We start from the raw sequence: 51,557 nt of genomic DNA on the forward strand, positions 1-51,557 counted from the left end.
GTTCCTCGTCTCTCATGACCTCAACTTCTCGAACCGCCCGGTGCGGACCCGCATGCCGGGTGGTGTGGCAGGGGCGCAGCCTATGAGGGCTGCCCCCTATGCCGATTGTTGTTACCCTTGCTTCCCGGGTTTTCTTGTGCAGGGAACTCGAGCGCCGCAGTCGTGCCCAAAAGATCCACATCCTTTGGAAACAGATCGCATGCTGCGCTTCGACAACCGCCTGGTGCATGAACTGCCCGGCGACACCGACACCCGCAATCACCCCCGCCCGGTCCACGGCGCCGTCTGGTCGCCCGTCACGCCAACGCCCGTGGCCGCGCCGCGCCTGCTGGCCTGGTCGCGGGAAATGGCCGAGATGCTGGGACTCGATGAGCGCGAACTCCACTCCCCTGACTGGCTCGCGGCGCTTTCCGGCAATGGTCTCCTGCCTGGCATGGAGACTTACGCCACTTGCTACGGTGGCTACCAGTTCGGCTCGTGGGCTGACCAACTCGGCGACGGGCGCGCCATCTTTCTCGGCGAGGCGGTCAACGCCACCGGTCAGCGTTTCGAGCTACAACTGAAAGGTGCCGGCCGGACCCCGTATTCACGACGCGCTGACGGCCGTGCCGTACTTCGTTCGTCGATCCGCGAGTTCATCTGCAGCGAGGCGATGCACCACCTGGGCATCCCGACGACGCGGGCGCTGTCCCTCGTCGCCACCGGCGAAGCCGTCGAACGCGACATGTTCTACGACGGCCGCCCGGCCGATGAACCCGGCGCGATCGTCTGCCGGGTAGCGCCGTCCTTCACCCGCTTCGGGCATTTCGAACTGCCGGCATCGCGTGGTGACGAGGTACTGCTCCGGCAACTCGTCGACTTCACGCTGGCACGCGATTTTCCTGAAATCGACGGCGATCCGGCGCAACGCATGGCGCACTGGTTCGAGGAGATCTGCGCCCGCACGGCACGCTTGATGGTTCAGTGGATGCGCGTCGGCTTCGTGCACGGGGTGATGAACACCGACAACATGTCGATTCTCGGCCTGACCATCGATTACGGCCCGTACGGCTGGGTGGACAATTTCGACCCGGCGTGGACGCCGAACACCACCGATGCGAACGGCCGCCGCTACTGCTTCGCCCGCCAGCCGATGATCGCCCGCTGGAATCTCGAAAGGCTGGCGGAAGCACTGGCCACCATCGCCCCCGATCCCGACGCATTAAGCACGGGACTCGACCGCTTCAATGCCACCTACACGCAGGAATTCCAGCGCACTTTCTCGGCGAAACTGGGCTTCGCTGGCTGGCGTGACGGTGACGCACAGCTAGTCGAGGAGGTATTCGATCTCCTGCAACGCGCGGAAATCGACATGACCCTGTTTTTCCGCAATCTGGCGCACGTCAGCCCCGACGCCCCCACGACTGAACCGCTCGATGACGCGTTCTACGACGCCGCAAAGCTGACTGGGCACGCCGAGGCGCTGGCCGCCTGGTCGCAGCGTTGGGCCGAGCGGATTCGTGCCGACAACGAGCCCGACACCGTCCGGCAAGCGCGCATGAACGCCGTCAACCCCTGCTATGTCCCGCGCAACTACCTGACACAGGAAGCCATTGACAGAGCCGAAAATGGAGATGCAGCGGGAGTCCATGAACTGCTCGATATCCTTCGCCACCCCTACAACGAGCAGCCCGGCAAGGAGCGCTTCGCCGCCAGGCGGCCGGAATGGGCCAGGAACCGGCCCGGCTGTTCGATGCTCTCGTGCAGTTCGTGAACAACCTCACGTAGAATGAGGCTTTCCGGCTTTTTGCCACGGGGGACGACCATGCCTTTCACCACCGATCTGGTTCATGAACTGAACACCCTGATCCGCTTCGATCTGGACACCGGGCAGCAGGGGATCAAGGTGCACAAGACGGCCGACGAGAACGTCAAGGCCGCCGTGCAGCGCCTGCATGCAAAAGGGCTGATTACCCAGGTCGACGGCGGCTACCTGACCAGCCTCGGGCGGGAGGCGGCCGAACACGCACAGGTGATGCTCGGCATCCTCACGGCCGGCGTCGCCGCCGGAGTCTCCGTCACAGCCGTGTCGCCGCCAGCGAGCTGAGGAATTCGTCGGCAGCCTGGAAGCCGACGACGCGCACGCCGGGCACTTCGCGCCCTGACGGGTCGAAGAAAACAATGCCCGGCGGTCCGAAGAGTTTGAAGCGCGCCAGCAACGCCTTGTCCTCCGCGGTATTTTCCGTGACGTCGGCCTGCAGCAGCAGCCAGCCGGAGAGCTTGGCGCGGACGCGCGGGTCGCTGAAGGTGAAGCGTTCCATCTCCTTGCACGAAACGCACCAGTCCGCGTAGAAATCGAGCATGACCGGCCGACCGGCGCTGGCGACACGAGCGTCAAGCTCCGCCAGCGAGCGCACCCGCTCGAACGGCAACGGGCGTATCTCGCCGCTGTCGGCCATACCGATCGCCGCCAGCGGCCGCAGGGGATCGCGCGCCCCCGACAGCACCCCGACCAGCATCGCCGCACCGGTCAGCAGCATGACCACCCCGATCGCCTTGCCGAAGCGCTGCCAGCCGTGCGCCAGAGGTGGCAGCGGGTCGAGGGCATGCAAATAGACCGCCGGGACGATCAGCAGCAACGCCCAGGCGAGCATCTGCGCGACGACGGGAATCAGCGGGCTGACGATCCACACCGCACTGGCCAGCAGGATGACGCCAAAGACCTTGTTGATTGCCGCCATCCAGGGACCGGCCTTGGGCAAAAGGCTCCCCGCCGACAACCCGATCGCCAGCAAAGGCACGCCCATGCCCAGCCCCAGGCTGAACAGCGCCAGTCCACCGAGCAGCGCGTCGCCGGTGCTGCCGATATAGAGCAACGCACCGGCCAGCGGCGCGGCCACGCACGGCCCGAGCACCAGCGACGAAAGCGCTCCCATCAGCGCCACCGCCGGCAGGTGGCCACCACGCAGCTGCGCGGACTCCTCGGAAATCCGGCTCTGCAGGAACGAGGGCATTTGCAGCTCGAACAGGCCGAACATCGACAACGCCAGCACCACGAAGAGCAGCGCCATTCCGCCCAGCACCCAAGCGTTCTGCAAAGCGGTTGAAATCAGCGTCCCGGTCAGCCCGGCGGCCACGCCGGCGGCGGCGTGCGTCACGGCCATCCCGAACACGTAGGCCAGCGACAGGGCGAAGGCCCGCCCTCGCGAAACCGGCTGGCCGCCGCGGCCGGCGCCAAGAATGATCCCCGAGAGGATCGGCAACAAGGGGAAGGTGCATGGCGTCAGTGACAGCAACAGTCCGAAGCCGAAAAAGCTGACGGCCACCCACCAGAACGAGGCGTTCGCCAGCATCGCGGCAATGCGCCCGGATTCGTCGCCGCCCGCCCCCACGGCTGGCGGAGCAATCGAAGCAATCGGTGCCGCCGACGGATCAGGCAACTCAACACTGACCGTCTGTTTCTGTGGCGGATAGCAGACACCGAGGTCGGCACACCCCTGCGACGTCACCTGCAGAACCAGCGGCAGCTTTCCGGAACTGTTGCGCTCGACCGGCAGACGGATCGCCACCTCCCGGTAATAGACCTCGACCTGGCCGAATGTCTCGTCCATCTTTTCCTTGCCCTGCGGGAAGACGGGAGCGCCAAAGCGCACCGAGTCGGGCTGAACGGCAAAGCGGAACTTGTCGCGATAGAGGTAATAGCCGTCGGCGATGCCGAAACGTACTTCCACGGTCTGGCCGTCCAGTGCGCTGGCCGACGGCCGGAACGCCTGCTCGGGCGGCAGCAGTTCGACCGCTCCTGCAACCGCACAGGCCAGCCAGAGGAAAAGAAAACACAAAACACGCTTCATGTTGGCAGCCAGTTGTCCTTCTGCGTTTCCGCGGCCAGCCAGGCCAGGTAATCAGGCAATCCCTGCGCCACCGGCAAGGCAATAATTTCCGGCAGTTCATAGGGATGCCGCGCGCGAATCGCCGCTTCGAGCGCCTCGTAGCGCGCCTCGGTCGTCTTGATCAGCAGCGGCACCTCGTCGGTCTCCTCGACCTCCCCTTTCCAGCGGTAGATCGACCGGCACGAAGACAACACGTTGACGCACGCCGCGAGCTGGTCCTCGACGAGGAAGCGCGCCAGCTCTTCGGCCGACTGGCGATCCGGCAGGTTGGTCAGTACGACGAGAATGCTCACTTCGATTCGCTCCGAAAAATCAGGCCGGCGACACGCGCCAGAAATCGACATCGCCACCACGTTCCAGACATTCGGCGAGGCGAAGATCCGGCTGCGGCGTACCGGCGGCGTCGAAAAAGCGCGCCGCCGCCGCGCGCTGCATCAAGCCGGCAGGGATCAATAATAGACGCACACTCCCGCCGTTGGCTGCGACCTCGAACGCCGGCTGACGCGCGACCCGCCCGGTGGTCTTGTCCCGCACCTCGACGGAACGCGGCAACGCCCCCTCGGGAAACAGATTGATTTCCGCACAGAGCAAACCGTCATCCCGCTGCAGTATGCCGGTCACCACCGCCAGCAGGAAGTGATTCGTTTGCCGGATCGCCAGCAGGCTGCGCAGCGCCAGCCGCGAACCACCGTCCGCCGGCGCGCGCAACAGCACGAGCTTCTCCCCCTCCCGGAACGCGAGACGCCAGGATTCGAGAGGCTGTTGTTCGGCCGCAGAATCTTGGCGCACGACATGCCCGAAAACCGCCAGCTGTTCCTTGAACAAGCGATCATCGACGGACACGTTCGGGTTCAGTTCGGCATGAAGCCCCTCGCCACCCATCAGCGCATGGATCCGTGGCAAGCCCGTGCCAACGGCGAGCCGCGGCATGTTGTCGGACACCCCGGCGAGACCGAACGGCGGCCGCTGCAGGTGCCCGGCCAGCTCTTCCAGCAGCATCCGGCATGTCGCAGCCGGCACTCCGCTCCCCAGCTTGAGGTCATCCGGCGACTCGCCGGCATCCAGCGCCGCCATCCGGCTACGAATCTTGCGCAGGACGCGATCGAGCGACAGCCAGCGGGGCTGGCGCGGCGCATTCAACGGATTGCTGACCGGAGCCGCTCCGGCCAGGTCGAGCACGATCATCCCGTCCTTGGCAGCCGGCCCCGGCGTGCAGAGAACCGCAGCCTGTTCGCGCCAGCGCGCCAGCCAGCGCGCCACGGCGGCGAAGTGGGCACTCGCAAGCGTCTGCGGGCAGGACAGGTGCAGCATCACGGCCATGGCATATTGACCGGTGATCGTCGATTCCCGCGTCTCGCCAAGCAGGCGGTCTTCGACGAGTTCGGCAGCCACGCCAAGGCGCTCGGCGGCAAGAAAAGCGGCGTGCAGGCGTTTCCAGAAATCCGCGCCGGGTTCGACGCCCGCCGCATAGCAATGCATCTGCTCCCGGCGCAGGCAGGCGAGCACACGATGCGCCACTCGCGCGGCACGGCTCGACAACGAAGGATCACCCTTCGCGCAGGCATCGAGACAGATCTGATAAGCCGTTGCGCAGGTCTGCCACAGACGGCAAACCACGTCGAGTGCGTTCCGTTCGACCGGGGCCAGAGGAAGCGGCTTGTTCTCGAAGCGGCGCTGGCTCGCCGCGGTAACGGCGAACACGGCCTTGCGCAGCGCTTCCAGCGTGCGGAAGCGTTCTCGCGGTGTGACGGCAACCTGGCAGAACGCGGCGATCTGCGCCTGAAGATTTTCCAGCATGGCCGGCACATTGGCTTGCGGCTGCGCCGCGAGCCAGCGCTCTGCACTCGCCGAATCACGAAAAAGCGCAGGAATCCGCGCCGTCTTGTCTGCCTGCAGAGACTTGTTCATTCATCCCCCTCGAGGCGCCTCGCCCAAGTCTGAAAATGAATCCGGCATCATAAGCGAAAACCGGCCGCTTACGCCGGCCGGTTTCCCTTGACGCCCAGGATTCCTGGGGACGATTTCTTCGCTACTTACTTCGCCGGATCTTCGCACAGCTCCATCAGCACGCCAGCGGTCGACTTCGGATGCAGGAAGGCGATGTTGAGGCCTTCGGCGCCCTTGCGCGGGGTCTTGTCGATCAGTTGCACGCCATTGCCGGCGAGTTCGTCCAGGTTGGCCTGCAGGCCGTCGGCGGCAAAAGCCACGTGATGGACGCCTTCACCCTTCTTTTCGATGAACTTGCCGATCGGCCCTTCCGGATCGGTGGATTCCAGCAGTTCGATCTTCGTCTGGCCGATCTTGAAGAAGGCGGTGCGAACTTTCTGCTCGGCGACTTCCTCGATCGAATAGCACTTCATGCCGAGTTTCTTTTCCCAGAACGGGATGGCGTCGTCCAGGCTCTTGACGGCGATACCGAGATGTTCAATATGCGTGAGATTCATTGCGACTTTCCTTTAGAACGATGATGAAACAGACTATTGCAGAAACCAGAAACAAGGCGAAATTATCCTCCAATTTGCATCGACCGTGACCGGCGCTGCGGAAAACCGCAAGGCCAACCGTCCTCAGCGCGGACTCACGCCCGCCGGCGACAGGCCCATACGCAAAGTACGACCCCGGCCAGGATCATCGGCAACGACAGCCATTGCCCCATGCTGATGGTCTCGGACAGGCCGAAGATTCCCGCATCCGGCGTCCGGAAATATTCGGCGACAAAACGGAACGCGCCGTAGCCGATGAGGAACGCCCCGGACACGGCGCCACGCGGCTGCTCCCGGCCGGAAAACAGCCAGAGGATGACAAACAGGGCGATTCCCTCCAGCCCGACCTGGTAGAGCTGCGACGGATGCCGCGGCAGGTTGTCGACGTGCGGGAAAACCATCGCCCAAGGCAGCGCCGGATCAGCGACCCGCCCCCACAATTCGCCATTGATGAAATTGCCGATGCGGCCGGTCGCGAGCCCGAGCGGCACCAGCGGCGCGATGAAGTCGGTGACGTCCAGCCAGCTCCGCCCGGTCTTGCAGACATACAGCGCCATCGCCACCAGGACGCCGAGAAAACCGCCATGGAACGACATGCCGCCGTGCCACACCGCGAGCATTTCCAGCGGATGCTGCAGATAGTAGGCCGGCTCGTAGAACAGAATCTGTCCGAGACGGCCACCGGCGATCACGCCGATCACACCGTAAAAGAGCAGGTCGTCGAGTTCAGCGACGCGCCAGCCGTCACGGATCAGCCGCGGATGCGTCAGAATCCGATGGCGGCCCAGCCACCAGAATTGCAGGAAGGCCAGCAGGTACATCAACCCGTACCAGCGCACGGCCAACGGGCCGATTTCCAGGGCTATCGGGTCAATCTTGGGATAGATCAGCATGGACTTGGATGTTTGCTCCGCGGGGGCAAGCGGCAGGGCTTTCGGATAGAATCGCGATTATAGCCCGTCACCCTTGCCCGCCACTGGCGGCGTTTTTCATTTGGAGACCTGACATGCCCGCCTATCGCTCCCGCACCTCGACCCACGGCCGCAACATGGCCGGCGCCCGCGCCCTGTGGCGCGCCACGGGGATGAAGGATGGCGACTTCAGCAAGCCGATCATTGCCGTGGTCAATTCCTTCACCCAGTTCGTTCCCGGCCACGTGCATCTCAAGGACCTGGGTCAGCTGGTTGCCCGTGCCATCGAGGCGGCCGGCGGCGTCGCCAAGGAATTCAACACCATCGCCATCGATGACGGCATCGCCATGGGCCACGACGGGATGCTCTACTCGCTGCCCTCGCGCGACCTGATCGCCGATTCGGTCGAGTACATGGTCAACGCCCACTGCGCCGACGCCATGGTCTGCATCTCCAACTGCGACAAGATCACCCCGGGCATGCTGATGGCCGCGATGCGCGTCAACATCCCGACCATCTTCGTCTCCGGCGGCCCGATGGAAGCCGGCAAGGTGGTGATGAACGGCAAGACCATCCACCTCGACCTTGTCGACGCGATGATCAAGGCGGCCGACGACACGGTTTCCGACGCCGACGTCGACGCCATCGAGCGTTCGGCCTGCCCGACCTGCGGCTCGTGCTCGGGCATGTTTACCGCCAACTCGATGAACTGTCTGGCCGAAGCGCTCGGCCTGGCCCTGCCGGGCAACGGCACGGTGGTTGCCACGCATGCCGACCGCAAGAACCTGTTCCTCAAGGCCGGCGCACAGATCGTCGAACTCTGCCGCCGCTACTACGAGCAGGACGACGCCTCCGTGCTACCGCGCGGCATCGCGACGTTTGACGCCTTCGAGAACGCCATGTCGCTCGACGTGTCGATGGGCGGTTCGACCAACACCGTCCTGCATTTGCTGGCCGTCGCCCGCGAAGCCGGTGTTGATTTCACCATGGCCGACATCGACCGCGTTTCGCGCAAGGTGCCCTGCCTGTGCAAGGTCGCGCCGGCCACGGAGAAATACCACATCGAAGACGTGCATCGCGCCGGCGGCATCTTCGGCATCCTCGGCGAACTCGACCGCTGCGGCCTGATCCATCGCAACACGTCTACTGTCCATGCCAAAACGCTCGGCGAAGCGCTGGACATCTGGGACGTGATGCACCACGCCCACAGCAACGAAGTCTACGAATTCTTCAAGGCGGCTCCCGGCGGCATCCCCTCCCAGACCGCGTTCTCGCAGAGCGCGCGCTATCCCGAACTGGACCTTGACCGCTCGCAGGGCTGCATCCGCGACAAAGCCAACGCCTATTCGCAGGACGGCGGACTCGCCGTGCTTTACGGCAACCTGGCGGAGGATGGCTGCATCGTCAAGACGGCGGGCGTCGATGAAAGCATCCTGAAATTCACCGGCACCGCCCACGTTTTCGAGAGCCAGGACGCGGCCGTCCAAGGCATCCTCGGCGATCAGGTCAAGCCCGGCGAAATCGTGCTGATTCGCTACGAAGGCCCGAAAGGCGGTCCAGGCATGCAGGAGATGCTCTATCCGACCTCGTACCTCAAGTCCAAGCACCTCGGCAAGGTCTGCGCGCTGGTCACCGACGGACGTTTCTCGGGCGGTTCGTCGGGGCTTTGCATCGGTCACGTTTCCCCGGAAGCGGCCGAAGGCGGCCTGATAGGTCTCGTCGAGCACGGCGATACAATCGAAATCGACATCCCCAACCGACGCATCCATCTCGCCATCCCCGACGCCGAGTTGCAGAAGCGTCGCGCCGCGATGGAAGCACGGGGCGACAACGCCTGGCAACCGGCCGAGCCGCGCCAGCGCATCGTTTCCACCGCACTGCAGGCCTACGGCCTGATGGCCACCTCGGCCGCGAAGGGCGCCGTGCGCGACCTGAACCAGCTCAAGCGCCGTTGATCCGATGGCACTGAGCACCTGGCTGGCCTTCCTGCTCGCCGCCATCCTGATCGCAGTCTCCCCGGGACCGGGCGCGGCGACGAGCATGAGCGTCGGTCTGCGTCATGGTTACCGGGCGGCGCTGCGGGCCATCGGCGGACTGCAGACGGCGCTGCTGATCCAGCTGGGTATCGTCTTTGCCGGCTTGGGCGCGCTGCTGATGGCCTCGACGACGGCGTTCGAGATCATGAAATTCATCGGTGCCGGCTATCTGGTCTGGCTCGGCATCCAGAAGTGGCGCGACGTCCCGCAGGCGCTTGACGACACATCGGCCACCGACCGGCCGAACGGGCTGTTCGTCCAGGGGCTGCTGGTCAACCTGACCAATCCCAAGGCGATCGTCTTCATGGCCGCGCTGACACCGCAATTCATCGACCCGTCACGTTCGCAATGGCTGCAGTTCCTGATCCTAAGCACGACGATGTGCGGTGTCGACACGGTAGTGATGTCCGGCTACGCCCTGCTCGCCACCCGGCTGCGACGCTGGCTGCGCGACCTGCGGGCAATGCGGGCGCAGAACCGTTTCTTCGGTGGTATATTCGTCGGCGCCGGACTCTTGCTGGCAACGACATCCCGAAACTGAAAACTTCTGGCCAGCCATCTCCTGACGGCCAGCCATGCCCCGGAGTGCTACGCATGAAAATTAGCGCAATCTGTCTGGCCGCCGCATTCGGCGTCCTCGCTTCCGGCTCCGCGCTGGCCGACGAAGCACTGGCCAAGTCGAAAGGTTGCCTGGCCTGCCACACGATCGATAAAAAGCTGACCGGCCCAAGCTACAAGGATATCGCCCAGGAATACGCCGGGCAGAAAGATGCCGAGGCGCGTCTGGTCAATGCGATCCTCAAGGGCACACCCACGCCGGCGGGTGTCGGCTGGCAGAAGAAGGGCAAGGCGCTCCTCCCGTTCATGCCGCCCAACGCCTCGGTCAAGCCTGACGACGCGGCAAAGCTGGCGAAGTGGATTCTCAGCCTGAAATAATTCCGCCACCCAACCGGCCAATCAAGCCTCCTCCGCGGAGGCTTTTTGTTGTCAGCGGAACGACTCCGGTTCAATCTGGTGGCGCGCCAGCTTGTCGTACAGCGTTTTCCGCGGCAGGTGCAGAGATTCCGCCGCCGCGGCCACGTTGCCGCGCGTGCTGCGCAGCGCTTCACGGATCAGGCTGCTTTCGTAGTTGTCGAGGCGAGCGGCGAGCGAAACGGCCGCTGTCTCGATGCTTTCCAGACCGTCGCCAACCCCGAGGCAGAGCCGTTCGGCAACGGCTTTCAGCTCGCGCACGTTGCCCGGCCAGTCGTGATGCTGCCAACGGAAAAGATCCTGCTCATCCCATGCCGGCGCCTCGCGGTTGAAGCGCTGACTGGCCTGCGACAGAAAGTAGGTCATCAGTGGCGCGATGTCGTTGAGACGCTGGCGCAACGGCGGCAGTTCGATGGTCACCACGTTCAGCCGGTAGTACAGGTCAGCGCGAAAACCACCCTGATCCGACAGCCGCTTGAGGTCGGTTTTGGTCGCCGCGACGATGCGGCAGTTCACCGGAATGCTGACGTTGCTGCCCAGGCGCTCGACGCAGCGCTCCTGCAACACGCGCAGCAGCTTTACCTGCAGCGCCAGCGGCATCGATTCGATTTCGTCGAGGAACAACGTGCCGTTGCTGGCGTACTCGATCTTGCCGATGCGCCGCTTGTCGGCCCCGGTAAACGCCCCGGTCTCGTGGCCGAAGATCTCGCTTTCGAACACCGATTCCGGCAAGGCGCCGCAATTGAGCGCCACGAACGGCCCGGTGCGACCGCTGCGCGCGTGCAGCGCGCGCGCCACCACTTCCTTGCCGGTGCCGGTTTCGCCGTGGATCAGCACATCCACGTCGGTCGGCGCCAGCGAATCGATCGTCCGGACCACGCGCTGGAGGCTCTCCGACGCGCCGATCAGCGGCATCTCGCGCATGGTGCCGAGTTGTTCGCGCAGCACACGGTTTTCCGTGAGCAGGGCACGGCGTTCCAGTGCCCGGCGCACGACGTCGACGAGCCGCGGCGAACTGAACGGCTTTTCGATGAAATCGTAGGCGTGCGCACGCATCGCCTGGACGGCCATCGAGACGTCGCCGTGGCCGGTGATCAGGATGACCGGCACATCACGGTCGCGCTGCCACATGACGTCGAGCAGCTCCAGCCCGCTCATGCCGGCCATGCGCACATCGCTGACGACCACCGACGGCGGATCGTCCGCGCAGGCCGCCAGCGCCTTCTCCGCGCCGGCAAAGGTGCGCACCTCCAGTTCGGCCAGCTTCAGCGCCTGCGCGCAGGCGCGCAGCACTGTCTCGTCGTCTTCGATCAGGTAGACCGGCCGCGCCGTCTGCGCACCGGTTTCGTCCACACTCATGCCTCCTCCGCCTCCTCCAACTCCACGGTGAATTCCGCGCCGCCGCCGTCGCCGTTACGGGCGTCGAGAGTACCGCCCAGTTCGCTGGCGATCATGCGCGAAATGGCCAGCCCCAGCCCGAGTCCCTGCCCGACGGACTTGGTGGTGAAAAATGGCTCGAAGAGATGCGGCAGCGTCGCCGCGGCGATCCCGCTCCCGCGGTCCCGCACCACGATGCGCACCCGCCCGTCCGCCCGGCTGGCGGAGACATCGACAAGTTTTTCCGCCGACTCCGCCACAGCATCCAGCGCGTTGAGCAGAAGATTGACCAGCACCTGCTCGAGTCGCTGCGGGTCCGCCCACACCTGCAGATCGTCCGGCACGCCCCGCGTATCGATCTGCGCCTCGACCTGCCGCCGCCGCGCCTCGACCAGCATCAACGCCTGGACCACAACGCCGGCCACACCCACCGGGCGGCGCTCCAGCGCCGGCTTGCGCGTGAAGCTCTTGATCTCGCCCACGATACGCCCCATGCGCGCAGCCATCTGGCGGATCAGCCCGAGGTTTTCGCGGACTTCGGCAACATCACCACGTTCGAGCAAGCCGACCGCGTTGTCGGCAAAGGTATGCAAGGCGGTCAGCGGCTGATTCAGTTCGTGGCTGATCCCTGCGGCCATCTGCCCAAGCACGGCGAGCTTGCCGGCCTGCACGGCACTGTCCCGCGTTTCGCGCAGGATGGTCTCCGTCGTTTTCAGCGCACCGACCTTTTCCTCCAGCGAAGCGTTGGTCGCTGTCAGGTCAGCCGTCCGCTCGGCGATACGCTTCTCCAGGTCGGCATACGCCTGGCGCAACGCCGCCTCCGCCTGCCGACGCTCGTGATAGCGCTTGATGTTCAGGCGGAAGAAGAACAGCACCGACAGCGCGAAGGCCACCGCCAGGCCCGTCGCCACCCCGGCCAGCAGCGCGTTCTGCCGCTCCTGCCGCGTCGAGGACAGCAGAACGATCGACCACCCTTCGGGCGCCGTCAGCACCGATTGCGCGAGATAGACCTCATCCGCCCGGTCCTGAAGACTGGCGCGAATCTGTTGCGGCTCGTCCTGCAGCTGCAAGCGGATGCCCAGGGGGCGCAGACCCTGGTCGCCGTACTGTCGAGACGCTCTGATCCGCTGCATGACGTCGGTTTCAAGCGGCATCAGGGTGCGGTACTTGAATTCCGGAACCGAGGAGAGGAAGACAACCCCGTTCGCGTCGACCAGCAGGACCGGATCACCGTTACGCACCAGGGCGGATTCGAAATCCTCGAGACTTATCTTGACGACCACCACACCGATCGGGCCATCCGGGCCGGCGATCGGCGAGGCCAGAAAATAGCCGGGCTCCCCGGTCGTCGCCCCGAGGCCGTAAAACCGGCCCAGGCCGCCATGCAACGCCAGCTGGAAATACGGGCGGAAGGCATAACTGTGCCCGATGTACGAGCTCGCCGACTGGAAGTTGCTCGCCGCCAGGGTCAGCCCGTTGCGGTCCATCAGGTACACGGCATTGATGCCCGCGCCGTGCTGCACGTCGAGAAGGTAGTTGTTGGCGGCGTCCTGCGCCTTCATGTCCGCGGGATTGGCCAGCAGCGCCAGCAACCGCTCCTCCATCGCGATGACACGGGGCAGCGACTCGTTGCGTGAAAGCAGGGACTGCAGGCTCATGCGGTAGAACTCGACATGATGCCGGGACTGCTGTGCCAACAGATCGAGTTGACGAGCCAGCACCGCCTCACGCACGCCCCACCCCGCCAGCACACAAACGACCAGGGCAAAGGTGAGCCGCAGCACCGAGCGGGCCCAGGCACGGCCGCTCCAGGCAGCGAGACTGGCAATATGCATGCGTTCCTTTCCCTGTTCAAAGATGAAGCCACTCGCCTGTCGGACGAGCTCTTTTCAGTATTTGGCGGTGATTATGCGGCACAAGGCCAAATCCGCTCCAGACAAAAACACGGGGATCACCGTGTCTGAGCGCCAAACAAATGCACGAGCCTCGTCGTGTGCGGAAATCCGCACATCTAAAAAATAGGATTCCGGAAAACCCGACACGGCGCTGTTGCCGCAGCCCATTGCTCCACACGGGAAGGCCCTTGTTTCAACAGTTTGCACGGACGCCTCCGAAGCCTTCTCGCTGGCACAGGTTTTGCTGAATACTGGCCGATCGTCACGCCTGCCGGCGCTGTTTATCAAACGTGATGTTTCGTGCTCTTTCCGCATCCGTTTCCTGCAGGCGAGCGGTAAAACTCAATACTCACCAAGGAGGGTTTAACAATGAAAAGCAGTCGACGTCTTCTCTGTGCCGTTGCCGTACCACTCGCCATGGCACTGTCCACCCTGCCCGCGGTCTCCTCGGCGCAGGACATCAAACGCGGCGACCACTACATCACTGTGCTGACCGGCCCCTCCAGCGGCATCTACTTCCCGATCGGCGGCGCCTTCTCCACCCTGATCGGCAAACTGGGCTACAAGGCGTCTGCCACCGCGACCGGCGCCACCGCCGAGAACATCAACGCCCTCCAGACCGGCCAGGGCGAAATCGCCATCGCCATGTCCGACGCGGTCATCCAGGCGGTTGAAGCCTTCGGCGCGTACGAAGGGAAGAAACCGGCGGCTAACCTGCGTGCCCTGATGGGCCTCTGGCCGAACGTTGTCCAGATCGTGACCACCGCGGATTCGGGCATCAAGTCGTTCGCAGAACTCAAGGGCAAGCGGATCGGCGTGGGCGCCCCCAATTCCGGCGTGGAAATCAACGCCAGGATGATCTTCGAAGCGCACGGCATGACCTACAAGGACGTCAAGGTTGATTACCTCAATTACGGCGAAGCCATCGACCAGATGAAGAACGGCCTGATCGACGCTGCGTTCGTCACCTCCGGCCTGGGCAACGCAACCATCCGCGAACTTGGCGTAACCAAGAAGATCGCCTTTGTTCCGGTAGACGGCGAAGCCCGGCAGCGGCTGATCAAGAAGTACCCCTTCTACATCGAGTCGAACATCCCCGCAGCAACCTACGGCACCCCGGTCGACACGCCGACCACCGCCGTGATGAACATCCTGGTGGCCGACAAGAAGCTCCCGGCCGAGGTCGTTCACGACATCCTGAAGAACGTCTTCTCGCCCGCCGGACTGGAGACCATCCAGGGCGCCCACGCCACGGCCAAGAACAACATCAAGCCTGAAACCGCCTTGCGCGGCGTGACCGGTACATCGGTCCCGCTCCACGAAGGGGCGATCCGCTATTACAAGGAAGCAGGCCTGATGAAATAGGGCACGCGGGTGTCACTCGCCTGCATGACGCGTCATGGCGTCTGGCGTGCGCTTGTTAATTCGTGCGCCAGGCGCGTCGTTTCGGCCTCTTCCATCCTTCTGCTCTGGGGGTGCGCGGCACACCCGACGCAGGAGGCCGTTCTGCGTATCCATGACTGGAAGACAGGCCGTGTGTACGTGGAGGCGCCCGCGCGGGTCAACAGTCGCCTTTTGTTCGCCTGGGTCCACTCCCTCGAAAAGATTCCCTGGAACGAGTACTACCACGTCGACGAGCACCTCAACCTGATCCTCGACGAGATCACGTTCCCGGCGTTCGGGGCGGGGATTCCGGAAGACAAGGGGCGCGTCACTTTCATCAAGGACGGGCTGATCCACATGCAGGACATCGATCAGCCGTTTGCCGAACTTGTATGGCTTAACTCGCACTTTTCAACACGTGAACTGGTGCTCGACGGCATGCAGATCACGCGTGGCAGCGAACTCCCCGAGCACACCCGATTGCGGCTCGTTATCGAAAAAGCGGACAAAGGTGAACCAAAATGGCTGAAATGAAGCAAGACGATAAAAAAACCGGCGACGGCCTGCGCGCCGACACCGGCCAAGACGGCTCGGACGAGGCCATTGCCAAGGCCATGGCCGGCGAACTGACAGAAGAGCAACTGAATCTGATCAAGGACCTGGACAAGGAATCCAGCGTGCGCAAACTGGCGACGCCATGGATCGCCAAGCTGTTCTATCTGGCCTGCATCGGGGTGACGCTGTACCACTTCATCACCTCGCTGGTCGGCACACCGGTCGTTCTCGAGCACCGCTCGCTGCACGTCTCGATGATGCTCGCGCTCTGCTTCATCATGTACCCGTTCAGCAAGCGAAGCGACTTCAAGCATGTTTCCTGGTGGGACTGGCTGCTCGTCGTTTTGTCCATTTCGGTGGCAGTGTACGTCTGGGTCGACTACCTCGGCGTGGTCGAGCGGGCGGGCATGCCCAACACGCCCGACCTCGTCGTGGCAACGCTATTGACGGTACTCGTCATGGAAGCCGCGCGCCGTTCCGCCGGCTGGGCACTGCCGATATTGAGCTTGCTGTTCATTGCCTACGGCCTGTACGGGCGGAGCGTGCCCGGGGTCTTCGGTCACCGCGGCTACACCTGGATGCAGCTTTCCAACCATTTCTTCGCCAATACCGAAGGCATCTTCGGCACCTCGGTCAGCGTGGCGGCGAGTTACATCTTCCTGTTCATCCTGTTCGGGGCGGTGATGGGTAAATCCGGCATGGGTGCCTTCTTCAACGACCTGGCCATGGCACTGGCCGGGCATACCAAGGGCGGACCGGCCAAAGTCGCGGTGATGTCCTCCGGGCTGCTCGGTTCGATCAACGGGTCCGCCGTCGCCAACGTGGTAACCACCGGCGCGTTCACGATCCCGCTGATGAAGAAGACCGGCTACTCGAAGGATTTCGCCGGTGCCGTGGAAGCGTCGTCGTCCGTCGGCGGACAACTGCTGCCGCCGGTCATGGGTGCCGCGGCATTCATCATGGCCGAGATATTGAGCGTCCCCTATTCGACCATCATCATCCACGCAGCCATTCCAGCCTTGCTGTACTACCTCGGGATCATCGTCCAGGTTCAGTTGCGCGCCGGAAAAACCAATCTGGTCGGTTTGCCGAAGGACCGCCTGCCGCTGGTCAAGGATGTCATGAAGGACAAGGGGCATCTGCTGATCCCGATCTTCCTCCTGCTCTACCTGCTGCTCTTCTCGGGCACCACCGTCGTCTTCTCGGCCGTCATCACTATCGTCGCAACCATCGTCGTGGCGGCCTTGAAAAAGAGTACCCGGATGAGTTTCAAGGACATTCGCGATGCGTTTGCCGACGGCGCCACGCAAACCGTGGCCGTCGCCATCGCCTGCGCCTGTGTCGGGATCATCATCGGCGTCACCTCCAAGACCGGCTTCGGGCTGACCATGGCGAACACGATCATCACGCTCGGCGGCAAGAGCCTGGTCATCACGCTCGTCTTCACCATGATCACCTGCATGATCCTGGGCATGGGCGTGCCGTCGATCCCGGCCTACATCATCACCGCCACCGTCGCCGCTCCGGCCTTGGCCAAACTCGGCATCCCGGTCATCGCCGCGCACATGTTCTCCTTCTACTACGCCATGTTCGCCAACCTCACGCCGCCGGTCGCACTGGCGGCCTTCGCGGCAGCGGGCGTATCGGGCGGCGACCCGATGAAGACCGGTTTCGCGGCGGTCAAGCTGGCCATCGCCGGCTTCATCGTGCCGTTCATGTTCGTATACTCGCCGCAATTGCTCCTCATCGACACGACCTTCCTGGAAGGGCTGCGTGTCGCTATTGGCGCCTGCATCGGTGTATTCATGATCAGTGTCGCGGTTGAAGGCTATCTCTTCACCCGAACGAACATTCTCGTGCGGCTTGTCGCTGCCGCCGGCGCTTTTGCCCTGATCGACAGCGGCGTCTACTCCGACATCGTGGGATTGGGCGCGTTGATTCTGCTGGTGGCGTACCAGTACTTTTCGGCGAAGAAGGCCAATCCCCCGTTGCCGGCCTGATTTCCAACAACTCCTTTGACAATACTGCCCAATGCGCTTTCATGCGCTTGGGCAGTTTTTTCATTACGGCTTTCCGACCACGCGCAAGCGCGCCCGGCGCCCCGGACTCGGTATACTGTGCGCTTCTTTCGACAGATCTCCGCGCCTACAAGCCTCCTCGACGGTGCCACCAACGATTCCTTCACCCACCCGCATCCTCGGCATCGATCCGGGACTGCGCATCACCGGCTTTGGCGTCATCGAGAAGCTCGGCAGCCGGCTGACCTACGTCGCCAGCGGCTGCATCCGCACCGACGCGACGACCTCGCTCCCGGCACGACTGGGTACGATCAACACCGGAATCAATGAACTGCTGCAAAAATACGAACCCGATCAGGCTGTCATCGAAATCGTCTTCGTGAACGTTAACCCCCAATCGACGTTGCTGCTGGGTCAGGCACGCGGCGCGGCAATCACCACGCTGGTTGCCGGCGGCGTCGAGGTCGCCGAGTACACCGCGCTGCAAGTCAAGCAAGCGGTCGTCGGCAACGGGCACGCGGACAAGACGCAGGTGCAGCACATGGTGCGCCGGCTGCTGTCGCTGCCCGGCGAGCCGAGCCCCGACGCCGCCGATGCCTTGGCCTGCGCCATCGCGCACGCGCACGGCGGCCAGGGGCTGGGCGCACTGTCGACAAAGGGATTCCGGATTCGCAACGGCCGGATGATCCTGGGTAAATTGAAAGAGGGCACCAACGAATGATCGGGCGACTGACTGGGGTACTGCTGGAAAAGACACCGCCACAGGTGGTAATCGATGTACATGGCATCGGCTACGAGGTCGACGTGCCGATGAGCACGTTTTTCAACCTGCCGGGGCTCGACGAAAAAACCACGCTGCTCACCCACTTCGTGGTTCGCGAGGACGGCCAGTTCCTTTTCGGCTTCGGTACGGAAGGCGAGCGTTTCGCCTTCCGGCAACTGCTCAAGATTTCCGGCATCGGCGCGCGCACAGCGCTCGCCGTGCTGTCCGGGCTATCGGTCGGCGAACTCGCTGAAGCCATTGCCCGCCAGGAAGTCGGCCGCCTTACCAAGGTTCCGGGCATCGGCAAGAAGACCGCCGAACGCTTGCTGCTGGAACTCAAAGGCAAACTTTCCGATGCGTTGCCGACCGCTCATCGCGCCGCCGACGACAGCCAGCACGACATCATCAATGCCCTGCTGGCCCTGGGATACAATGATCGCGAAGCGTCGGCGGTCATGAAACAGTTGCCGCCGGGTCTCTCAGCGTCGGACGGCATTCGCCAGGCCCTCAAACTTTTGTCCAAAGCGTAAATGCACCAGATCACTTCCGCCCAGAAACAGATCATCCAGATCGCCATCGTCGCCCTGCTGCTGATCGGCTGCATCGCGGTGCTGCTGCCGTTCACCGGGACGCTCTTGTTCGCGGTGGTTATCTGCGTCACCACCGCACCGCTACGCGACCGCATGGTGACGCTCTGCCGCGGACGCAGCCACCTCGCCGCATTGCTGATGTCGATTCTGCTCGTGCTTCTGTTGCTCGCGCCGCTGGCCCTGCTCTCCGGCACACTGGCCCAGGGCATCGAAACGGCGCTGCGCTATTTCCGGCCGATGCTCGAAACAGGACTGCCTGCCGACCCGCCCAACTGGATGAGCAACTGGCCGCTCATCGGCAACGTCATCGATACGTACTGGCATGAACTCGCCGCCAGCCGCGAAGAAATGAACAATCTCCTGCGCCAGCTGATCGACCCGACCCGCAAGATGGCCGTCGCCACGGTCTCGCTGCTCGGCCAGGGGCTGATCCAGCTGATGCTGGTCATCTTCTTCGTCTTCTTCATCTTCCGCGACGCCGAGAAATATGCCGCTGCAATGCGCAACGGCGCGCGCAAGATTGCCGGCGACCTCGGCCAGCGGATGCTCAAGCTGGCTGAAGGCACGGTCACCGGGGTGATGGTCGGCATCGTCGGCACCGCTGCCGCGCAGGCGCTCGTCGCCATGATCGGCTACGCCATCGCCGGCGTTCCCGGCGTCGCCATGCTCACCTTCACCACCTTTATTTTCTCCATGGTCCCGGTCATCGGCGCCACCCTGATCTGGCTCGGTGCCGCCGTGTGGCTCTACGACAGCGGGCAGACCGGCTGGGCGATCTTCATGGTGCTGTGGGGCATGTTCGGCATCAGCAGCGTCGACAACTTCGTCAAGCCGATACTCATCTCGCGCACCTCCAGCCTGCCCTTGCTGCTGATCGTCGTCGGCATCTTCGGCGGCGTCCTCGTCTTCGGCTTCATCGGTCTGTTCCTCGGCCCGATGCTCCTCGCCCTCGGCCAGGTGCTGATCCGCGAGTGGCTGGCGCTGACTGAATACGAAGAGCAACCGTCCATATGATCGAGACCGATTCCTTCGAGGCGTTCGACGAAGCTCCGCTCGACCGGCTGATCTCGCCCGAGTCAAAATCAAGTCAGGAAGACGCGATCGAGCGTGCCCTGCGCCCGAAGCGTCTCGCCGACTACGTCGGCCAGGCCAAGATTCGCGAGCAACTGGGCATCTTCATCGAAGCCGCCAAGCGGCGCAAGGACACCCTCGACCACGTCCTGCTCTTTGGCCCACCCGGCCTGGGCAAGACCACCCTGGCGCACATCATCGCCGCCGAGATGGGCGTCAACCTGCGCCAGACCTCCGGCCCCGTGCTCGAACGTGCCGGCGACCTCGCCGCGATGCTCACCAACCTCGAACCGCACGACGTGCTGTTCATCGACGAAATCCACCGCCTCTCGCCGGTCGTCGAGGAAATCCTCTACCCGGCGATGGAGGATTTCCAGATCGACATCATGATCGGCGAAGGCCCCGCCGCGCGCTCGGTGAAACTCGACCTGCCGCCGTTCACGCTGGTCGGCGCCACCACCCGCGCCGGGATGCTGACCAACCCGCTGCGCGACCGCTTCGGCATCGTCGCCCGCCTGGAGTTCTACACGCCGGAAGAACTCACGCACATCGTCACGCGCTCGTCGCAACTGCTCAAGGTACCCGCCGATCCAGCCGGCGCCCTGGAGATCGCCCGCCGCTCACGCGGCACGCCGCGCATCGCCAACCGCCTGCTGCGCCGCGTCCGCGACTTCGCCGAGGTCAAGGCCTCGGGCCACATTACCCGCACGGTCGCCGACGAAGCGCTGTCGATGCTCGACGTCGACCACGGCGGACTGGACATCATGGACCGCAAGCTGCTCTCGGCGGTGATCGACAAATTCGGCGGCGGCCCGGTCGGCGTGGACAATCTCGCTGCGGCGATCGGCGAAGCCCGCGACACCATCGAGGACGTGCTCGAACCGTTCCTGATCCAGCAGGGCTTCCTCCAGCGCACACCGCGCGGGCGCATTGCCACGGCGGCCATCTACCGCCACCTCGGCCTCGAAACGCCCGCATCCAGCGGACAGAGCGAATTTTGGCGAAGCCAATGAAAACACCATAAAACAAGGGCTTGTCACAATTTCTTACACCAAAGCCTTCAAAGCCGAACTAGAATCCCGCCATGAAACATGAGCAGAAGCCGAACGCCTTCACGATCCCTGTTCGCATCTATTACGAAGACACCGACGCCGGTGGCGTCGTGTATTACGCCAACTACCTGAAATACCTGGAGCGCTGCCGCACCGAATGGCTGCGCTCGATCGGCCATGAACAGGGCAACCTGCTGCGCGATGACGGCATCGCCTTCGTGGTACGCAGCGTCAACCTTGAATACCTGAAACCGGCCCGGCTCGACGACCTGCTCTCCGTCAGCCTCGAAGTCGAGAAGATATCCCGTTCGCAAATCTTCTTCCGCCAGCACATCCGCCGCGGCAACCCGCGGGTCACGGACGGCTGGGAAGAGCTGATCAGCGGCAAGATTCAGATCGTCTGCGTCAGTGTGGATAGCGGCGCAGGCCAGATGAAAGTCACCTCCATTCCCGCCCCGATGCGGGCCCAACTGGAAGCCATCCAATGAACGTCTCGCAAGACCTCTCCATCCTGCACCTGATCCTCAACGCCAGTGCGGTCGTCCAGTTCGTCATGGCCGTCCTCGCCAGCGTCTCCTTCATGTCCTGGTACTACATCTTCCGCAAGTGGTTCACCGTCAAGCAAGCCAGGTCCCAGACCGAGCAGTTCGAGCGCGACTTCTGGAGCGGAGGCGATCTCAACAGCCTGTACCAGAGCGCGGTCAACGACCGCCACAGCGCCGGCAGCATGGAACGCATCTTCGAAGCCGGCTTCCGCGAATTCGCCAAGCTGCGCAGCCAGAAGAACCTCGACCCCAAGGACATCATCGACGGCTCGCGCCGGGCGATGCGCGCCACCTACCAGCGCGAGGTCGACAACATCGACGCGCACCTCGCCTTCCTCGCCTCGGTCGGCTCCGTCAGTCCCTACGTCGGCCTGTTCGGCACGGTGTGGGGCATCATGCACTCGTTCCGCGGCCTGTCGAACGTCGGCCAGGCGACGCTCTCGGCTGTCGCCCCGGGGATCGCCGAGGCACTGGTCGCCACGGCCATCGGCCTCTTCGCCGCGATTCCGGCCGTCGTTGCCTACAACCGCTTCTCCCATGAGATCGACCGCCTGGCCACCCGCTTCGAGTCGTTCATGGAAGAGTTCTCGAACATCCTCCAGCGCCAGATGCGCTAAGCGGGAGACCCCATGCGCGAACGCCGCCTGAAAAACGAAATCAACGTCGTCCCCTACATCGACGTCATGCTCGTGCTGCTGGTGATTTTCATGGTCACCGCGCCGATGATGACCACCGCCAGCATCGACGTCCCCTCGGTTGGCAAGGCCGCCGAGGCGCCGGCAGAGGCGCTGCAGGTGAATATCGATGCGAACGAGAAGTTGTCGCTCATGGACAAGGGACAGCAAACCCCGCTCGGCCAAAACGAGTTGGCGCAGGCGATCATCGACGCCCAGATCAAGAACCCCGACCGGCCGGTACTGATCGTCGGCGACAAGAACGTCAAGTACGAAGCCGTGCTGAAGGTCATGGATGAACTGCAACGCCGTCAGGTCAAGCGTATCGGCCTGCTTGTCCAGACAACCGGCAAATAGCTGCTGTGACGGCCGACGACTTCTCCCCCTTGCCTCCGGAAGAAAAGCCCAACGTCGCCGCGTTGGTGCTTTCCGCTACCGTGCACCTGCTGCTCGTCGGTGCGCTGTTTTTTGGCGTGCAATGGAAAAGCCAGGCCCCCTCGGGCGTAGCCATCGAGGTCTGGCGCTCCACGTCCGGCCCGGTCGCCGTTGCAAAGCCCGAACCAACTCCCGTTCCGCCGCCCCCCAAGCCCGAGCCGCAACCCCAGCCCAAACCAGAGCCCAAGCCCGAACCCGCGCCAGAGCCAGAGCCAGAGCCAAAAGTCGAGCCGACGCCTCCGGCCAAGCCCGACATCGCGGTCAAGGAAGAAAAGAAGAAGGAAGAACCGAAAAAACCGGAACCCAAGCCCGAACCGAAACCGGAGCCGAAAAAGGAAGAACCCAAGAAGCCTGAACCAAAGAAGGAAGAGCCAAAGAAACCCGAGCCCAAGAAAGAGGAACCGAAAAAGCCGGAGCCCAAGCCTGAGGAGCCGGCTTGGAAAAAGGCGATGGAACGCGAAGAGCGGCAACTCGACCAGCACAAGGCTGCAGCGCAAGCAGCACAAAGCCGCAACGCTGCTCTTGAGGCCGAATTCAGCCAACTCGGCCAGATGAAAGGCGCGCAGGCTGCTGCGGCCAGAAAAGCCGGTGAAGGCAAATACATTGCCGCGTTGCGAGGAAAGATCAGAGGCAACATCGTTCTCCCTCCGGGCATCAAGGGAAATCCGGAAGCGGAGTTCAAGATTACGCAGTTGCCCACCGGGGAAGTCATCGGCGTCAGAATCAGTAAATCGAGCGGCAATCGAGCCTTGGATGAAGCGATCGAACGCGCCATAAAGAAATCCGACCCGTTACCTTTGCCGGACGACCCAAGCCTGTTTCAGCGGGAACTCACCCTGAAGTACTGGCCGTTCGATGGGTAACTATTGCTCCTTGGCAAAGATTACCTTTCGTTACAAGTTCATTTTTCGCCAAGGCGATATAATTTCCCATTCTTTCGAGGAAGCCTGCGTCCCATGTTTCGAACCCCGCTCTCTTTGCGTGGCCTGAGCCTGATCGCATGCAGCGTTCTGGCCACCCTGGCACTGTCGTCGGCGCACGCCGAACTGACCATCGAAATCACCGGTGCGGGGGCCAACCGCATCCCGGTCGCCATTGCCGACTTCGGCGGTGATCTTGGCACTTCTCGCGCCATCACCACTGTCGTCCGCAGCGATCTCGAACGCAGTGGTCTGTTCCAGTTGATCGATCCGGCGGGCGCAGCCCTGACGGAAAACACCGCCCCCGCCTTCGCCGACTGGAAGAACCGCGGCGCCGACGCCTTGGCCGCCGGCAGCGTCAGCCCGAGCAACGGCCGCCAGGAAGCGCGCGTCCGACTTTACGACATCAACCGGCAGACTTCGCTCGGCGGCGCCGCGTTCACCACGTCAACCGCGATGCTGCGCGCCGCCGGCCACCGCATCGCCGACTTCATTTACGAGAAACTGACCGGCGAATCCGGCGTGTTCGCCACGCGGATCGCCTACGTGGTCAAGAACGGCCCGGCGCGCTACGAACTGCATATTGCCGACGCCGACGGCCAGAACGCCCAGGCAGCGCTGATCTCGCGCGAGCCGATCATCTCGGCGTCCTGGTCGCCGGATGGCTCGCGCCTGGCCTACGTCTCCTTCGAGAACAAGAAGCCGGTCATCTACGTACATTCGCTGGCCAGCGGCAAGCGGACCGTCATCGCCAACTTCAAGGGCTCCAACTCGGCGCCGGCGTGGTCTCCTGACGGACAGAAGCTCGCGGTCACCCTGTCGAAAGACGGCGGTTCGCAGATTTTCATGATAAACGCCGACGGTTCGGGCGCACGGCGCCTGACAACGAATTCGGGGATCAACACCGAGCCGTTCTTTGCCCCCGACGGACAGACGCTGTATTTCACCTCCGACCGCGGCGGCAGCCCGCAAATTTATCGTACCGGTGTCAACGGAGGTGACGTCCAGCGCGTTACCTTCGAAGGCAGCTACAACGTGTCCCCGCGCATCTCGCCGGACGGCAAGACGATGGCCTTCATCAGCCGCCGCGAGGGCGCTTTCCGCCTGGCGGTGATGGACCTCGCCAGCCGCCAGGTGCAGGTGCTGACCGATTCCCACAAGGACGAATCACCGTCCTTCGCGCCCAACGGCCGCATGATCCTGATCGCCACGGAACTTGGCGGTCGCGGCGTCCTGTCGGCCGTTTCGGTCGACGGGCGCATCAAGCAGCGCCTATCAATCCCGGCTGGCGACGTCCGTGAGCCGGCCTGGGGCCCCTACCTTCGGTAACGGACCGCTGAACAACCGGACACTTTCAATCTGACGCTGGAGATTCACCAAAATGAAACGCCTTGCAATTCCCGCTCTGCTCGCTCTTCTGATCGTTGGCTGCAGCTCGACGCCCGACGCCGACCAGGCCGCCGCTCCTGTTGACTCCCCCAGCAGCACCGATGGGAAAGTCGCCACCGTAACTGCCGGCAACATGGACAGCCGCAAGCTGCCGCCCGAGCTGACCGACCCGAAGAGCATCCTGTCGAAGCGCAGTGTCTATTTCGACTACGACAAGTTCGACGTCAAGACGGAATACCGTGATCTGGTCGCTGCCCACGCCAAGTTCCTGACCGGCCATCGCCAGTTCAAGATGCTGATCCAGGGCAACACCGACGAACGCGGCAGCCGTGAATACAACCTCGCGCTCGGCCAGAAGCGCGCCGATGCGATCAAGAAGCAACTGGTTCTGCTCGGCGCCCGCGAAGATCAGGTCGAATCGGTCAGCCTCGGTGAAGAAAAGCCGAAGAACCCGGGTCAGAACGATGCCGCCTGGGCGGAAAACCGCCGCGGCGACATGCTCTACAGCGGCGAGTTCTAAGATGCCAGCCCACCTCCCGCGCTTTCGCCCGGCGATCTCCGTTGCCGCCCTGCTGGTCGCCCTGTTCGGCGCCCAGCAGGTACACGCAGCGCTGTTCGACGACGACGAGGCTCGTCAGCGAATCAACGATCTGTCGATCAAGACGAACGAACGTGTCGATACGCTTTCCCGTGCGCAAATCGAACTGGTCAACCAGATCCAGTCCTTGCGCGAAGAGAACGCCAAGCTGCGCGGGCAGGTGGAAACCCTTCAGTACGAACTCGAATCGGCCAAGAAACGGCAACAGGACTTCTACGTCGACCTGGACGGACGGCTGCGCAAACTCGAAACTGCCGCGGCACAGCCGGCCGAGGCTCCACCTCCCGCAGACACAGCCGCAGCTGCCGACGCAACCGGCAAGCCGCCGGCCGCGGACCCCGCCGCCGAGACCCGCGAATACGAAGCGGCGCTCAACCTGTTCAAGGCCAACAAGCTCAAGGAAGCGGGCAATGCGTTCGAAGCCTTCGCCAAGGTGCACCCCGAGAGCACGCTGACCCCGAATGCCTACTACTGGCAGGCCAATGCGCTGTCTGCGCAACGCGACTGCAAGCGGGCCATCGACGTCTACCGCGTCGTCACCACCAAGTGGCCGCAGAATCCCAAGGCGCCCGATGCGCTGGTGGGGGTCGCCGCGTGCCAGCAGGAACTGGGCGACGCGAAGAGTGCCCGCACGACCCTGGAAGCCGTCGTCATCAAGTATCCCGACAGCCCGGCAGCCGCCACGGCCAAGCAGCGGCTGAAAAAGTAGGCGGATGAGCAAGCGAGGTGACTCTCCCTCGTTGATCATCAACGAGGTTTTTCATTCATTGCAGGGGGAAAGTACCCGCGTCGGTCTGCCGACCGTATTCGTTCGCCTGACCGGTTGTCCGCTGCGCTGTACCTGGTGCGACACCGAACACGCCTTCTCCGGCGGCGAACGCCGGAACATTCCCGAGATCCTGGCGCAGGTGGCGACCTGGGGCACCCGCTTCGTTTGCGTCACCGGCGGCGAGCCGCTGGCGCAGAAAAACTGCCTGCCGCTGCTCACCGCGCTTTGTGATGCCGGTTACGACGTTTCGCTGGAAACGTCGGGAGCGCTGGACATTTCCGGCGTCGATCCCCGCGTCTCGCGCATCGTCGATTTGAAGGCACCGGCCTCCGGCGAGTCGGAACGCAACCTCTGGGACAACATCCCGCATCTCGCCAGTCGGGACGAATTGAAGTTCGTGCTCGCCAACCGTGCCGATTACGAGTGGGCCAAGTGCATCGTTGCCGAACTCGGACTGGACAAGCGCTGCCCGGTTCTTTTCTCGCCGGTCCAGGGCGACCTCGCCCCCTCGGACCTCGCGGAATGGATCCTCGCCGATCGCCTCCCGGTACGCTTCCAACTGCAACTGCACAAGTTGCTTTGGGGTAACATGCGGGGCAAATAACCCCGTTAAGCCCCAACCCCGGAGATTGCGCCATGACCGACGAACGCCGCAAGCACTCCCGCATCGCCTTCCACTCGCCAGCCACGCTGATTTTCCCCGACATGACGATCGATACCGTCGTGCTGGACCTGTCGCTCAAGGGCGCACTGGCACGCCTGCCCGCCGGCACGGAAGCGACCGAGCAGGCCGCTTGCCGGCTTTGCGTGCACCTCAACAACACGCAGACCGCGATCGAGATGGAAGCCCGCGTTGCCCACGTCGAAGGCCGTTATGCCGGATTGACCTGCCTGGCGATCGATCTGGACAGCGTGACGCACCTGCGCCGCCTCGTCGAACTGAACCTCGGCGACCCGGCGCTGCTGGAACGCGAACTGTCGGCCCTGATCGCCGACTGAAACAACACCATCCCGCTGCAGTTGAACAGCACGCTGCCTGCGGGCATACCCTCGCCCGCAGGCGGCTGCGAGCCGTGGCGCAAAAATCGTTAAAATGCGGCTCATTTGCAACTTTTCACGGCCCCACTGCACGGCCTCTTCCCATGCCCAACTCAACCATTTCCTCCTCACCGCGCGCCGTCGTCCTGCTCTCCGGCGGACTGGATTCCGCCACCAGCCTGGCCATCGCCCGCAATGCCGGCTTCGACTGTTATTGCCTGTCCGTCGACTACGGGCAACGCCACCGGACCGAGCTCGACGCGGCACATCGCGTCGCCCATGCTCTCGGCGCCAAGGAGCACCGTACCCTGCGCCTCGACCTGACGGCTTTCGGCGGCTCCGCGCTGACCGATGAGAGCATCGCCGTGCCGACCGGCGGCGTCGGCCCCGGCATTCCGGTCACCTACGTCCCGGCCCGCAACACCATCATGCTTTCTCTGGCGCTGGCCTGGGCCGAGGTGCTGCGCAGCAAGGACATCTTCGTCGGCGTCAATGCCGTCGACTACTCCGGCTATCCGGACTGCCGGCCCGAATTCGTCCGTGCCTTCGAAAACCTCGCCAACCTGGCCACCAAGGCCGGCGTCGAAGGACACCGACTGACCGTCCATGCCCCGTTGATCAACCTGACCAAGGCCGAGATCATTCGCCAGGGCCACGCGCTCGGCGTCGATTACGGCATCACCATTTCCTGCTATCAGGCCGACAAACAGGGACGCGCCTGCGGCGTCTGCGATTCGTGCCGGCTCCGGCATGAAGGCTTCGTCGCCGCCGGCGTCGCCGATCCGACCCGTTACGCCAACACGTAGCCACCCCAGCAATGACAATCAGCCTGTGAGGACATGATGGACGATGCCGCCGTTCCGCTCGACGCCGATGAATTGATGCTGATGTGCGACCGCCTCGAGGCATTGCCGCCAACCGATGCCGAATGGGTTGGCCGGCTGTTCCAGGAGTGTCTGCGGGCGCGGATGCACGAAGCGCAGTTGCTGGAAAACGGGGCGGGCACTGACACGCCGCCTGCCGACTGCTGCCACGAACTCGACACCCAGTTGGCGCAAGTAGCCCTGGACGCCGCGGAATGGCTGAAGACGCTGTGGGATGTCGGCTATATGGGGTCAGCGAGCTTCCCGGCGCAGCCGCGCACGGACTTCCCCCATGTCGACCTCGAGGACGTGCTCAAGTCCTCGTTGTTCGCGCGGATCCGCGAAGGCAAGCGGCCGCTGCCGTTTCCGCCGCCGACACGGAACGGCCTGCCCTGGCACGATCTTGTCGAAGGTGAGGCGGAAGAACACGTCGTCACAGCCGAGGTCACCGAGGGAGCCGAGGGCGTGGTTGGCCGCGCCCTTATCGAAGGCTGCCCCGACTGGCAGGTCATCGAGGAAGTCACGCCGGCGACTACCTACGTCGTGCAACATCGCGGCAAGGGCCCGCGCTACGAACTTCGCGTGAATCCTTTCTTTTCCACCTTGAAGCGTGAGGCACCCTGCTGGACACGGGAGATTCGCCGCCAGGAGCGTGCCGGCGTGCGCAGCTTCATGCTGCGCTGGCCAAAAACGGAGGGCGATCTGCTCGACGTTCCCCTGCGCGCGGCGACCTGGGAACGTGCCGAATCGGAGGCCGCCTACTGGATCGCCACGAACAGTCCGGAAATGTACGGGCAGGTCCGCTTTGAACGGGTCGAGGCCGACTAAAGACCTACAGAAAAACGGGCTCCGGCATCAGCTCGACGCCGAATTTCTCCCTGACATCGCGCTGAACAGCCTGCATCAGGGCCATGACGTCGGCCCCCGTCGCGCCGCCGTGATTGACCAGCACCAGCGCCTGCTTCTCGTACATGCCAGCCGGCCCGAGATCGCGGCCTTTCCAGCCGGCCTGCTCGATCAGCCAGCCGGCGGCGAGCTTAACGCGACCGTCGGGCTGCGGGTAGTGCGGCAGCGCCGGGTAGGCGGCAAGCAAGCGATCAGCCGTTGCAGTATCGACGACCGGGTTGTGGAAGAAACTGCCGGTATTCGGAATCCGGTCCGGGTCCGGCAGTTTGCGCTGGCGTACGGCGATTACCGCGTCGGCGATCTGACAGGCATCAGGCGTTGAAATGCCGCGTGTGTCGAGTTCGCGGGCGATATCGGCATAGCCGGTGACTGGCTGCCAGCGCTTCGGCAGACGGAAGGTAACGTCGGTGATGACGAAGCGCCCGTCGAGGTGCCAGCCTTCCTGTTTGAAGACACTGTCGCGATAGCCGAAACGGCAGGCCGCGCGGTCGAAGCGGACCGTCTCGCCGGTCTGCAGGTCGAACGCCGTCAGCGCATGGAACCGCTCGCCGGCTTCCAGTCCGTAGGCACCGATGTTCTGGACCGGCGCGGCGCCGACGGTTCCGGGAATCAGCGAGAGGTTTTCCAGCCCGGGCCAACCCTGAGCCAGCGTCCATTGCACGAAGTCGTGCCAGTTCTCGCCGGCGCCGGCGCGCACGTACGACGCATCGGCGTCTTCAGCCACCAGCGCCCGCCCGGCCAGGCCCATGTGCAGGACGAGACCGTCGAAGTCGCCGGTCAGCACCAGATTGCTGCCGCCCCCCAGCACGAAGAACCGACAATCACCCGGTGCGTAGAAGTCGGCCAGCGCGGCCAACTGGTCAGCCGACGTGATCCGCGCATACAACGCGGCATGCGCGGGCAAGGCCAGCCTGTTGCGCCGGAAGAGGCTGGCCTCGTGCTCGACGAAGTCCGGCCAGGGCCAACAACTCGCCGACGGCATCGTCAGAGCACTGGCGCCAGCCAGCGCTCGGCCTCGGCGATGCTCATGCCGTTACGCCTGGCCCAGTCTTCCAGCTGATCGCGGCCGATCTTGCTGACAGCGAAGTATTGTGCCTGCGGATGGGCGAAGTAGAAGCCGGAGACCGACGCGGCCGGGGTCATCGCGAAGTGTTCGGTCAGCCCCATGTCGGCGTTGGCCAGCGCGTCGAGCAGCTTGAACAGGTCGCCCTTGGCGGTGTGGTCCGGGCAGGCCGGGTAGCCGGGAGCAGGGCGGATGCCACGATATTTCTCGCGGATCAACGCCTCGTTGTCGAGGGCTTCATCGGCCGCATAGCCCCAGTAACGGGTGCGCACTTCGCGGTGCAGCCATTCGGCGCAGGCCTCGGCAAGGCGATCGGCCAGCGCCTTGAGCATGATCGCGTGGTAGTCGTCGTGCGCCGCCTCGAACTCCGCGAGCTTCTTCTCGATGCCGAGGCCGGCGGTGACGGCGAAGGCACCGATCCAGTCGGGTGTTCCCTTATCCGCGACGAAGTCGGCGAGACAGTAATGCGGCTTGCCGGAAGGACGCTCGTGTTGTTGGCGCAGGTTTTTCCAGACCGTCTGCGCCATCTGGCGCGCTTCGTCAGCGTAAATCTCGATGTCGTCGCCGACGGTGTTGGCCGGATAGAGGCCGAACACGGCATTGGCGGTCAGCCATTTCTCCTTGACGATCTTGTCCAGCATCGCCTTGGCGTCGGCGAACACCGAGCGTGCCGTTTCACCGACGATCGCGTCGTCGAGAATCTTCGGGAAGGAACCCGCCAGGTCCCAGGTCTGGAAGAACGGGCCCCAGTCGATGTAATCGGCCAGCGTCGCCAGATCGACTTCGCGCAGCACGTGCAGCCCCGGCTTGACCGGCGCGGCCGGAACGTACGCCGGATCGGCGTTCCAGACAAAACGGTTGGCGCGCGCGGCGTCGAGCGCGACCAGCGGCGTCGCCTTCTTGCCGGCATGCTGTTCGCGTACGCGGGCGTAGTCGGCGGCGATTTCCTGTTTGTAGCCGGCCGACTGCTCGGCGGAGAGCAGCCGGGTAACGACGCCGACGGCGCGTGAGGCGTCCGGCACATAGACGACGGTGCCCTCGTAGTTCGGCGCGATCTTGATCGCCGTGTGCGCGCGGCTGGTCGTCGCGCCGCCGATCAGCAGCGGTACGTCAAAGCCTTGGCGCTGCATTTCGGCAGCGACGTGGCTCATTTCTTCCAGCGACGGCGTGATCAAGCCGGACAGGCCAATCGCCTGTGCACCGTGTTCCCTGGCCGCGTGCAGGATCTTGTCGCACGAGACCATGACGCCGATGTCGATGACCTCGTAGCCATTGCAGCCGAGCACGACGCCGACGATGTTCTTGCCTATGTCGTGCACGTCGCCCTTGACCGTGGCCATGATCACCTTGCCCTTGCTCGCCGCGCCGGTGCGCCGCTTTTCCTCCTCGATGTACGGAATCAGGTGCGCGACGGCCTGCTTCATGACGCGTGCCGATTTCACGACCTGCGGCAGGAACATCTTGCCGGCGCCGAAGAGGTCGCCGACGACGTTCATGCCGCCCATCAGCGGGCCTTCGATCACCGACAGCGGCGGCTTCCCGGCAGCTTCCAGCGCCGCACGGCACTCCTCGGTATCGGCGACGACGAAATCGGTGATGCCCTTGACCAGCGCGTGCGAGAGACGCGCTTCGACGGACAGCTCGCGCCACGACAGATCCGGACCGCTTTCCTTGGATTTTCCTTCCTTGACGGTCTGCGCGAACTCGACCAGCGCTTCCCCGGCGTCCGGCGACTGGTTGAGAACGACAGCCTCGACCTTCGCGCGCAACGCCGGCTCGAGGTCGTCGTAGATGCCGACCATGCCGGCGTTGACGATGCCCATCGACAGGCCGGCCTTGACCGCGTGGTACAGGAAGACGGTGTGGATCGCCTCGCGCACCGGGTCGTTACCGCGGAAGGAGAAGGAGACGTTCGACACGCCGCCGGAAATCTGCGCGTACGGCAGATTGGCGCGAATCCAGCGGCAGGCCTCGATGAAGTCGACGGCGTAGTTGTTGTGTTCCTCGATGCCGGTGGCGATGGCGAAGATGTTGGGATCGAAGATGATGTCTTCGGCAGGGAAGCCGATGCTCACCAGCAGTTTGTAGGCGCGTTCGCAAATTTCGATCTTGCGCGCGTAGGTGTCGGCCTGCCCCTTCTCGTCGAAGGCCATGACGATCACCGCCGCACCGTAACGCCGGGCAAGTTTTGCCTGTTCGATGAACTTGGCTTCACCCTCCTTCATCGAGATCGAATTGACGATGCCCTTGCCCTGGATGCACTTCAGGCCGGCTTCGATGATCTCCCACTTCGACGAGTCGAGCATGATCGGCACGCGGGAGATGTCCGGCTCGGAGGCGATCAGCTTGAGGAAGCGGTCCATCGCCGCCTTGCCGTCGAGCATCGCGTCGTCCATGTTGATGTCGATCACCTGCGCGCCGTTCTCGACCTGCTGGCGGGCGACTGCCAGCGCATCGTCGAAACGGCCTTCGAGGATCATCCGGGCGAAGACGCGCGAGCCGGTGACGTTGGTACGCTCGCCGACGTTGACGAACAGCGATTCCGGACCGACGTTGAACGGCTCCAGGCCCGAGAGGCGCAGTTTCTTCTCGACGTCGGGGATGGTGCGCGGTTTGATCGTCGCCACCTTGCGCGCGATGGCGGCGATGTGATCCGGCGACGTACCACAACAGCCGCCGACGATATTCACGAAGCCGTGCTTTGCCCAGTCGGCGATCTCGTCGGCCAGCATTTCGGGCGTCTCGTCGTAGCCGCCGAAGGCGTTGGGGAGGCCGGCATTCGGGTGCGCCGAAACGTAGCAATCACATACGCGCGCCAGTTCCTCGACGTACTGGCGCAGTTCCTTGGCGCCGAGCGCACAGTTAAGGCCGAACGACAGCGGTTTGATGTGCGCCAGCGAGTTCCAGAACGCTTCCGCCGTCTGGCCCGACAGCGTCCGGCCGGAGGCGTCGGTGATCGTGCCGGAAATCATCACCGGCCAGCGCCGGCCGGCCGACTCGAAGAACTGTTCGATGGCGAACAGCGCCGCCTTGGCGTTGAGCGTGTCGAACACCGTTTCGACGAGCAGGATGTCGGCGCCGCCGTCAGTCAGTCCGCGGATAGCCTCGGTGTAGGAGGTCACCAGACCGTCGAACGTCACATTGCGATAACCCGGATCGTTGACGTCCGGCGAGATCGACGCCGTGCGCGAGGTCGGGCCGAGCACGCCGGCGACGAAACGCGGCTTGGCCGGATCCTTCGCGGTGAACTCGTCACACACCTCACGTGCCAGCCGGGCGCCGGCAACGTTCAGCTCATAGACGATGGCCTCGAGGTGGTAATCGGCCTGCGACAGCGACGTGGCGTTGAAGGTGCAGGTTTCTAGGATGTCGGCGCCGGCGGCGAGGTATTCGGCGTGGATGCGGCAGATGACCTCCGGCCGGGTCAGCAGCAGCAGATCGTTGTTGCCCTTGAGATCATGCGGATGATCGGCAAAACGCTCGCCGCGATAGTCGGCTTCCTGCAGGTTGTGCCGCTGGATCATCGTCCCCATCGCACCGTCGAGGATGAGCAAGCGTTGTTGCAACAGGGAAGTGAGTTCGGCGGAGCGATCTGGCTGCATGGAAAAACCTCGAAAAGAAAAAACCCGTTCAGCAAAGTCAGCGAACGGGTTTCGGCAAAGTCATCGAATCACGCCCGCTTTAGCCAGATTTGTAACGCGCCTGCAAGCTGAACTTCAAATCGGCGCGGCCCCGGCGATGAGCCGGAAAGAGGCCCGAATCTACGCGCCAAGCCCTTGATTGTCAATATTTCCGGGCGTACTAACTCCCTGAAATCGGGTAAAAATGGGTACCCGTCCGGGTAACATGGCCCTGCTCGTCGAAATACACGTCGAAGAAGTAGTCGTAGGAATTCTCCGATTTCGTCTTCCAGTCCCAGACGTATTCCCGCTTCAGCGAAAAATACTGTTCGCTTGCAGGCTTTCCGAGCAGGCGGCGGATCTGGTCGCGGGTCATGCCTTCCTTCACCCGGGCGAAGTTCTCCTCGGTCAGCACCTGCCGGACCTCGCGCAGGATCCGGTCAGGGCCGAAGTCGATCATGTAATTGACGACACCGAAAGGGGTACGCGGGTATTCCCAGGTAACCGACCCGTCGGTGTCGAGCCACTCCATCGTCGGCGGCCCCATGACCTCGCGCGTTTGCGCCATGGTGGTGACGCCGGGCTGGAGTTTTCCGAGCTTGACGCTGTCGCAGCCCGGCAGAAGGAGGGCGAGAAGTCCGGACAAGAATCCCACGAGCAGTTTCCTCGACATTGGTTGGCCTACTTCAGGGCGCCGAAGACTTTCCTGAGCATCGCCGAGCCGGTCCCGACCGGGTCCTTGCGGATCGATTTTTCCTGTTCGGCGATCATCTTGAACAGGCCATCCATGGCCTTGTGCGTGACGTAGGTGTCGAGGTCGGCATCCTTCTCGTCGAGCAGGCCGAGCTTGGCCGCCTGCCCGGCGTACTGGTTGTACTGTGCGGCCAGATTGACCTTGGCGGTAGCCTGCTTGACGATCGGCAGGAACTTGGCGGCGATGTCTTTCGACGTCGTGCGCTTGAAATATTGCGTGGCCGCATCGTCACCGCCGGTGAGGATGCCGCGCGCGTCGTCGAAGCTCATCGACTTCACGGCGTTGGTCAGGATCGGTTTGGCCTCGACCACGGCCATCTCCGCCGCGCGGTTCATCGTTTCGATCAGCTCGTCGGCCTGTTTCTTCATGCCGAAGGTGCGCATCGCCTTCTCCACCGAACGGAGCGAATCGGGCAACGGGATACGCACACGCTTGTCGCCGAGAAAACCATCCTTCTTGCCGAGCTGGCCGACGGCGATTTCGGCGCCGCGCGCCAGCGCTTCCTTGAGGCCCGAGGCGGTATCACTGTTCGACAGACTGTCGATACCGACGGCCAGAGCCTGACCGCCGAGAACGAGCGAAAAGGCCAGCGACAGCGTGAGCAGCCTCTTGATGACAGACGAAACGATTTGCATGGTGAAGCCTCCGTTCAGGACAATGGCCTACATTACTCCGTTGGCGCCGTGACCGACAAGTGCGTCGCCGCGGATTGCTCAAATTTCCGCGTCGTCGGCGACTTCGCCGCTACGGAACAGGCGTGGCGTGAGGTCATATTTTTGCAGCAGGCGATAGAACTCGGTGCGGTTGCGGTCGGCGATGCGTGCCGCATCGGCGACGTTGCCGTCGGTCATCTTCAGCAACTGGGTCAGATAATTGCGCTCGAAACGCTGTTTCGCCTCGGCGTAGGTCAAGGTTTCGGTCGCCGGCATGCGCAGCGCACGCTGGACCAGCGGCAGGGTGATCAGCGATGTTGTCGCCAGGGCGCAGCATTGCTCGATGACGTTGTACAACTGCCGCACGTTGCCCGGCCAGCTGGCGGTGGACAAGGCTTCAAGCGCTTCCGGCGCGATGCCGGTGATTCCCTTGTCGTATTTCTTGACCAGCAGCTGCATGAAGTGGCCGGCCAGCAGCGAAATATCCTCCCGTCGCTCGTCGAGGCGCGGCAGGGTCAGGGTGACGACGTCCAGGCGGTAGTACAGGTCTTCGCGGAAGAGACCCTCGCTCATCGCCGCTTCCAGGTCGCGGTGGGTGGCGGAAAGCACGCGCACATCGACCGGATCGGCGCGCAACGCGCCGACCGGACGCACGGCCTGGTCCTGGAGAACGCGCAGCAGCTTGACCTGCAAGGCCAGCGGCATGTCGCCGATCTCGTCGAGGAACAGCGTGCCGCCGTCGGCCGCCTTGAACAGGCCGGTGTGTTCGCTGGTCGCACCGGTGAAGGCGCCGCGCACGTGTCCGAACAGTTCCGACTCCAGCAACTGCTCCGGGATCGCGCCGCAGTTGATGGCGACGAAAGGCGCCTTGCTGCGTGGACTGGCGCGGTGGATGGCGCGGGCCAGCACCTCCTTGCCAGTGCCGCTTTCGCCGCGGATCAGGATGCTGGCGTCGGTGGCCGCGACGACGCGCGCCTCCTCCATCAGCTCTGCCATGCGCTGGCTGCGAAAAACGAGGCCGGCATGCCAGCTGCCGTCCGTGCCGCCTTCGGCATTACGTGTGGCCGGCGAGATGCGCAACGCCTGCTGCACCTTTTCGAACAACAGCTTGCTGTCGAACGGCTTGGTCAGGTAGCCGAAGACACCTTCGGACATGGCCTGCACCGCGTCAGGGATGGTGCCGTGGGCGGTGAGAAGAATGACCGGCAGCGATGGAAGCGAGGCATGGACTTCCCGGAAGAAGGTCAGCCCGTCCTTGCCAGGGAGGCGTATGTCGCTGATGACCAGCTGGGGTTGCTCGACGGCGATGCGCGACAGCCCCTCTTCGGCCGACAGTGCGGTCGAAACGCGAATGTCCCACGCGCGCAGGCGCATGGACAGCAGGCGCAGGATGTCCGGATCGTCGTCGATGACCAGGACATGGGCGGGATAAAGCTTGGGCAAGTCGTTCATAGGGCGGTCAGAATGCCGGTTTATCGGCGTTGGGGCGAATGGGTATCGAGCGCTCGATGTCGGTCAGCGCGTCGATCTTTTCCTGCAACTCATCGCGCTTGCGCTGGCTCTCCTTGAGCTGCTGGCCCAGGCGGTCGCTCTGCGCTTCGATGCGGAGACGCTCCTGATATTGCGTGGCGAGCAGCTTGGCCAGCGGATGCAGGCTGGCCGCCTCGGGCGCGTGCGAACGCAGCACGGTGTCGAGAATCGCCTGCGCGCGTGCCAGGTCGGTGGTAGCCCGTGGCATGCCGAAGAGCATCGCCTGCCGGACCTGCACGGACGGCGACGACGGCAGCCTGGCCAGCGTCTGACGCTCGCGCGTCAGCTCACCCGGCGTCATACGCTGCAGCAGGTGGTAGTAGCCGAGCAGCGGAAGCATCGCGTTCTCGTTGACCTGCACACTCGCGACAGGCGCCGGCCTGGAATCGGACTCCTGCTCCAGCGGCAAGGCAGCGCAGGCGGTGAGCAGACTGGTCAACACAAGTAATAGCCAGTGGCAAGGCAGAGTGTGGTTCGGAAGGTTCGTCTTCATGGCGGGGATCAGCTGGCGGGGGTCCATGGCAGTTCGATCTCGAAACGGGCGCCGGGACTGCCCGGCGCGGCAACCTCGATCCGTCCTCCCAGGACCGTGACGAGTTCGTGCACGATCGACAGGCCAACGCCACTGCCGTTCCGCGGGATGGGAGCAGGGCGCAGGCCCTGAACAAACGGAGCGAAGATCCGCTGTGCATCTTCCGCGGCGATTCCCGGGCCTTCGTCCATGCAAGCCAGGCGCAGCTTGGCACCGTCGATTTTTGCTTCAATCCGCACGGTCCCGCCGTCCGGGCTGAAATCGATGGCGTTCGAAAGGAGATTGTCGATGATCACGCGCAGCTTGTCGGCGTCTTCCATACCGGGCGTCGAGGGGGCGCTGCATTGAATCTGCACGTGCCGGGCCTGCACCTGCAGCTCCCGTTCCTGCACAACTTCGCCGAGCAGCCGCTTGAGGTTGACTGGCCGCCGATGGACGCGTCGCGAGCCCAGCGACACGGCGTTGAGACGCAGCAGGCTCTCGATGTGCCCCTGCAACGATCGGGCGTTGGCGTCGAGGATGTCCGCCACCTCCTGCTGCGCCGCGGTGAGCGGCCCGGCGATCTGTTCCTGCAGCAGGGCGACCCCCTCGCGGAGGGCTGTCAATGGGGTTTTCAGTTCGTGCGACACGTGGCGCAGCGTTTTTTCCCGTTCGGCCTCCAGCTCGCCGAGACGCACACGCAGCCAGTCGAGCCGCTTGCCGATCTGACGCAGATCGGCGGGGCCGCCGACCTCCACCGGATCGCCCAGGCGGCTTTCTCCCAGGCGCTCGATCGCCTCCTCGATGGTGTCGATGGGGCGGGAGAGCCACCAGCTCATCGCCAGGGCGATCAGAAAGGCCGAGGTGATCGCAGCTGCAACGAGCGTGCCGAGGCGCAGCCGGTTTTCCTCGAGTTCACCGAGCAACGCCCCATGCTGGTTCTCGATCCAGCGCTTGCCTTGCGCATCGAGCGCGGCATTGATTGTTGCGAGCCGGACCAGCGCGCTGGCCAGCTCCTCGCCGGCATCCTTGCGATGCAGAGAGGCGCTGAGCTCGTCGACGCTTCGCCGCCAGTCGACGGGCAGGGCGGCCAGCGGCTGCCCGGGCAGGGATTCGAGGCTGTCGATGGCGGCGAGGGCATGCGTCAGCTGTGCGTCGAAACGCGCCAGCACACCCTGATCGCCGAGCACCATGTACTGCCGGGCGCTGCGTTCGAGTTCCGTCGTGCGCTCGGCCAGCTCCTGCGTCGACGCGCTGATGCGCAGGGCGAGCGCGCCGTTGGCCCGGCCTTGGGCCGCGAAGCGTTCGAGCAGGTACCAGCTGCGCACGCTGGCGCCGCCGAGCAGGGCGACAATGAGCAGGAGACCGGCCAGCATGCTCTGGCGGAACGACACACGAATCATGGGCAAAGGGGTATTGGCTTGCCATCAAGAGATGTTCAAGCGTAGCAGAATGCGATCCGGAAAAAACCCGGATATGCGGAAAGAATTGAGGAAAAATTTCCGATGTCGCCATTTGGCGACTTCCCAACACATTGATATTACTAGGTTATGACTGAGTAATCGGGTTCTCGTCGTCACTAAACGACAAATCGGACGGCGTTTTTCAAGCCGATTCTCGGCCGCACACCCCACTTCGTTGTTTATCAAGGGAAAGTCTTGTCTGGCACGGATATCGCTGTAGTCGGCTGACGTTTCCGACACCACGAAGGAGTATCCGTGTTCAACAAATCGACCTTGTTCAATCGCAACGATCCAGTGACCCGCCGTGATAGCGCTCCGGCAACGCTTGGCAGCACGCGCCAGACCCCGGCGGCCGATAGCCCCGCTGGACGCAACGCTGCGGCCGGCAAGGATATTTCGACAACACCAGCGACAAGCGCTTCGCCGTCAGTGACGCTACCGGTCGACGCCGCCCCGACACCGACCGTGGTTGTTGAGGCGAAAGCGCCGGCCTCTGCCGACTCCAGTGCAGAAACAGGTATGGGCGCCCGCCTGATCGTCGGCCCAGAGGTCAAACTCAAGGGGGCGGAAATTCTGGACTGCGATACGCTGGTGGTCGAAGGCCGGGTCGAAGCCACGATGGACAGCCGCGTAGTTCGCATCGCCGAGCACGGGGCGTTCGTCGGCAAGGTCAGCATCGACATCGCTGAAATCCACGGTTCATTCGAGGGCGAACTGACTGCGCGCTCGCAACTGATCATTCACTCGACCGGGCGGGTGAAGGGCACCATCCGCTACGGCCGCCTGGTGGCCGACGAAGGTTGCGAACTGTGTGGCGATGTCGCCGTTCTCGCCCCTTCGCATGCGTCGAAGCCGAAGTTAGGCCGCGAGGCGCTCGTTGAACTCGATGCAAGCGCCACCTAGCCATCGGCTACGCCTCGCCGTGCGCCTCAATCACAGCGCGACTTGGCACTGGCTGTGGGCTATGGGGTGCGGCGTGGCCGTGGCCATCGCCCTGCGGTGCGGGGAGACTCTTGTTCGAGGCTTCGCAAATTTTCTTAGCTAAGTCGTTCGGTCTGTGCCATTATTTTCAAGCCATGCAAGAAAACACAACAACATACCAGGGAGGTTCCGCAGTAGCACGCCGACCAGTGTCACAGCTGACGGTCGTGTCGCTACGTGCACCTGACGATCACGGATTCGGCGACTACGACATTCGTCTGGCGCGTACGACGGCACAGCATGGTGCAATCAGCAGCCTGGTGCGCCGGATGTACTCCTGGCGCGGTTACAGCCTCCAGCGATCGGCCTATCTTCCCGGCGACCCTAACCGGATGAGCCTGGCCGTCTGGCAGGACAAGGAGGCTTTGGCCACCCTGACCATCGGCCGTGATTCGCCCGCGGGCCTGCTGGCCGATGGGCTCTATGCCGAGGAACTTGACGGGTTGCGCCATCCGGGACGCGTGGTTTGCGAGGTGACGCGGCTGGCGGTGCATCCGGATTTCAGCTGTCCCGATATGCTCAATGCGCTGTTTCACACGGCACTGCTTTACGGCAAGGCCGCGTATCGTGCCAGCGATGCGGTCATCGAGGTCAATCCACGCCACGTGCGTTTTTACAAAAACCGTTTTGGTTTCCGCCAGATTGGCAAGCTGCGGCAATGCCCGCGGGTCGACGCGCCGGCGGTACTGCTGCACCAGACGCTGGACAGTCTCAAGGTCCAAGGGGCAGGACTCGATTTTCTGCGAGAAGAAAGGACGATCACCCTGCCACTGGCAGCAGCGTCCTGACACATCCGGGAATCAAACGGCGTGTCGCCGGGTACGCATCAGCGTACTCTTCCCGAACAAACTTTCGATCAGATCAACGGCCAGCTCGGCCGTGCGGTTGCGCACGTCAAGCGCGGGATTAAGTTCGACCACATCGAGCGAGGCCAACCGGCCGGTATCGGCGATCATTTCCATGCAGAGCTGCGCTTCGCGATAGGTCGGGCCGCCGCGCACCGCCGTACCGACACCCGGAGCGACGTCCGGGTCGAGAAAATCGACATCGAGACTAACGTGCAGATGGGTGTCCGGCCCGACCAGGGCCAGCGCCAGTTCCATCGTCTGGCGCATCCCCGTCTCGTCGATGAAGCGCATGTCGAACACCTCGATGCCGGCGTCGTGCACCAGCCGTTTCTCGCCGGCATCGACGCTGCGGATACCAATTTGACGGATTTCCTTTGCACTTAACGCCGTGCCGCTGCCACCCAACTCCACCAACTCCCGCGGACCGTTGCCGCACAGACAGGCGACCGGCATGCCGTGCAGATTGCCGCTCGGAGTCAGCGCCGCGGTGTTGAAATCCGCGTGGGCATCGAGCCACAACACCCGCAGTTTCTTGCGCCGTTCCCGGCAATGGCGGGCCACCGCACTGATCGAGCCGATCGCCAGCGAATGATCGCCGCCGAGGAGGACTGGCAGGCAGCCGCGTTCCAACTCATCGAACACCGCCGCATGGACGGCACGATTCCAGGCGACGACCTCCGGCAGGTGACGAAAGCCGTTTTCCACAACCCGCTGCGGATTGGCCGGCCCGGCGACGTTGCCGGCATCGCGCACCTCGAACCCGCAGCGCGCGATGGCCTCAGCCAGCCCGGCGACGCGCAAGGCATCCGGCCCCAGGCGGGCGCCGGACGTGCCGGCGCCGAGGTCGGTGGGCGCTCCGACAAGACTCACGCACTTCATGCTCACTCCCTTTCTCGCCATTGAAGCGTCGTAACGTACACTAGCAGCTTCAGCATTAGCGGACCTGCCATGATGACTCGGACCTTCATTTACGTTTCGTGTGCCGGAAGCCGGCAAATCGACGTTTTCGCCCTCGATACCGACAGCGGGGCGGTGACCCTGCGCCAGCGCGTACCGGTCGCCGGCAGTCCCCTGCCGCTTTACGCCAGCCGGGACGGTGCCCGCCTGTACGTCGGCACCTGCGCCGAAGACGCCTTGCTGGCGTACTCGATCGACCCGGACAGCGGCGAACTGGCCCGCTTGGGAGGCATTCCATCGCCCGGAGCGCCCACCTACGTGAGTTGCGACGCCGCGGTACGAACCGCCTTCGTCGCCTCGTACCGCGGCAACCTGCTGGCCACCTTCCCGCTCGACGACAACGGTGTGCCGGCGGGCCCGGGCCAGGTCGAGGCGGATTTGCCGCGCGCCCACGCCGCGCTGACCGACCGGAGCAACCGCTGGCTGCTGGTACCTCTGCTCGGTGCCGAGGAAATCAGCGTCTTCGCACTCGCCGGCGACGGGCGCATTGCACCGCATTCAGTGGTACAGGCACGCACGGGGAGCGGGCCGCGGCATCTGGTGATCTCGTCGGACAATCGCCACGTGCATTGCCTGAACGAACTGGACGGCAGTGTCGACCTGTATGCGTTCGACGCCGAGCGGGGCGAATTGCGACGGACGCAATCGGCAAGCATGCTGCCGGCGGCCTTTGCCGAGGCGCCGTGGGCCGCCGAACTGCGCGCGAGTCCCGATGGTCGACTGCTCTTCGCGACGGACCGGCGATCGAGTACGCTGGCGGTCCTGTCGACCGACGGACAACTCGCCCCGCTCGGTAGCCATGCGACGGAGACGCAGCCGCGCGGGATGGCGATCGATCCGTCCGGCCGCTGGCTGGTGGTCGCCGGCCAGTTGTCGGGATACCTCACGGTGTATGAGGTCGACCGGCAGTCCGGCGGACTGCAGGCGCGGCATCGTCATGCCACCGGTGACGATCCGATCTGCGTCGAAATCGTTTCACTCGAATAACAAACATAACAAACAGCAGCTCAATTCGGAGAGACCAGGGAACATGAACAAAACCTCGCGCGACGGATTCACCAGCACCTTCGGCGTCTTGCTGGCCACCCTCGGCTCGGCCGTCGGTCTCGGGAACATCTGGAAATTCCCCTCGCTGACTGGGATGAACGGCGGCGCCGGTTTTCTTCTGGTTTACCTGCTGGCGACCCTGCTGATCGGCTTGCCGGTGATGATCGTCGAGACGATGCTCGGCCGCGCGGCGCGCGCCAACGCCATTACCACCTTCGATCGCGTGGCCCCGCGCGGGCAATGGTGGTGGAAAATCATCGGCTGGATGGGCTTCCTCGCGGCGCTCTTCATCATGTCCTTCTATTCGGAAGTGGCCGGCTGGGTCTATGCCTACGTTTTCAAGGCGGCGACCGGCGCGATTTCGACGACCGATCCGAAAGCCGCCGGCGCCACGTTCGGAGCACTGGTATCGAATCCCGTTACCTCGCTCGTCTGGCAGTGGGTCGTGCTCGGCCTCACCGGCAGCATCATCATGCTCGGCGTGGCGAAGGGCATCGAGGCGGTCGCGCGCAAGCTGATGCCGCTGCTGTTCATCCTGCTGCTCGTGCTCTGCGTGCGCAGCCTGACGCTGCCCGGCGGCGCGGTGCCGGGGCTGACCTTCCTGTTCAGCCCGGACCTCGCCAAGATCACCCCGGCCGTGATCCTCACCGCGCTCGGTCTGGCCTTCTTCAAGCTGTCGATCGGCATGGGCTGCATGCTGACCTACGGCAGCTACTTCCGCGACGACCAGAACATTCCGGCGACAGCAACGCGGGTGATGCTCGCCGACCTGTCGGTTTCGCTGCTCGCCGGCATCGCCATCTTTCCCGCCGTGTTCGCCTTCGGTTTTGAGCCGGCGGCCGGCCCGTCGCTGGTGTTCATGACCATCCCGGCGGTATTCACCTCGATGCCCGGCGGCACGGTATTCATGACCATCTTCTTCGTGCTCACCGCGGTGGCCAGCGTCGGCGCCATTCTCTCGCTGCTCGAGGTACCGGTCGCCATCCTCTCCGAACGGTTCGGCTGCGGGCGCAAACGCGCTTCGCTCTACACCATCCTGGCGATTGCCCTTGTCGGCGCGCCAGCCGCGCTGTCACAGAGCCTGACGGCAGAGACGAAGATTTTCGGGATGAATCCGTTCGACCTTTACGACTTCCTCAGTTCGAACGTGATGCTGCCGCTCGGCGGCATCCTGATCTGCCTGTTTGCCGGCTGGGTCTATGGCCTGCCGCAATTGCAGAAACAGCTCGGCAATGACGGCCAACTATCCAACGGCGGGCTGGTCCGGGCGGTCTTCTTCCTGGTGCGCTACGTCTCGCCGCTACTGATCGGCATCGTGCTGCTGCACGGGCTGAAGGTCTTTTAGGGGGCTTCGGGTTTTCCGGCGGACTGATGGGTTGATAACCTGTATCCCGACAGCCCACCGTTCGGAGTCTCTGATGAACGAGGCGCTTCTTTGTCAGATAGCTGGATCAGCCAGTGTCCAGCGTCAGCCTGCCGACTACTCCAGTCACATCATCGCCGCACTGCGCAATTGCATCGTCATGCGGAGTTCATTGATATTGTGGGCCTGGGTTCGGCCACGAGCCGCCTTATGGTGACGAATCGGAACAATGCCTAGCCATACACACTAGCAGCCAGGAATTAAGTAAACTGCCCTTGAATCTCCAGTCTCTTTCCCTATGCGCGCAATTCTCCCGCAGCGCCAATCTCCAACCTAATGAACCAAGGACAAGAACAATGAGACAAGCTGAACTGCCGGCTACTGCACTTTTGCTTGACCCGAACAACTATCGTTTCCATGAACTGGAAAACTACGTTGAAGCGGCGGAAGACCGATTCGCCGAAGATGCAGTTCAAAATCGTGCCCAGCAGCGGCTACGGCAGGAAGAGGGTATCCAGGAACTGAAGAACTCGATTGTTCGAAATGGATATATCCCAATCGAGCGAATTGTTGTTAGACCGTATGTCCACGCAGAGGGCAAATACGTGGTTGTAGAAGGAAACCGACGTGCTGCTGCGGTTAAATGGATCCTCGACGACCAAGGCGCTGGCGTGAACATTCCCCAAGCGACTCTTGGCTCGATCGCCAACCTTCCGGTCGTAATCGTTGAAGAGGCCGCGCCCGACGAGGTGTTTCGCGCATCTTTGATGGGTATTCGACATGTTTCTGGAATTAGGCAATGGGGCGGCTACCAAAGGGCAAAGCTTGTCGCACATATGCGTGATACCCTACAGCTGGACAGCGGCGAGGTGTCCGATCGTCTTGGCATGTCCACAAACGAGGCAAATCGGCGATACCGCGCGTTCCAAGCGCTTCGGCAAATGCAAACGGATGAGGAATTCGCAGATTTCGCAACGCCATCAATGTACGCGATTTTCCATGAAGCGGTTTCTCTGACCGCCGTGAAGGCTTGGCTCGATTGGCACGACGTCGAGGGTAAGTTTTGCAACGAGGAAACCCGCACTCAATTTTACGAATTGATCACGCCCCGAGAAGATGAAGAAGGGCGCAAGCTAGACCCTAAAATTACATCTTATTCCCAGGTTCGCGAGTTGCGATCAATCCTCGACAAACCCGAGGCAAAACGAATCCTGCTTGATCCATCTCGGCCGTTCGTCGAAGCCGTGGGTATCGCGAAACAGGAGGAATTCGCGAGGCTCTGGGTTTCGTCAGTAGCCGAGGCCATTTCGTCTCTTGAATCTCTTGGAGTAAAAGAACTCAAGGACCTTCAGCAGACCGAGGTTGACTCCCTAAAGAAGCTGCGCGATTTGGCGAACGAGCGACTTCAAGATTACGCAGCGTTGACTGGAAAACAGGTCTGACATGCGGCGTGGGCCGGTAACTGTAGCAGACTTGATCCAGGGAGAGCTACAGCTCGACGCGCCACCAAGAAGAGCAAGGGAGATTATTTCGGAATTTGCTCTAGCGCGCGGGTGGGTCGATAGTGCTCAGGAAGCACAGGAACTTGGCGAACGCTGGGAAGGAGGCGTACTGTCGCGCCTTCGGGCAACCCACAGCGAGTACAACAGTGTTGGTCGACCAACGACGTTTGCCTTTAATTCATCTTCGGATTATCTCGTTCAGGGAGCTTGCTTTGTTGAAGGGCTAGACTCCCCCGAACTTGCAGAAAAGAAAGCGCGAAGACTCAAACATTCTGACTATCGTGCCGTGTTGAAGAGCCTTAGACCCAACCAGTTTGAGTCCTTATGCGGCAAACTCATTGGGCTCCTAGGCGTAAACGACCCTGTCGTAACGAGGTCATCCGCGGATGAAGGAATCGATTTTTTTGGAAAACTTTCGCTCGGTGGCTTTTTCTACCCGGATGATTTGACACCTACGGTGCAGCAGCAGCTGGATATCTGGCTTGTTGGGCAAGCGAAACACTATCAAGAAACGCAGGCTGGCACTCCAGAACTGCGGGAGCTCGTTGGGTCTGTAGAACTCGGGCGCGCCAAGACATTCGGTAGCGCTCGTTCCCCCCTTGAAGCGATGGACATTCGTGTGGCCGACCCTGTATTTTTGATCTTTGTCACGACTGGAACTATCAGCGCGAATGGCTGGACGCTCCTTAAGCGATCGGGCGTGATCGGGTTCGATGGCGAAATGGTCGCTGCGTTTCTCGCTGATCGTGGTGCTGGCATCGACGGATGTGGGCTTCTCCACAGAAAACTTTATCGCGTGGTTGGACACGTGACGTAATTGCAAGGCCGCTCTCTATTTGATTGGCTAGTTCAGTTGGGCGCTTATGAAGAATGCCCGCGATTCTGAATTTCGGAACGTCTGCTTCGGGTCGAACCCGCTCTTTAGTCCACGCGCCAGCGCTTTGCAGAAAAAAGCGCAGCACGCGGAACACCTTGAGGTTAGGCGCAGCCTAATTCAGTCCTTGTATAGGCCGCGCAACAGAGCGATTTCCGCAGCGAAGCCCGGCAGTTCGTTCGGCGTTTCCAGCAGGAACGGCAGATGACGCAGCGTGGGATGGTTGATGATGCGCCCGATCGCGTCCAGGCCGAGATACCCGTGACCGATGCGCTCGTGGCGGTCCTTGCGGGCGCCGCGCGGATTCATGCTGTCGTTGAGGTGGATGGCGTGCAGACGGCCGAGACCGATCACCCGGTCGAAGTGTTCCAGCACCCCGTCGAGGTCGTCGACCAGGTCGTAGCCGGCGTCGTGCAGGTGGCAGGTGTCGAGGCAGACCCCCATCTTTTCCTGCAGCGTGACGCCGTCGAGGATGCGGCGGAGTTCCTCGAAGCTGCGCCCGACTTCGCTGCCCTTGCCGGCCATTGTTTCGAGCAGCACCGTCGTGTGCAATTCCGGCGTCAGCGCGGCGTTGAGCTGGTCGACGATCAGCGCGATGCCGGCCTCTTCGCCTTGCCCGACGTGGCTGCCGGGGTGAAAATTGTACAGATTGCCCGGCAGCCGCTCCATACGCGCCAGGTCGTCAATCATCGTCTCCAGCGCGAAATTGCGCGTTTTCGGATCGGCCGAACACGGATTCAGGGTATAGGGCGCGTGCGCCAGCAGCTTGCCGAAACCGTGTTCGGCCGCCAAGGCCAGAAAGGCGTCGATGTCCGCCTGATCGATATCCTTGGCCTTGCCGCCACGCGGGTTGCGGGTGAAGAACTGGAAGGTATTGGCGCCGATCGCCAGCGCGTCGCGGCCCATGGCGAGAAAGCCGTTGGCCACGGAGAGGTGGCAGCCGATGTTGAACATCAGGCGACGCCCGCGCTGTGCGCCTGCTTGTCCGCCCAATAGCTGCTGCGCACCATCGGCCCGCAGGCGGCACCGGAGAAGCCCATCCTCTTCGCTTCGTCCTCGTACATCTTGAAGGTATCCGGATGCACGTAGCGGGTGACCGGCAGGTGGTGCGTCGACGGGGCGAGGTACTGGCCGATGGTCAGCATCTCGACGCCGTGGGCGCGCAGGTCGCGCATGACTTCCAGGATTTCCTCGTCGGTCTCGCCGAGGCCGACCATCAGGCCGGACTTGGTCGGAACCTGCGGGTAGCGCGCCTTGAACTGCCTGAGGAATTCCAGCGAGTGCGTGTAGTCGGCGCCGGGGCGGGCCTGCTTGTACAGGCGCGGCACGGTTTCGAGGTTGTGGTTGAGCACGTCGGGCAGGGCGCGGCCGAGTACGTCGATGGCCACCTCCATGCGCCCGCGGAAGTCGGGCACCAGCGTTTCGATGGTCGTTGCCGGGGATTGCGCGCGCACGGCGGCGATGACGTCGGCGAAGTGGCCGGCGCCGCCGTCGCGCAGGTCGTCGCGGTCGACGCTGGTGATCACCACGTAGCGCAGCTTGAGATTGGCCACGCTCTCGGCGAGGTTGGCCGGCTCGTCAGGATCGGGCGGTAGCGGCTTGCCGTGGCCGACGTCGCAGAACGGGCAGCGGCGCGTGCAGATGTCGCCGAGGATCATGAAGGTGGCGGTGCCGCGCCCGAAGCATTCGCCGATGTTCGGGCAGGCGGCTTCCTCACAGACGGTGTGCAGCTTCTGCTCGCGCAGCATGCGCTTGATCTCGCCGAAGCGGCCGACCTCGTTGCCGGCCTTGACGCGGATCCACGCCGGCTTTTTCAGCGGCGTGTCGACGGGAACGATCTTGATCGGAATGCGTGCAGTCTTCAGTTCGCCCTTCTGTTTGACGCCGGCGATTTTCGTGGCGGGTGGCGTGGTGGTTTCGGTCATGAGGGTTCCAGCGGGTTTTACAGTAATTGGATCAGGTGTCGGATAAGCGCCTCGGCGGCCTGCGCCGGCGTGAGTTGAACGCCGAGGTCGCGCAGTTGCGTGACAGGCATGCCGGCGTAGCCACAGGGGTTGATCGCCGAAAACGGCGCGAGTTCCATCGCGACGTTCAGCGACAGGCCGTGATAGCTGCAGCCGCGACGGATGCGCAGGCCGAGCGCAGCGATCTTGGCCGGGTAGTCGGCGTTGCCGCCCTGCGGCACATAGACGCCGGGGGCGCCGTCCAGGCGGGTAGCGTCGACGCCCAGTTCCGCAAGCAGGTCGATGATCGCCTGTTCCATGCAGCTGACCAGTTCGCGCACCTTGAGACCGCGCCGGTTGAGGTCGAGCAGCAGGTAGATGACCACCTGACCGGGGCCGTGATAGGTGATCTGCCCGCCACGGTCGATCTTCACCAGAGGGATGCCGTTGTCGGCCAGGAGGTGTTCGGGCTTGCCGGCCTGGCCGAGCGTGTAGACCGACGGATGTTCGCAGACCCAGAGCTCGTCGGCTGTCGATTCGTTGCGGGCGGACGTGAAGTCGATCATCGCCCGCCAGGTCGGCTCGTAGTCGACCCGGCCCAGCTGGCGGACGGAAATCGGCGTGCCGGCCATCCAGGCCTAGAGCACGACCTTGACCAGCGGGTGTCCGCTTAGCTCGCGGTACAGCGCGTCGAGTTGCGCCTTCGAGGTGGCGGTAATCGTGCAGGTCAGGCTGACGTACTTGCCGCCGGACGAGGCGCGCATTTCCATCGTCGCGCCGTCGAAGTCCGGCGCGTGGCGGAGGACAATCTCGAGCACCGTATCAGCCAGCGCGCCGCCGGCCAGTCCCATGATCTTCAGCGGGAAGGCGCAGGGGAATTCGAGCAGTGTCTCCGATTGTCCCTTCTGTTCAGGCATCGCAGTGCCTCATCACGCCTTCGCGGAAGGCGCAGAACCAGTCGTGCATGCGCTTCGTCACCGGGCCGGGCTTGCCGGCGGTTTCGCCGTGGCCGACCGGGCGGCCGTCGAGCGTGACCACGGCCAGCACTTCCTTGGTCGAGGAGGTCAGCCACACTTCGTCGGCGCTGCGCAGTTCCTCTTCGCTGACCGGCCGGACCTCGTAGGCAGCCTTGTGCTCCTCGGCAAGTTCGAGCACCACGTCGCAGGTGATGCCGGGCAGGATGCGGTGATCCTGCGGTGGCGTGAGGATAACGCCGTCGCGCACGACGAAGACGTTGGTCGACGAGCCCTCGGTCAGGTATCCGTCGCGCAGCATGATCGTCTCGGCCGCGCCGATGTCGGCGGAGAGCTGGCGGGTCAGGACGTTCGGCAGCAGCGCGACGGTCTTGATGTCGCAACGCGCCCAGCGGATATCCGGCGCAGTGATCGCCGCGACGCCTGTCTCGCGCAGCGCGTCGGACGGGCCGACCAGCGGCGCGCTGAACAGGAAGACCGTCGGCGCCACGCCGGGCGGGAAGCACGGGTCGCGCTTGACGTCGGCGCCACGGGTGACCTGGATATACACGGTCTGGTCGGCAAACTCGGTCTCCGCGATCAGGCGCAGGATGATCGCCTTCCATTCGGCATTGCTGTGCGGATTCACCAGGCGGATGCCGTCGAGCGAATCCTGCAGCCGACGCAGGTGCTCGTCGAGGCGGAACGGGCAGCGGGAATAAACGGGGATGACCTCGTAAATCCCGTCGGAATAGAGGAAGCCGCGATCGAGCGGCGAAATGCGCGCTTCGGAAAGCGGCAGGAACTGCCCGTTCAGGTACGCCTTCATGCGAACTCTCCTAGTTGAACCACAGGCGAATGCTGTCGATCGCCCGCCCGAAGATGCCGGCGACCGGCACCGACTCCACGGCGACCACCGGATACTCGCCGAAGGGCTTGCCGTCGACCAAGACCTTGAGCGTGCCGATCGGCTGGCCGGCCGCGACCGGGGCCATCAGCGGCTGCTGCGAGACCAGTTCGGTGGTCAGGCGCGAGGAAAAACCCTTGGGAATCGAAATGACGAAATCGTTCTGGAAGCCGGCTTTCACTGTCGGCGTGGCGCCTTTCCAGACTCTCAGATTGGATACGGCCTGATCCTTGGCGTAGAGGCGCACGGCCTCGTAGAACTGGAAGCCGTAGTTGAGCAGCTTGAGCGACTCCTGCGTGCGCACCGCGTCGGACGCCGTGCCGAGCACGACCGACAGCAGGCGGCGGTCGCCGCGTTTGGCCGAGGAGATCAGGCAGTAGCCGGCGGCCTCGGTGTGGCCGGTCTTGACCCCGTCGACGGTCGGGTCGATCCACAGCAGGCGGTTGCGGTTCGGCTGGGTGATGTTGTTGTAGCGGAATTCCTTGATCGAGTAGTACTTGGCGTATTCCTCGGGGAAATCGCGGATCAATGCGGTGGCGAGGATGGAGAGATCGCGTGCAGTGGTGTAGTGCTGCGGATCGGGCATACCGGCGGCGTTGCGGAAGCTCGAATTCTTCATGCCGAGGCGCTGCGCCTCGCGGTTCATCATCTGCGCGAAATTGTCCTCGCTGCCGGCGATCGCCTCGGCCAGCGCGACGCAGGCGTCGTTGCCCGACTGGACGATCATGCCCTTGATCAGGTCTTCCACCGCGACCTGGGTGTTGACCTTGATGAACATGCGCGAGCCCTGGGATTTCCAGGCCTTTTCCGAGACCGGCACGGTCTGGTCGATCTTGATCGTACCCTGCTTGATCGCTGCGAAGGTGAGATACGCGGTCATCAGCTTGGTCAGCGAGGCCGGCTCCAGACGCTCGTCGGCGGCCTGGGCGGCGAGTTCCTGGCCAGAGGCCGATTCGATCAGCAGCCAGGACTTGGCGGCCAGCGCGGGCGGAGTCGGCATCTGCTGCGCGGACGCCAGCAGCGGCAGGAGCAGGAAGGACAGGAACAGCGAACGCAGCATGGTCATGAGGGCAAGAATCCGGTAAAGATTGCGAAGGGAAAGATTATAACAACCGGTTTTTCCCCTCTCCGGCCGGAGCGCAACCGTTTTTTGTAACGGGACGTAATTGGGATAGGGGGCAGTCATTATAGACTGCGCCCCTCCCACACCACCCGGCATGCGGGTCCGCACCGGGCGGTTGGCATGGTTGAGGTCATACGCAGGCAAACCCTCCTGCACATGCCTGGTTTCGCCAATTCGAGTTCGGCAAGATTGATTGTCTCGCTGCCAGGCCATTGAGGACTTCATCCTCGCTGGGTTTATGGCGAGCTTCGCACAGGAACATCTGAGACCCCTCGCTCTTGATAACTCGGTGATTACACCTCCCATGCCTTCGGCCCTTCGCTCCAGACTGGCAGCTACTATGGCCTCTGCTG

At 63.4% G+C, this 51,557-nt stretch carries 51 protein-coding genes and 1 riboswitch; of the genes, 29 read left to right on the forward strand and 22 right to left on the reverse strand.

Features of this window, described 5'->3' with window-relative positions:
• Positions 1–199 precede the first annotated feature (199 nt).
• Positions 200–1,753: a protein adenylyltransferase SelO gene (locus BO74_RS07070; RefSeq protein ID WP_496441096.1), complete on the forward strand. Its 1,554-nt coding sequence runs from the start codon at positions 200–202 to the stop codon at positions 1,751–1,753.
• Between the two features lie 51 nt (positions 1,754–1,804).
• Entirely contained in the window at positions 1,805–2,086 is a 282-nt protein-coding gene (locus BO74_RS07075; RefSeq protein WP_496441097.1) for a TIGR02647 family protein, read from the forward strand.
• Here the strand turns inward: BO74_RS07075 and dsbD are convergent.
• The 5 genes from dsbD to lgt all read right to left on the reverse strand — a co-directional run bounded on the left by dsbD (position 2,058) and on the right by lgt (position 7,245).
• A complete protein-coding gene (gene dsbD, locus BO74_RS07080) occupies positions 2,058–3,830 on the reverse strand; it encodes a protein-disulfide reductase DsbD (RefSeq protein ID WP_496441099.1) in 1,773 nt (590 codons plus the stop codon). The two genes, BO74_RS07075 and dsbD, sit on opposite strands and share 29 nt — an antisense overlap.
• On the reverse strand, positions 3,827–4,213 hold the full coding sequence (cutA, locus tag BO74_RS07085) for a divalent-cation tolerance protein CutA (RefSeq protein WP_496441100.1): 387 nt from the start codon (positions 4,211–4,213) through the stop codon (positions 3,827–3,829). Before cutA ends, dsbD begins: the two co-directional genes overlap by 4 nt.
• Entirely contained in the window at positions 4,182–5,777 is a 1,596-nt protein-coding gene (locus BO74_RS07090; protein WP_496441101.1) for a cyclic-di-GMP receptor FimW-related protein, read from the reverse strand. Before BO74_RS07090 ends, cutA begins: the two co-directional genes overlap by 32 nt.
• A 125-nt stretch (positions 5,778–5,902) precedes the next feature.
• Complete coding sequence (gene mce / locus BO74_RS07095; RefSeq protein ID WP_496441103.1) at positions 5,903–6,313, reverse strand: methylmalonyl-CoA epimerase; 411 nt, start codon at positions 6,311–6,313, stop codon at positions 5,903–5,905.
• A 134-nt stretch (positions 6,314–6,447) separates the two neighbouring features.
• Positions 6,448–7,245 (reverse strand): prolipoprotein diacylglyceryl transferase, encoded by a 798-nt coding sequence (gene lgt, locus BO74_RS07100; protein WP_496441105.1) that lies wholly within the window; start codon positions 7,243–7,245, stop codon positions 6,448–6,450.
• Positions 7,246–7,358: 113 nt separating this feature from the next.
• On the opposite strand from lgt, the gene ilvD reads away from it, so the two are divergent.
• The 3 genes from ilvD to BO74_RS07115 are packed head-to-tail and all read left to right on the forward strand — an operon-like array spanning position 7,359 to position 10,235.
• Complete coding sequence (gene ilvD / locus BO74_RS07105) at positions 7,359–9,218, forward strand: dihydroxy-acid dehydratase (protein ID WP_496441107.1); 1,860 nt, start codon at positions 7,359–7,361, stop codon at positions 9,216–9,218.
• A gap of 4 nt (positions 9,219–9,222) precedes the next feature.
• The gene (gene rhtB / locus BO74_RS07110) at positions 9,223–9,840 is read left to right on the forward strand and encodes a homoserine/homoserine lactone efflux protein (RefSeq protein WP_496441109.1); all 618 of its coding nucleotides are present in this window, start codon (positions 9,223–9,225) and stop codon (positions 9,838–9,840) included.
• A 53-nt stretch (positions 9,841–9,893) separates the two neighbouring features.
• Positions 9,894–10,235, forward strand: coding sequence for a c-type cytochrome (locus BO74_RS07115; RefSeq protein ID WP_496441110.1), 342 nt, complete (start codon positions 9,894–9,896; stop codon positions 10,233–10,235).
• A gap of 51 nt (positions 10,236–10,286) precedes the next feature.
• On the opposite strand, the gene BO74_RS07120 is transcribed toward BO74_RS07115, so the two are convergent.
• Genes BO74_RS07120 through BO74_RS07130 form a run of 3 tightly spaced genes read right to left on the reverse strand, consistent with a single transcriptional unit; the run spans position 10,287 to position 13,750 of the window.
• Positions 10,287–11,630: a sigma-54-dependent transcriptional regulator gene (locus BO74_RS07120; protein ID WP_496441111.1), complete on the reverse strand. Its 1,344-nt coding sequence runs from the start codon at positions 11,628–11,630 to the stop codon at positions 10,287–10,289.
• Positions 11,627–13,483 carry a sensor histidine kinase gene (locus tag BO74_RS07125; RefSeq protein WP_496441112.1) on the reverse strand — a complete coding sequence of 619 codons (1,857 nt, stop codon included), beginning with the start codon at positions 13,481–13,483 and terminating at the stop codon, positions 11,627–11,629. Before BO74_RS07125 ends, BO74_RS07120 begins: the two co-directional genes overlap by 4 nt.
• Before the next feature lie 54 nt (positions 13,484–13,537).
• Positions 13,538–13,750: a hypothetical protein gene (locus BO74_RS07130; protein ID WP_496441113.1), complete on the reverse strand. Its 213-nt coding sequence runs from the start codon at positions 13,748–13,750 to the stop codon at positions 13,538–13,540.
• Positions 13,751–13,912: 162 nt separating this feature from the next.
• Between BO74_RS07130 and BO74_RS07135 the strand changes: the two genes are divergently transcribed.
• From BO74_RS07135 to BO74_RS07220, 18 genes are all read left to right on the forward strand, one after another.
• Complete coding sequence (locus tag BO74_RS07135; RefSeq protein ID WP_496441114.1) at positions 13,913–14,908, forward strand: TAXI family TRAP transporter solute-binding subunit; 996 nt, start codon at positions 13,913–13,915, stop codon at positions 14,906–14,908.
• A gap of 9 nt (positions 14,909–14,917) precedes the next feature.
• Positions 14,918–15,460, forward strand: a complete 543-nt coding sequence (locus tag BO74_RS07140) for a DUF1850 domain-containing protein (protein WP_496441116.1) — start codon at positions 14,918–14,920, stop codon at positions 15,458–15,460.
• Positions 15,448–17,481 carry a TRAP transporter permease gene (locus BO74_RS07145; protein WP_496441118.1) on the forward strand — a complete coding sequence of 678 codons (2,034 nt, stop codon included), beginning with the start codon at positions 15,448–15,450 and terminating at the stop codon, positions 17,479–17,481. Before BO74_RS07140 ends, BO74_RS07145 begins: the two co-directional genes overlap by 13 nt.
• 163 nt (positions 17,482–17,644) lie before the next feature.
• On the forward strand, positions 17,645–18,220 hold the full coding sequence (gene ruvC, locus BO74_RS07150; RefSeq protein WP_496441119.1) for a crossover junction endodeoxyribonuclease RuvC: 576 nt from the start codon (positions 17,645–17,647) through the stop codon (positions 18,218–18,220).
• Positions 18,217–18,792 (forward strand): Holliday junction branch migration protein RuvA, encoded by a 576-nt coding sequence (ruvA, locus tag BO74_RS07155; RefSeq protein ID WP_496441120.1) that lies wholly within the window; start codon positions 18,217–18,219, stop codon positions 18,790–18,792. Before ruvC ends, ruvA begins: the two co-directional genes overlap by 4 nt.
• The gene (locus tag BO74_RS07160) at positions 18,793–19,866 is read left to right on the forward strand and encodes an AI-2E family transporter (protein ID WP_496441121.1); all 1,074 of its coding nucleotides are present in this window, start codon (positions 18,793–18,795) and stop codon (positions 19,864–19,866) included.
• A complete protein-coding gene (gene ruvB / locus BO74_RS07165) occupies positions 19,863–20,936 on the forward strand; it encodes a Holliday junction branch migration DNA helicase RuvB (RefSeq protein ID WP_496441122.1) in 1,074 nt (357 codons plus the stop codon). The genes BO74_RS07160 and ruvB overlap by 4 nt, the downstream gene beginning before the upstream one ends.
• A gap of 71 nt (positions 20,937–21,007) precedes the next feature.
• Positions 21,008–21,463: a tol-pal system-associated acyl-CoA thioesterase gene (ybgC, locus tag BO74_RS07170; protein WP_496441123.1), complete on the forward strand. Its 456-nt coding sequence runs from the start codon at positions 21,008–21,010 to the stop codon at positions 21,461–21,463.
• Entirely contained in the window at positions 21,460–22,137 is a 678-nt protein-coding gene (tolQ, locus tag BO74_RS07175; RefSeq protein WP_496441125.1) for a protein TolQ, read from the forward strand. The genes ybgC and tolQ overlap by 4 nt, the downstream gene beginning before the upstream one ends.
• 12 nt (positions 22,138–22,149) lie before the next feature.
• Positions 22,150–22,551 (forward strand): ExbD/TolR family protein, encoded by a 402-nt coding sequence (locus tag BO74_RS07180; RefSeq protein WP_496441127.1) that lies wholly within the window; start codon positions 22,150–22,152, stop codon positions 22,549–22,551.
• Between the two features lie 5 nt (positions 22,552–22,556).
• The gene (locus BO74_RS07185; RefSeq protein WP_496441128.1) at positions 22,557–23,492 is read left to right on the forward strand and encodes an energy transducer TonB; all 936 of its coding nucleotides are present in this window, start codon (positions 22,557–22,559) and stop codon (positions 23,490–23,492) included.
• Between the two features lie 93 nt (positions 23,493–23,585).
• Entirely contained in the window at positions 23,586–24,878 is a 1,293-nt protein-coding gene (gene tolB, locus BO74_RS07190) for a Tol-Pal system beta propeller repeat protein TolB (protein ID WP_496441130.1), read from the forward strand.
• Positions 24,879–24,930: 52 nt separating this feature from the next.
• Entirely contained in the window at positions 24,931–25,458 is a 528-nt protein-coding gene (gene pal, locus BO74_RS07195) for a peptidoglycan-associated lipoprotein Pal (protein ID WP_496441132.1), read from the forward strand.
• Between the two features lies 1 nt (position 25,459).
• Positions 25,460–26,245, forward strand: coding sequence for a tol-pal system protein YbgF (ybgF, locus tag BO74_RS07200; RefSeq protein ID WP_496441134.1), 786 nt, complete (start codon positions 25,460–25,462; stop codon positions 26,243–26,245).
• A gap of 4 nt (positions 26,246–26,249) precedes the next feature.
• Positions 26,250–26,909, forward strand: a complete 660-nt coding sequence (queE, locus tag BO74_RS07205) for a 7-carboxy-7-deazaguanine synthase QueE (RefSeq protein WP_496441136.1) — start codon at positions 26,250–26,252, stop codon at positions 26,907–26,909.
• A 32-nt stretch (positions 26,910–26,941) separates the two neighbouring features.
• Complete coding sequence (locus tag BO74_RS07210; protein WP_496441137.1) at positions 26,942–27,304, forward strand: PilZ domain-containing protein; 363 nt, start codon at positions 26,942–26,944, stop codon at positions 27,302–27,304.
• 143 nt (positions 27,305–27,447) lie between these two features.
• Positions 27,448–28,149 carry a 7-cyano-7-deazaguanine synthase QueC gene (gene queC, locus BO74_RS07215; RefSeq protein WP_496441139.1) on the forward strand — a complete coding sequence of 234 codons (702 nt, stop codon included), beginning with the start codon at positions 27,448–27,450 and terminating at the stop codon, positions 28,147–28,149.
• 33 nt (positions 28,150–28,182) lie between these two features.
• A complete protein-coding gene (locus BO74_RS07220) occupies positions 28,183–29,034 on the forward strand; it encodes a hypothetical protein (protein ID WP_496441141.1) in 852 nt (283 codons plus the stop codon).
• 4 nt (positions 29,035–29,038) lie between these two features.
• Here BO74_RS07220 and murB read toward each other — a convergent pair whose 3' ends face one another.
• The 7 genes from murB to BO74_RS07255 form a co-directional block, all read right to left on the reverse strand.
• Positions 29,039–30,094, reverse strand: a complete 1,056-nt coding sequence (gene murB / locus BO74_RS07225; RefSeq protein WP_496441142.1) for a UDP-N-acetylmuramate dehydrogenase — start codon at positions 30,092–30,094, stop codon at positions 29,039–29,041.
• Positions 30,095–30,096: 2 nt separating this feature from the next.
• On the reverse strand, positions 30,097–33,777 hold the full coding sequence (gene metH, locus BO74_RS07230) for a methionine synthase (RefSeq protein ID WP_496441144.1): 3,681 nt from the start codon (positions 33,775–33,777) through the stop codon (positions 30,097–30,099).
• A gap of 58 nt (positions 33,778–33,835) precedes the next feature.
• Positions 33,836–33,913, reverse strand: a riboswitch (SAM riboswitch).
• 63 nt (positions 33,914–33,976) lie between these two features.
• Positions 33,977–34,450 (reverse strand): outer membrane protein assembly factor BamE domain-containing protein, encoded by a 474-nt coding sequence (bamE, locus tag BO74_RS07235; RefSeq protein ID WP_496441145.1) that lies wholly within the window; start codon positions 34,448–34,450, stop codon positions 33,977–33,979.
• Positions 34,451–34,476: 26 nt separating this feature from the next.
• A complete protein-coding gene (locus BO74_RS07240) occupies positions 34,477–35,184 on the reverse strand; it encodes a DUF4197 domain-containing protein (RefSeq protein WP_496441147.1) in 708 nt (235 codons plus the stop codon).
• 78 nt (positions 35,185–35,262) lie between these two features.
• Positions 35,263–36,654 carry a sigma 54-interacting transcriptional regulator gene (locus BO74_RS07245; protein ID WP_496441148.1) on the reverse strand — a complete coding sequence of 464 codons (1,392 nt, stop codon included), beginning with the start codon at positions 36,652–36,654 and terminating at the stop codon, positions 35,263–35,265.
• Between the two features lie 7 nt (positions 36,655–36,661).
• Complete coding sequence (locus tag BO74_RS07250; RefSeq protein WP_496441151.1) at positions 36,662–37,225, reverse strand: permease; 564 nt, start codon at positions 37,223–37,225, stop codon at positions 36,662–36,664.
• Positions 37,226–37,233: 8 nt separating this feature from the next.
• A complete protein-coding gene (locus BO74_RS07255) occupies positions 37,234–38,646 on the reverse strand; it encodes a sensor histidine kinase (RefSeq protein WP_496441180.1) in 1,413 nt (470 codons plus the stop codon).
• Between the two features lie 315 nt (positions 38,647–38,961).
• Here BO74_RS07255 and BO74_RS07260 point away from each other — a divergent pair, with 315 nt between their 5' ends.
• Both BO74_RS07260 and BO74_RS07265 read left to right on the forward strand, forming a co-directional pair.
• The gene (locus BO74_RS07260) at positions 38,962–39,609 is read left to right on the forward strand and encodes a bactofilin family protein (RefSeq protein WP_496441153.1); all 648 of its coding nucleotides are present in this window, start codon (positions 38,962–38,964) and stop codon (positions 39,607–39,609) included.
• A 245-nt stretch (positions 39,610–39,854) separates the two neighbouring features.
• The gene (locus BO74_RS07265) at positions 39,855–40,475 is read left to right on the forward strand and encodes an N-acyl amino acid synthase FeeM domain-containing protein (protein ID WP_496441155.1); all 621 of its coding nucleotides are present in this window, start codon (positions 39,855–39,857) and stop codon (positions 40,473–40,475) included.
• Between the two features lie 12 nt (positions 40,476–40,487).
• On the opposite strand, the gene rocF is transcribed toward BO74_RS07265, so the two are convergent.
• Positions 40,488–41,414 carry an arginase gene (rocF, locus tag BO74_RS07270; RefSeq protein WP_496441157.1) on the reverse strand — a complete coding sequence of 309 codons (927 nt, stop codon included), beginning with the start codon at positions 41,412–41,414 and terminating at the stop codon, positions 40,488–40,490.
• 69 nt (positions 41,415–41,483) lie between these two features.
• On the opposite strand from rocF, the gene BO74_RS07275 reads away from it, so the two are divergent.
• The 4 genes from BO74_RS07275 to BO74_RS07290 all read left to right on the forward strand — a co-directional run bounded on the left by BO74_RS07275 (position 41,484) and on the right by BO74_RS07290 (position 46,221).
• Complete coding sequence (locus tag BO74_RS07275) at positions 41,484–42,479, forward strand: lactonase family protein (protein ID WP_496441159.1); 996 nt, start codon at positions 41,484–41,486, stop codon at positions 42,477–42,479.
• Between the two features lie 43 nt (positions 42,480–42,522).
• Positions 42,523–43,884, forward strand: a complete 1,362-nt coding sequence (locus tag BO74_RS07280) for a sodium-dependent transporter (RefSeq protein WP_496441161.1) — start codon at positions 42,523–42,525, stop codon at positions 43,882–43,884.
• Positions 43,885–44,258: 374 nt separating this feature from the next.
• Positions 44,259–45,344 carry a ParB N-terminal domain-containing protein gene (locus BO74_RS07285; protein ID WP_496441163.1) on the forward strand — a complete coding sequence of 362 codons (1,086 nt, stop codon included), beginning with the start codon at positions 44,259–44,261 and terminating at the stop codon, positions 45,342–45,344.
• Between the two features lie 31 nt (positions 45,345–45,375).
• The gene (locus tag BO74_RS07290) at positions 45,376–46,221 is read left to right on the forward strand and encodes a restriction endonuclease (RefSeq protein WP_496441165.1); all 846 of its coding nucleotides are present in this window, start codon (positions 45,376–45,378) and stop codon (positions 46,219–46,221) included.
• 177 nt (positions 46,222–46,398) lie between these two features.
• On the opposite strand, the gene BO74_RS07295 is transcribed toward BO74_RS07290, so the two are convergent.
• Genes BO74_RS07295 through BO74_RS07320 form a run of 6 tightly spaced genes read right to left on the reverse strand, consistent with a single transcriptional unit; the run spans position 46,399 to position 51,141 of the window.
• Positions 46,399–47,232, reverse strand: a complete 834-nt coding sequence (locus tag BO74_RS07295; protein ID WP_496441167.1) for a deoxyribonuclease IV — start codon at positions 47,230–47,232, stop codon at positions 46,399–46,401.
• Positions 47,232–48,203, reverse strand: a complete 972-nt coding sequence (lipA, locus tag BO74_RS07300) for a lipoyl synthase (protein ID WP_496441169.1) — start codon at positions 48,201–48,203, stop codon at positions 47,232–47,234. The genes BO74_RS07295 and lipA overlap by 1 nt, the downstream gene beginning before the upstream one ends.
• A 17-nt stretch (positions 48,204–48,220) precedes the next feature.
• The gene (gene lipB, locus BO74_RS07305; protein WP_496441171.1) at positions 48,221–48,853 is read right to left on the reverse strand and encodes a lipoyl(octanoyl) transferase LipB; all 633 of its coding nucleotides are present in this window, start codon (positions 48,851–48,853) and stop codon (positions 48,221–48,223) included.
• 6 nt (positions 48,854–48,859) lie between these two features.
• The gene (locus tag BO74_RS07310) at positions 48,860–49,138 is read right to left on the reverse strand and encodes a YbeD family protein (protein WP_496441172.1); all 279 of its coding nucleotides are present in this window, start codon (positions 49,136–49,138) and stop codon (positions 48,860–48,862) included.
• The gene (locus tag BO74_RS07315) at positions 49,131–50,003 is read right to left on the reverse strand and encodes a D-amino acid aminotransferase (RefSeq protein WP_496441174.1); all 873 of its coding nucleotides are present in this window, start codon (positions 50,001–50,003) and stop codon (positions 49,131–49,133) included. Before BO74_RS07315 ends, BO74_RS07310 begins: the two co-directional genes overlap by 8 nt.
• A 10-nt stretch (positions 50,004–50,013) precedes the next feature.
• Entirely contained in the window at positions 50,014–51,141 is a 1,128-nt protein-coding gene (locus tag BO74_RS07320; protein ID WP_496441182.1) for a D-alanyl-D-alanine carboxypeptidase family protein, read from the reverse strand.
• Between the last annotated feature and the right edge of the window lie 416 nt (positions 51,142–51,557).

The sequence above is a fragment of the Propionivibrio pelophilus DSM 12018 genome, assembly GCF_059569095.1.

What these genes read in the sequence shown, in the direction of transcription:
- lgt (WP_496441105.1), bottom strand. Translation starts at nt 7,245, where the DNA reads ATGCTGATCTATCCCAAGATTGACCCGATAGCCCTGGAAATCGGCCCG.
- BO74_RS07075 (WP_496441097.1), top strand. Translation starts at nt 1,805, where the DNA reads ATGCCTTTCACCACCGATCTGGTTCATGAACTGAACACCCTGATCCGC.
- BO74_RS07320 (WP_496441182.1), bottom strand. Translation starts at nt 51,141, where the DNA reads ATGCTGCGTTCGCTGTTCCTGTCCTTCCTGCTCCTGCCGCTGCTGGCG.
- BO74_RS07135 (WP_496441114.1), top strand. Translation starts at nt 13,913, where the DNA reads ATGAAAAGCAGTCGACGTCTTCTCTGTGCCGTTGCCGTACCACTCGCC.
- BO74_RS07295 (WP_496441167.1), bottom strand. Translation starts at nt 47,232, where the DNA reads ATGTTCAACATCGGCTGCCACCTCTCCGTGGCCAACGGCTTTCTCGCC.
- BO74_RS07280 (WP_496441161.1), top strand. Translation starts at nt 42,523, where the DNA reads ATGAACAAAACCTCGCGCGACGGATTCACCAGCACCTTCGGCGTCTTG.
- tolQ (WP_496441125.1), top strand. Translation starts at nt 21,460, where the DNA reads ATGAACGTCTCGCAAGACCTCTCCATCCTGCACCTGATCCTCAACGCC.
- ruvA (WP_496441120.1), top strand. Translation starts at nt 18,217, where the DNA reads ATGATCGGGCGACTGACTGGGGTACTGCTGGAAAAGACACCGCCACAG.
- BO74_RS07125 (WP_496441112.1), bottom strand. Translation starts at nt 13,483, where the DNA reads ATGCATATTGCCAGTCTCGCTGCCTGGAGCGGCCGTGCCTGGGCCCGC.
- ybgC (WP_496441123.1), top strand. Translation starts at nt 21,008, where the DNA reads ATGAAACATGAGCAGAAGCCGAACGCCTTCACGATCCCTGTTCGCATC.
- lipA (WP_496441169.1), bottom strand. Translation starts at nt 48,203, where the DNA reads ATGACCGAAACCACCACGCCACCCGCCACGAAAATCGCCGGCGTCAAA.
- mce (WP_496441103.1), bottom strand. Translation starts at nt 6,313, where the DNA reads ATGAATCTCACGCATATTGAACATCTCGGTATCGCCGTCAAGAGCCTG.
- BO74_RS07145 (WP_496441118.1), top strand. Translation starts at nt 15,448, where the DNA reads ATGGCTGAAATGAAGCAAGACGATAAAAAAACCGGCGACGGCCTGCGC.
- rhtB (WP_496441109.1), top strand. Translation starts at nt 9,223, where the DNA reads ATGGCACTGAGCACCTGGCTGGCCTTCCTGCTCGCCGCCATCCTGATC.
- dsbD (WP_496441099.1), bottom strand. Translation starts at nt 3,830, where the DNA reads ATGAAGCGTGTTTTGTGTTTTCTTTTCCTCTGGCTGGCCTGTGCGGTT.
- BO74_RS07160 (WP_496441121.1), top strand. Translation starts at nt 18,793, where the DNA reads ATGCACCAGATCACTTCCGCCCAGAAACAGATCATCCAGATCGCCATC.
- BO74_RS07220 (WP_496441141.1), top strand. Translation starts at nt 28,183, where the DNA reads ATGATGGACGATGCCGCCGTTCCGCTCGACGCCGATGAATTGATGCTG.
- metH (WP_496441144.1), bottom strand. Translation starts at nt 33,777, where the DNA reads ATGCAGCCAGATCGCTCCGCCGAACTCACTTCCCTGTTGCAACAACGC.
- ilvD (WP_496441107.1), top strand. Translation starts at nt 7,359, where the DNA reads ATGCCCGCCTATCGCTCCCGCACCTCGACCCACGGCCGCAACATGGCC.
- rocF (WP_496441157.1), bottom strand. Translation starts at nt 41,414, where the DNA reads ATGAAGTGCGTGAGTCTTGTCGGAGCGCCCACCGACCTCGGCGCCGGC.
- BO74_RS07310 (WP_496441172.1), bottom strand. Translation starts at nt 49,138, where the DNA reads ATGCCTGAACAGAAGGGACAATCGGAGACACTGCTCGAATTCCCCTGC.
- BO74_RS07115 (WP_496441110.1), top strand. Translation starts at nt 9,894, where the DNA reads ATGAAAATTAGCGCAATCTGTCTGGCCGCCGCATTCGGCGTCCTCGCT.
- BO74_RS07090 (WP_496441101.1), bottom strand. Translation starts at nt 5,777, where the DNA reads ATGAACAAGTCTCTGCAGGCAGACAAGACGGCGCGGATTCCTGCGCTT.
- BO74_RS07275 (WP_496441159.1), top strand. Translation starts at nt 41,484, where the DNA reads ATGATGACTCGGACCTTCATTTACGTTTCGTGTGCCGGAAGCCGGCAA.
- BO74_RS07120 (WP_496441111.1), bottom strand. Translation starts at nt 11,630, where the DNA reads ATGAGTGTGGACGAAACCGGTGCGCAGACGGCGCGGCCGGTCTACCTG.
- murB (WP_496441142.1), bottom strand. Translation starts at nt 30,094, where the DNA reads ATGCCGTCGGCGAGTTGTTGGCCCTGGCCGGACTTCGTCGAGCACGAG.
- tolB (WP_496441130.1), top strand. Translation starts at nt 23,586, where the DNA reads ATGTTTCGAACCCCGCTCTCTTTGCGTGGCCTGAGCCTGATCGCATGC.
- ybgF (WP_496441134.1), top strand. Translation starts at nt 25,460, where the DNA reads ATGCCAGCCCACCTCCCGCGCTTTCGCCCGGCGATCTCCGTTGCCGCC.
- lipB (WP_496441171.1), bottom strand. Translation starts at nt 48,853, where the DNA reads ATGGCCGGCACGCCGATTTCCGTCCGCCAGCTGGGCCGGGTCGACTAC.
- pal (WP_496441132.1), top strand. Translation starts at nt 24,931, where the DNA reads ATGAAACGCCTTGCAATTCCCGCTCTGCTCGCTCTTCTGATCGTTGGC.
- BO74_RS07240 (WP_496441147.1), bottom strand. Translation starts at nt 35,184, where the DNA reads ATGCAAATCGTTTCGTCTGTCATCAAGAGGCTGCTCACGCTGTCGCTG.
- BO74_RS07315 (WP_496441174.1), bottom strand. Translation starts at nt 50,003, where the DNA reads ATGAAGGCGTACCTGAACGGGCAGTTCCTGCCGCTTTCCGAAGCGCGC.
- BO74_RS07245 (WP_496441148.1), bottom strand. Translation starts at nt 36,654, where the DNA reads ATGAACGACTTGCCCAAGCTTTATCCCGCCCATGTCCTGGTCATCGAC.
- queE (WP_496441136.1), top strand. Translation starts at nt 26,250, where the DNA reads ATGAGCAAGCGAGGTGACTCTCCCTCGTTGATCATCAACGAGGTTTTT.
- BO74_RS07070 (WP_496441096.1), top strand. Translation starts at nt 200, where the DNA reads ATGCTGCGCTTCGACAACCGCCTGGTGCATGAACTGCCCGGCGACACC.
- BO74_RS07180 (WP_496441127.1), top strand. Translation starts at nt 22,150, where the DNA reads ATGCGCGAACGCCGCCTGAAAAACGAAATCAACGTCGTCCCCTACATC.
- queC (WP_496441139.1), top strand. Translation starts at nt 27,448, where the DNA reads ATGCCCAACTCAACCATTTCCTCCTCACCGCGCGCCGTCGTCCTGCTC.
- cutA (WP_496441100.1), bottom strand. Translation starts at nt 4,213, where the DNA reads ATGTCGATTTCTGGCGCGTGTCGCCGGCCTGATTTTTCGGAGCGAATC.
- ruvB (WP_496441122.1), top strand. Translation starts at nt 19,863, where the DNA reads ATGATCGAGACCGATTCCTTCGAGGCGTTCGACGAAGCTCCGCTCGAC.
- BO74_RS07255 (WP_496441180.1), bottom strand. Translation starts at nt 38,646, where the DNA reads ATGATTCGTGTGTCGTTCCGCCAGAGCATGCTGGCCGGTCTCCTGCTC.
- BO74_RS07210 (WP_496441137.1), top strand. Translation starts at nt 26,942, where the DNA reads ATGACCGACGAACGCCGCAAGCACTCCCGCATCGCCTTCCACTCGCCA.
- BO74_RS07285 (WP_496441163.1), top strand. Translation starts at nt 44,259, where the DNA reads ATGAGACAAGCTGAACTGCCGGCTACTGCACTTTTGCTTGACCCGAAC.
- BO74_RS07250 (WP_496441151.1), bottom strand. Translation starts at nt 37,225, where the DNA reads ATGAAGACGAACCTTCCGAACCACACTCTGCCTTGCCACTGGCTATTA.